This is a genomic window from Methanocaldococcus infernus ME, assembly GCF_000092305.1.
GTDB lineage: Archaea > AGJL01 > Methanococci > Methanococcales > Methanocaldococcaceae > Methanocaldococcus > Methanocaldococcus infernus.
The window spans coordinates 114105-171775 of the sequence record NC_014122.1; the positions used below are offsets into that span (position 1 = coordinate 114105).

Sequence of the window (57671 nt, forward strand, 5' to 3'; positions counted from 1 at the left end):
TCCCACTGTATATAGGCTTTTTTGCCTTTATCTCTTCTATGTTCACTATTTCACCCTCTCTATAGCCTCTAAGATTCCTTCTATAGTATATTTTTTAGCCACTATTGGATTTAGCCCAAATCTTTTAACCCTCTCAGCAGTTACAGGTCCTATAGCAATAATATAATTTTCCTCTATCTTCTTTTTAAGCTCTTCATCCACATACTTTAAAAAATTCTCAGCTATAAGGCCACTTGTAAAGGTTATGATAAAGGTGTCTAAGTTTTTTAGAGATAAAACTTTCTCTTTAAGATTCTCTGGCTCTAAGGATTCATAGACATAAATATATGTTGGATGTAAAACCCTTAAAACATCTCTTGTAGCCCTTGTTGTTGGAATTAAAATTTTCCCTTCAACTTTTTTAATCTCCTCTAATAGCTTCTCAGCTCTATACTCACTTGGAACTATCTCAGGAGATTTTTTAAATAGCTCTTCAACCTTCTTAGCAGTCTTCTCTCCAATACAGGCTATTATCTTCTCCTTAACTTTCTCCCTCTCATCTTCAGAGAGATTTAAGTATAAACCTTTAACTCCCCTTGGAGATGTAAAAGCTATAATGTCATAGTTATCTAAATTAATTTTAACTTTTTTATATCTTATCTCTAAGCAAGGAATTTTTATTACTGAATAACCTTTCTTAGTTAGCAATTGACAAAAGCTCTTAGCCACATCCTCAGGCCTTGTGACAATAACATTCATAATATCACATAAATTAAAATTCCAATTAAACCACCAAATAAGGTAGCCAATAGATTAGTTATCTCATTATCTATTAAACCCCTTCTCTCAAAGAGAGCTCCAAGTATGCTATCAAATAAATTTCCTAAAAAACCTGAGACAGCTGTGGAAATTAAAAGCTTAAAATCATTAAATAAAATGTAAGAGAAAATTCCAATAGATAGAGAGCCTAAGAAACCAGCTAATAAGCCTAACTTACTAACAGCTCCATCCTCTCCTTTCTCAACAGGCTTTAAGGTTGTTATTAAAATAGGCTTCTCCTTAGAGAGAACCCCTATTTCTGATGAGAAAGTGTCAGAGGCTGCAGTACTTAGAGAGCCAGTAAAGGCTGGTAGGAAAATAGGGGATAGTATAGAGAGAAGGGCAAAGATAAAAGGGATTAGCCCATTTGCCAGCACATTTTTTAAACTCCTCTGTGTTTCCTCCAACTTATATTTTCTCTTTTCTTTAAGCCCTATCTTACTAACTAAGCTCCCAAGTATAAAAAAAGATAGCAATAGAATGAAATATTTAACTCCACAAAAGTAGAGTAAGGTAAAGCCCATAATAGAAGCTCCTATAACTCCTTTATTATCTAAAGCCTTACTTCTCTTTATAAGAAATGCCAAAATTAAAATAATAATAATTGAAATAATTAACTTCATGTTCTCACAAAAAGAGCCCTGGCCGGGATTTGAACCCGGGTCTGGGGATCCGAAGTCCCCCGTTCTGTCCGGGCTAAACTACCAGGGCTTTAAAGTTCTAATTATTATTAAAGTCTATAAATATTTTTAGGTGAACTCATGATCTTAGTCACAGGAGGAGCAGGATTTATAGGTAGTCATGTGGTTGATAAGTTAATTGACCAAGGTTATGAAGTTTTGGTTATAGATAATTTAACAACAGGAAATTTAAAAAATTTAAACCCTAAGGCTAAGTTCTTAAAGCATGATATAAGAGAGGCTTTAGATATTAAGGATGTTGAAGCCATTATTCACCATGCAGCTCAAATTAATGTTAGGCACTCAGTAGAGAAGCCAAGATATGATGCAGATGTTAATGTCTTAGGAACTATAAATTTATTAGAGCTGGCAAGAAAAGCTGATGCTAAATTTATTTATGCCTCTTCCATGGCTGTTTATGGAAATCCTAAGTATTTGCCAGTTGATGAAAACCATGAGATTGATCCAATCTCTCCCTATGGGTTGAGTAAGTACTGTGGAGAACTCTATATAAAGCTTTATAATAACCTCTATGGCTTAGAATACTCTATATTAAGATATTCTAATGTTTATGGAGAAAGGCAGAATCCAAAAGGAGAGGCTGGAGTTATCTCCATTTTTATAAGTAAAATTTTGAGTGGAGAAAGGCCAGTGATCTTTGGAAATGGAGAACAGACAAGGGACTTTGTCTATGTTGGAGATGTGGCTAAAGCCAATGTTATGGCTCTAAATTGGAAAAATGAAGTTGTAAATATAGGGACAGGGACAGAGATAACCATAAATAAGCTTTATAAAATTATTAAGGAGAAGATGAACTATAATGAGGAGCCAATCTATGATAAGCCAAGGAAGGGGGATGTTTATAGAGTTTATTTAGACATAACAAGGGCTAAAAAGCTTGGCTGGGAGCCAGAGGTTTCCCTAAATGAAGGGCTGGATAGAGTGATAAGTTGGATGAGAAAATGTGGACAAGGGAATTAATAAAGCATGGGCTAAGCTTGGCCAATGATATAGATGCCAATGCCTTCTTTCTATTTACAGAGACAGGAAAATCTTTTGACATCTTATTAGATATTCTTAAGGAAAAGGGAGAGGTAAAAAAGAGAAAATTTTCATTGTTGGATAAAATTTTGAAGAAAGAGTTAAAGATTATTGTTTTTACACCAAATGAAACCACATATAAGAGAATCTCAAAAGAGAAAGATGAGAATATTGATATTGTATTTTTGGGATATAGAGAGGAGGAGAGGTATCAGATAGTTTTGAGTGGCTTAGTTCACTCTCTAAACTTAAGGAAGATAGAAAAAAGTGACAAGGTTGTTAGTGTAGTGGGCCCAAAGAATGGAAAATTAGATACTATCATGATCTTAAAGGTTGATGAGCATATAAAAATTACAAGAGTTTATGAACTATTAAATAGCTTAGATCAGAAAATGAGAAGAACAGTTAAAGAAGTGTTAAAATTAGCTATGGAAATTGGGAGAGAGGGAAAAGAAGGGAAAAGAGTAGGGACACTCTTTGTTATAGGGGATACTTTAAATGTTATAAGTATGTCAAGGCCCTTAATCTTAAACCCCTTTGCAGGGCATGAGGCTAAGATCTTTGATCCAGATGTTAAGGGAACAATAAAGGAATTAAGTAGTATAGATGGAGCCTTTATAATAACTGAAGAGGGAAAAGTAGTTTCAGCTGGAAGATATCTTGATGTTAAAGGAGATGTTAATCTAAAAAAAGGACTTGGAGCAAGACATGTGGCTGCAGCAGGTATAACAAAAAATACAAATGCTATAGCTATAACAGTTTCTGAAAGTGGAGGAATAGTTAGAATCTTTAAAGATGGAGAGATGGTAGCTGAACTTGACCCAAATAAAGTATTATTATTTTAAAACCAAAAAAAGAGAAGGCGTCAGTTCGCCCATCAATCATCATAGCTCAGCAGCTACTCCGATCATCATCCGCCTTTTTTGTTTATTCTTTATTTTCCTCTTTATTTTCTTCTAAACCTAATAGTTCAGGAATGGACTTCTCTCCATACTCAACAACTTTAACATTTATCTGAACTATATCAGGAGCTATTGTATTTCCTCTAACAGTCTTTCTTCTTCTCTCTCCCTTTCTCTTTGGGTGGAATCCTGGTGGTCCACTTAAAAGAACTTTAACCTTTCTACTTCCATGAATGTCTGGCCTCATTGGGAAGCCACTATCATCAGTTCCTCCTCTTATCTCTAACTTATAGCCCTCTAAGCCTATAATTTTTCCATCAAATACATCTCCTATTTTCATTCCAACCAATGGAGTGTTGTCAGCTTCAATCTGATAACATCTTCCAGTCTTTGGGTCAGCTACAACAAATTTAGCCATTGGCATATTTAACACCCTAAAATAGCTTTTTTCTCTTTTTTATCTCCACTTGGCCTTAAGATGGCTTCATCCCTAAAAACCCCTTCAGCCGTGGGAAGCCAAAGGGGTGGTTGGCCATCTTCATCAGCCACTTCCCAACCTCTCATAGAGAGGTTAGGAGAATAAACCTTGAAACTTTTAATGATTAAGTAATATATAAATTTTATCTAAACCTTATTTTTCCAGGAGAGATCTATAAATATTTGCCCACCTTGATAATCTCCTAAGCCACTATTTTCTTCTAAGTCTCCTTCAATTTCTAAATATATCTTCTTCAGCTCTTCTATCTTATCTCTCTCAGCTCTCCATAATCCTCTCTGATAAGCTTCTAATAACCTTCTACTAATCTCCTCTAAGGCATAAATATTATTCCTCCTAAAAAATTCTCTATTCTCTTCATTTTTTATATATGTGTTAAAGATCTCATCATATATCCAGTTTTCAACTTCTTTAGTTGTAGAACTCCAGCCATAGATTCTACCAACTCTCTTGGCTATATCTCCAGCCCCTTTATATCCATGCTTTTTCATCCCCTCAATCCACTTAGGATTTAAAAGTTTTGATAATGTAACCCTTTCAAGCTCTTCCTTTAAGGTTCTAACTTCAACCCCTTTCCTTGTATCTCCATAGTAAGCCTTTATCTTCTTTTTACTTAAAACTCTTGCAGCATTTGTTAAACCTCCATGTGTTCCAAAATAGCAACAGCAACCAAGAAGATCATATTCATCAGTCACAACCTTGTTAAAGGTTAGATCAACTCTCTTTAGTAGTTCTTCAAATACTTGCTTAGCTTTAACTCCATTCACTCCTTTACCATAAGCATATGAATTCCAATATAAGAAAATATCTTTTAAGTCCTCTTCACTTTCCCAAGCACTTGAGTATATAGCATATTTAACTCCATTTCCATAAGTTCCTGGCTTTGAGCTGAATATTCTATATGTAGCTTCTCTAAATGAAACCCCTTTCTTCAAGTTTTCTAAAGTATGTTTTTTAACAAAGTTCATATTCAATGGCTCATCTAACTTAGCCACTCTCATAACAGCTTCATCAACCAGCTCTATACAATTTGGAAAATAGTCCCTTAAGATGCCACTAACTCTTATTGTAACATCTATCCTTGGTCTTCCTAATTCTTCTAATGGAATAACCTCTATGCCAACAACTCTTCCACCTCTCCAGAGAGGTTTAACCCCCAGTAAGTATAAAATTTGAGCCAACCCTTCCCCATCTGACCACATGATATCAGAAGCCATCCAATAAATGGCTATATTCTCAGGAAATCTCCCATGTTCCTCTAAATATTTGTCTATAAGTTTCTCAGCTAACAGTATGCCAACCCTATAGGCTGACTTTGTTGGGACTTTATAAGGATCTAATGTATAAAAATTTCTTCCAGTTGGTAAGATGTCATAGTTCCCCCTTGTTATTAACCCAGAAGGACCTGGCTCTATGTAATTAAGATCCATAGCTCTTAAAAGAGAGCCAATTTCATCACTCTTCTCTATCCTCTCATTTATCTCAATTATTTCATCCATTAACTTTTTATCATCTATCTTTTCCCCTGATAAAACTCTCTTTACTTTCTCTTTAACATTTCCATACTCAAACTCTAAAATTGAGCTAATAAACTCTACTCTCCTCTCCCCTTCAGGTTTTTCTCCAAAAACATGCATTCCATCATTCATTTTAGTGTTTTTTATTAACTCTATTGTATCTCTCAACTCTTTAAATATCTCTTTAAACTCTTTATGAATCTCCCTAATATCTCTTAGCTTTTCTTTAATGTTTCCCAAATTACTCTTTTTTATTTCCTCAACTATTAGATGCTCTAACTGATGTTTTCTTATCTCACTATCACCCTTTAAATACTCATCTATCAAATTACTTAAATTCTCTAACCTCTCATCAAAAGAAGAGGTTAGAACTGTCTGCATGTGGTCAATAATTAGAGCATAACTTCTTCTCTTGGCTATTGAACCCTCTGGAGGATTGTCAGAGTTATATATGTAAAGATGTGGAACCTCCCCAATACAGATATCAGGATAGCATTCTTTAGAGAGGCAAACATTCTTTCCTGGCAAGAATTCAAGGGTTCCATGAGTTCCTACATGTACAATAAGGTCAGCTATATCATTGAAGTATTTATAGGTTGCTAAGTACTGATGTGTTGGAGGACAGTCAGGATCATGTAAAATTTTACAAACAGAGCCATCACATCTTGCTCCTACACAGCCTCTTTTTGGTTGGACACAAATATAGATATTCCCAAATTTTAAGCCAGTTATAACTATCTCCTCTACCTCTCCCCAAACCCTTTTTATCTCTTCTCTAACCTTCTCTGGAAGTGAATTTAAATAATTTAAATATTCTTCCTTACTCATTATATAGAGATAGCCTCCCTTCTTAATGGTTTCAGAAACTGTTGTCCATCTAAATTCTGGGAAGGCCTTCTTTTCTAAGATTAGTTTAGCTAATTCATTTCCATCCTTAGGAATATTTTCTACAAAGTAGCCCTCTTCCTTTAATTTTCTCATAATTCTTACTAAGCTCTCAAAAGTGTCAAGGTGGGCAGCACTACCAATAGTAGCTTCAAGAGAGGAACAAGCTGAGCTATGTAAGACAAAAACAACTTTTCTATCTTTTTTTGGCTTTTTCTTTAAATTTATCCATCTTCTTACTCTATTTACTAATTTCTCAATCCTATCATCAATAGCCTTTTTCTTCTCTACACCATCTTCTTTTTCAGTAACTCCTATAATAATTGGCTCAATAACCCCCTCAAATTCAGGCAATGTTATGGAAAACCAAATCTCATGCTTTAAACCATCTCTCTTCCACTCTTCATAACTTTGATAATAACTAACAATTGGATGAAAGACTGGAACATTTAACTTTTTTAAAATTTCTACACCCTGAACCTTTTTTAAACCATGGTTTTCAACAGAGGTTTCCAATGGAAAAGAGAGCATGTTAATTAGAGCATCTATTAACCTCTCCTCTCCCCTAAAAAAGTATTTTAGTATACAGTCACCTCCACTAATGGCCTTTAACTCTTCATTTCTTGCTCCATAGGTAAAGACAGGAATGACATTAAAGTATCTCTCAAGACTTTCTATAAGTTTATCTATAATTTCAGTGTCTTCATTAATAATATAGTGCCTTGAAAATAGAATTCCTACAGTTTCCTCTTTTTTAAATTCCACATCTTCTAAAAATTCATCTAAGTGCTCCCAAATTTTTCCCTTGTAATAGATTCCCTGCATAGGCATTTCTTTTGGAGGTTCATAGTGAAGATCTTCCTTCAACACTTCCCTTAATAAAAATAGAATTAAGTTTTTGAAATTTTCAAGCCCTCCATAGACCATATATAAATAGCAATCTCTTGACAGCTTAGAATTCCAAAATTCTGGATTTTGCCCTGTAATGATCAAATTTTTTACATTTAAATTTAGCTCTTCATAGAAGTTATCACTATTTGTTCTATATATTAAAACTATATCTGAATCTTTAGCATCTTCTAAAAACTCTTCTAACCTCTCTGGCATCTCTCTTGTTGAATACACCCTAATATTTATATTCAACTTATCCTTAATACTATCATAAGCTTTTTTTAATATTGATGTGTAAGGAGCCCAGAGTAGTAGGGTAAGTTTCATAAATCCCACCAAAGGTTATAATATAGCTTGAGTAAATAATATTACTATTTATATCTAATTGTGAAATTTTTATTATTCTGTTAATACTAAGTAATAAATAATGGTGATATCTTGACATATCCATTTACAGCAATTGTTGGACAGGAGAAGATGAAAAAAGCTTTAATTTTAAATGCAATAAATCCAAAAATTGGGGGAGTTCTCATTAGAGGGGAGAAGGGGACAGCTAAATCTACAGCAGTTAGAGCCTTGGCTGATGTACTTCCAGAGTTGGAAGTTGTTGAAGGCTGTCCTTTTAACTGTGATCCCAATGGAGAGCTATGTGACATATGTAAAGAGAGAAAAAAAAGAGGAGAGCTAAAAGTTATTAAAAGAAAAATGAAGGTTGTTAATCTTCCAATAGGGGCTACTGAAGATAGAGTTGTTGGAACCCTTGATATTGAGAAAGCCATTAAAGAGGGAATAAAGGCTTTAGAACCAGGGATATTAGCTGAAGCTAATAGAAATATCCTATATATTGATGAAGTCAATTTATTAGATGACCATATTATTGATCTCCTCTTAGATGCTGCTGCTATGGGATGGAATATTATTGAGAGAGAAGGAATAAGGGTTAAACATCCATCAAGATTTATCTTAGTAGGAACCATGAACCCAGAGGAAGGGGAGTTAAGGCCTCAAATTTTAGATAGATTTGGGCTTATGGTTGAAGTTGAAGGACTAAGGGATATAAAAGAGAGAGTTGAGGTTATAAAGAGAGTTGAAGAGTTCAATGAGAACCCTGAAGCATTCTATAAGAGGTTTGAAGAAGAACAAAAAAAATTAAAAGAGAGAATAATAAAAGCAAGAGAAATTTTAAAGAATGTTAAAATAAAGGATGATCTCTTAGAACTCATTTCCAAGATCTGTTTAGAGCTTGGGATCCAAACAAGTAGGGCAGATATAACAGTGGTTAGGACAGCCAAGGCTATAGCTGCATTTAATGGTAGAGAGTATGTAACCTTAGATGACATAAAAGAGGCTTGTGAGCTTGCTCTACCCCATAGAATGAGAAGAAAACCATTTGAGCCTCCAAGGTTAGAGAAAGAAAGGATAGAGGAAATAATAAATAATGAGCTAAAAAAAAACTAAGTGATGAAGAGAGAAAGGGAGAGAATAGAGAGGAATATAGTAATAATAATGAGGAGAGTATAGAAGGAAGCTCTGGAGGTGGAGAGAGAAGATTTGATCCTAAAGGGAGTGTAGATCCAAAGATACTAAGCTTAAAGCTAAAAAGAAGGCATAGATATGGAAGTGGTAGGCATATAAAAAGCTTCAGTAGAAAGGGGAGATATATAAAATATAGGTTAGCTAAGAACACTTCTGATATAGCCCTTGGAGCCACTTTAAGAGCTGCAGCTATTCATCAAAAGAGGAGGAGAGAGAAATACAAAAATAAAAATTTAGCTCTTTACATAGAAAAAGAGGATTTAAGAGAAAAAATTAGAGAGAAGAAAATATCAAGCTATATTTTATTTGTTGTTGATACAAGTGGATCCATGGGAGCTTTAAGGAGAATGGAACTTGCAAAAGGAGCTATAAGATCTCTTTTAGTAGATGCATATCAGAAGAGGAATAGGGTAGGGATGATAGTATTTAGAAAGGATTCAGCTGACTTAATCTTACCTTTCACTTCCTCAGTAGAGCTTGCTGAAAAATCATTAAGGGATGTGCCAACAGGAGGAAGAACTCCACTATCAAAAGCTTTTTTAAAAGCTTATGAAACATTTGAAAAAGAGCTTAGGAAGAATCCTAATATTATCCCAATTATGGTTTTCATAAGTGACTTTAAGCCAAATGTTGCTATCAAAAATGACTTTATAAAAGAGATCTATGAAATCTGTGAGAAGATTCATGAGAAAGGAATTAATACAATATTTATAGACACTGAGCCAAAAACCTTTATAAAACTTGGAATTGGTGAAGAATTGGCTAAAAAATTTGGATTTAAGTATTATAAAATAGATGAGATCAAGCTTGATGACTTACTAAAAGAAATTTAGATCTTATAGACATCATCTACAAAGGAATGGATAAGATCTATATTTTTATTTAATATTTTCTCAGCCTTCTCAGAAACATCTGTTATAGAGCTTATAGTTATAGCTGGCTTTGAAACTTCATCTAAGAATTTATATACATCCTTGTTGTGGAATAGTATTCCTTCATAGTATCTTAAATTTGGAATGGCATAGAGAACCCCATCTAAGGCCATAATGTCCTTAGAGGAATCTACTATAGTGTCTATAGTTAAAGTCATGGTTCCAGAGGTTTTAGAAACCTTAGCCTTTCTATAAGTTCTTAATAATCCTATTTTTTCAGCTTTATTTAAGAGATAGAAGGCTCTTTCATCAGTGTTATCTAACTCATAAATTTCAGTGTCAAATACACCCTTTGGATCCTCTATAATTGCTACCTTAGGAGAGAACTTAGCCAAGAACTCTGGCTCTACTCCACCTAAGCCAGTTAAGTCTATTAATAAATCTGGATTTACCTCATTTTTCATCATCTTTAACTTTAAGTCATTTAAGCTTAAGAACTTGGCATTTGTATTAATAAACTCTTTCATAAACTCATGTATATCAACTAAGTAAATATTTTCAGCATAGCCACTTAACTTCTGTGCCACCAAGTTCCCCCAGAGGTAGACTCCAAAGATTATAGCTTCTTTAAATTCCTCTCCTTCTAAAAATCTTTTTATAGCATTAAATTTTTTTTCAGCTATGCTTTGTATTACATCAATAACCTTTGTTTTTGTTTCAATTGTTAAAACCTTTTCAGTGATTCCCTGTTTCATAACCCCACCCTTCTTAGAGCATCTTTAACCTCTTTCTCTATCCTTCTTTCTAAGCTCTCCTTGTGAATTGCTGAACTCTCAGAGAGAGAGGCTGTTAATATTCTCCCCTTACTATCCATAATAACCAACATAGAGCCAGAGCCAGGAACTCCTAATCTTCCTCTGGCTATGTAGAGATCAGCATCTTCAACATCTAAGGCTATTAACCCCTTTGCTATGGCTGGCATTCTTGAGAGATCAGCTACTTTAGTATCTAAATCTATCATTTTTATTTCAGCATCACAAATCTCTGAAATAATATTCTTTATTACTTTAAATTTCTTTTCATTGTTTGTTGCTACAACAATTTTTTTAGCACTTTTTATAGTTTCCCTTATAGCTTCAACCTCTTCCTCTCTATCCCCCTCTCTCTCCCCTTTAAGAGATTGTAAATAAGCTCTCTTTATAAGGTTAGATAAGTCTCTGTTGCCCATATCTCACACCAAGCTCTTCAAAGATTTTTTTACTAATCTTCTCTCCTAATATATTAGCAACCTTCTTAGGATTTTTTATAATATCTTCTCTATTCCTTATTCCAGCTGAGTAAAGTTTCCTTGCTCTAACCCTACCAATATATTTAATTTTTAACAACTCTAATAGCTCTTCCTTAGCTCCATACTCAAGCCTTAACTCTAAATTAGGAACCTCTTTATTCAAAATTTTGGCTATCTCCTTCAAGCTATAGCTTAACCACTTAGCTACTTCAACCTTGTATCTTAAAATCCCTGGCTCAACCTTATAGGTTTTTAAAATCTCATCTTCAGGAACCTCATTGATCCAGTCATAGAGCATCTTAGCAGTCTTAAACTCTTCTAAATTCTCATAGCTAATAAAGATTTCATAATTTAACAGCTCTTCAGCAAGCTCTTCTTCCTCTTTTCTATAAACCCTTAGTAAAGGCTTCATTTCAATACATTTACATAGAATATATAGAAGGTGGAGATCATCTTTAACCTCTATGTTGTCAATCATTATCTTAGCTGAGAGGGGATCTAAGTAAAGGTTGGACACTTTTTTCCCTAAGGGAGTGACTTCAAAATTTTTAATAAAGTTACAATCTTCAAGAAATTCTATGATTTCTTTAATTTTCTTTTTAATCTCATCTAAATTCTTATACTGATAGGCATAGAAAGTATTCTTTATAAATTCTTCAAGGTCATACTCATCTAACACATACCTTGTAGCTATCAACCCTAAAATTTGGGTTCTTAAAACAGAGTCATTAGATAACTTTGAATATATTGGCTCAGGCTTTTGGGTTAAGCACTGTAAAGCTCTAAGATAGTCTCTCTCATCCTTAGCCACTAAGATCCCTTCTCCATACTCATCCAACCCTGGCCTTCCAGCTCTTCCTATGCACTGTTGAACTTCCATAATTGGAATGTAAGTTAAGCCTCTCCTTGTGTATCTCTTTAGCTCACTGATAATAACTCTTCTACATGGTAGATTTAAGCCAAATGCTAAGGTTGTTGTTGAGCAAATAACTTTTAATATTCTCTCTCTAAAAGCCTTCTCTATAATTTTCCTATGCTCATAGGTTAAGCCAGAGTGATGAAAAGCTATTCCCTTTCTTACACAACTGGCTAATTTTTTACAAAGCTCTGTAGGGGGGTCAAATAAGGATAAGAGCTCTTCACTAATCTCCTCTAACTTTCTTTTTTCACTCTTCTTTAGTAGATCAGAGAGGTCTAAGCTTAAAGCTCTATTTTCAGCCTTTTTCTTTGTTGGGCAGAAGATAATGACACTACCATTATCTTTAACAACCTCTTTAACAATATCTTGACACTCCTTAACTTCTCCATCTAAATACTCTATAACTCCTTCTCTGTAAATTCCCTTCCTTAACTCTACTGGTCTCCAGTTGTCTAATAGGAGTTCAGCATTTAGCCACTCACTTAACTCCTCAGGATTTCCTATAGTTGCAGACAACCCTATAATTTGAACATCAAGCTCTTTCAGCTTGGTTAATAAAACCTCTAAGGTTCCCCCTCTTTCACTATCTCCAATAACATGAATCTCATCAACAACAACCACTGAAATATCACTTAACTTAATCCCATGCCTCCAGAGAGAATCAAACTTTTCAGCAGTTGTTATTATTAAGTCATAATTCTCTAAGTCTTCATCTTCATCATAGTCTCCAATTGATAAAGCCACCCTAACCCCAAACTTCTCATACTTTTTCTTAAATTCCTCATACTTCTCAGAGGCAAGAGCCTTTAATGGAACTATATAAACCCCTTTCTTCCCCTTATCTAAGAGAAGATGGTTAATTAATGCCATCTCAGCTATTACTGTTTTCCCAGCCCCTGTTGGAATTGAGATTAAAAAATTTTTCTTCTTATCTAAAATTCCCAACTCTAAAGCTTTCTTTTGTGGAGGCCTTAACTCTTTAATGCCTAAAAATTTTAATATCTCATCCATGGTTATACACTTATTTAGGTGATAAAATGGAGCTCATGCTAATAATAACTCTACTCATGCTTTTTATTTTCTTTCTATCTATAGTAGCCTTAGTATTAAAAAGAGATAGAAAAGAAAGAGTGGTTAGAGAAAATAGTGATGACTTCTTAAAAACGGCTGCTGCTGTAGCCACTGGGGTAGTTGCTGGTGAGTTAATAGCTGATGCTATTGAAGATATGGTTGAAAAAGATATAGATGAAGAAGAAATTGATGACTATAGTGACTTTTAAATATTAAATCGCTTCCCTTCCTTCCTCTTTTGTTCTAACTCTAACGACTTTCTCAACAGGCAAAACGAATATCTTGCCATCTCCAGGTTTTCCTGTTTTAGCGTTCTCGCAAATTATGTCAATAACTTTATCAACATCCTCTTCTTTAACAACCATCTCTATCTTTATCTTTGGCAGAAGATCAACAACGAACTCTCTTCCTCTATACCTCTCTACAATTCCCCCCTGAACGCCTCTACCTTTAACCTCACTAACAGTCATCCCCAAATAACCAGCATCAGCGAGAGCTTTTTTAACAACATCTAACCTTTCTGGTCTTATAATGGCTTCAATTTTTTTCACACTGAACCACCAAAAAATTTTTAGTCATTAGTGTAGGCACTAACCTTTAATATTCCTTCATCCAGTCCAGTCTCTTCAACCTCTTTAGGAACTCTTAAACCTATTATTATATCTAATCCTTTATATATTATTACTCCTCCAACTATAGCAATTAATCCTATAACTACAGCTCCAATAATTTGCCCAACTAAGGAAGTAGCTTGCTCTCTTAACAAGAATGGGATTCCAGCACATATAACTCCAATTAACCCACTCATGGCATGTACTGGGCCAATAGCACAAACATCATCTATTTTTAATTTCTCCTCTATAAATTTATAAGTGAATGGCTGCTGAAACCCTGCTAAGAATCCAACTATCAAGGCTCCTATTGGAGTAAATAAGTCTACTCCACTACATACAGCAACTAAGCCAGCACACATACCATTAGCTGTATAGAGAGGATCATTTTTAGAGCTTAATGCCCCTCCAATGATTCCTCCAGCCAAGGCCATGGTTGTAGCTATAGCAACCCTTGTTAATTCTAACCCATCTCCAACACTTGCAGCACTTCCAATATTAAACCCATACCATCCAAAGGCTAATATAAATGCCCCTAAAACTGCTAAAGGGATGTTATGCCCTGGCAAGGCTTGAGGAACTCCATTTATATATTTTTTTATTCTTGGCCCTAAGAAGTAAGCAGCCACTAAACCAACCAAGCCACCAAAAAGATGGACAGCTCCACTACCAGCATAGTCATGGAAATTGATACCCAAGGATTGAAAACCCCCTCCCCAGACGAGGTGTTCAACAATAGGGTAAAGGATGGAGCCAACTATCAAGGCTCCTAAGAAGTATGGTAAAATTTTAATTCTCTCTGCAACTCCTCCAGTTATTATAGTGACAGCTGCAGCTGCAAACATAACCATCTTCATAAACCAAGCTCCAAGCTCAGCATCAAAGTTTCCAGTAATTAGTGGAACAATATAATTAAAACCATAGGCTATACCATAACCTATAAACAGATAACCAATGAAAACAGCAGCTAAGTCCAACAACTTTAAGAGACAGTGATAAGCAGCATTTTTATGACTAAATTGTCCTATTTCTAAAGCTATAAACCCTGCTTTCATAAAGAATATTAATGAGGCTGCCCATAAAAAGAAAAAGATGTCTAAACCTTGCAATTTTTCACCTCAGTTAATTTTAAATTTTAAAATTTACTAAGTTTAAATGTATATAGGAACTCTTCTTCCCATCTGTAGCTTTTCCTATTTCCTAAATGGCCTATAAAAAAATTCCTAAGGAAATGAGTTTCTTTTTTCCTAATTAGAAAGTAAGAAAAGCTTAGAAGTAAAAATATTAATTGTGATGTCTATGCTCTACATAGAGTTAAAGAAAATAGACTTAGCCCTTTACAGAGACAGCATTCTGAAATTTTCAGACATGATTCATGTTATAGCTAAAGATTATCCAATATTCAAGAAGTATATTAGGGAAGATATTAACTTCAATAGAGTGGCTAAGAAAACAAGAAAGTTAAGAAAGCTAATAAGATATGACTTAAAGAGACCTGAGAAGGATGAAGATTTAGCAAGCTACATACTTCTAAATATAAAAAAGGATGTAAGTAACTCCCTACTGACAGACTATATTATAGCTCTAAAAACTATTGAATATTTAAAAAAATCTATTATAGTTCCAGAGGCTTGGTTAAACACTTGTTATAAATTCTTCCCAAATTCTTTAGCTTTTGTCTTAAAAAAATTTGGAATTAGTGTTAAGAGAAAAGAAAGGAGAATTAGTGATTATGAAACCATCTACTTAGAGGATTTACTACCCTATATTTGGTTCTCCTACCTCTCTCAATATTATCCAAACCTCAATGAGGTTATGAAAAAAGTTAAAAAAGAAACTCCTTGGCTCACTGAGGAGAAGAGAGAGTTTTGGGAGGTTGTGAGAAGAAGATGTCATGAAAATTTAAGAGCTTAGTATCTTCTCCTTCATCTCAGCTATCTTCTTAGCATACTTCTTATTGTAAATGTTTGCTATCCTCTCAATAGCATCTAAGAGATTTAAGAGATGCTCTAAGTAGTAGTAGAGATCTCCAGAGTATATTTGAATTCTAAAGTCTTCATAGAAGATCTTACAAATTTGCCCAACACTTTTTTTATTGGCTCTTAAGTTAATAATCTTCTCTAAAACTCTCTCAAAGCCAGCTCCTTCAAACTCCATAAGGATAGGGATTAAGATATTTTTTAACTTCTTATCTCTAATTTTTTCCATATTCTCCTTAATCACCTCCAAGGCATCAAAAAACTTTATTGGAATGTTTATTTTTAAAACCTTTTTTAAATTCTCTCTTAAACTATGAGATAGATAAATATTTTCAAGTGGCATAATCTCAGAGATCAGTAATAGAGGATCTTCATCTTTTAACACTCCCTCCTTTATCCTCTCAGCCACCCTTGGGTATAAGAAAGAGATGGAAACAGCTCTCCCATATCTTGTTATCTCTCTTCCCTTAACCATTCCATAACTCTCCAACTTTCTTAATATCTTCTCTGTTGAGTAATTTCTTCCTAAGTAAGGAACTTCATCTATCTCCTTAATCCCAGCTGATAGTGTAGCAAGTATTTGCTCCTCCTCTTCATCTTCATTATATACTATATTAACATTCTCAGGCTGAGCATTTAGTAGCTTAAAAGCTACTTCATCTTCACTCTCTTCCATCTTTGCATGATACTTTTTTCCAATCTCTATTAGTAAATAAACCTTTCCAAGCTCATGCATTCCTTTCCTTCCAGCCCTTCCACAGATCTGTTGGAATTCTGCAGGCTTTAGCCAATCTCCTCCCATGGCTAAGCTCTCCAAGATAACAGCTGAAGCTGGGAAGTCAACACCAGCAGCTAAGGCTGCAGTAGTGACTACACACTGTAACTTCTGCTGAGCAAACTCTTCCTCTATTCTTCTCCTTCTACTATACTCTAAGCCAGCATGGTAGAACTCTGCCTTTATCCCTTTACTTTTTAAATGTCTTGCTATATACTCAGCTCTCTTCCTTGAGTATGTGAATATTAAGCTCTGTCCTCTATAGCCAAACTTAGAGACATTTTTCCACTCACTTAATACAATATCCCTAATGAAGTTTAGCTTAGTAAATTCATTCTTACAAAAAATGATATGCCTTTCCAAGGGAACAGGCCTTCCCTTATAGAGGACTAAGTTAGAGTTTAACTTCTTAGCCAGCTCCTTAGGATTTCCTATAGTTGCAGATAAATAGATCATTTGAGCATTAAACTTATATCTCAACCTTCCAATTAACCCATCTAATCTTGCTCCTCTCTCTTCTAAGTTTAGAGAATGAACTTCATCTATCACAACTGTTCCTACATCCTTCAACTTGTTACTTCTAATTAAGTAATCAATTCCCTCATAGGTTCCAACTATAATATCAGCATCTAAGGAAGTGTTAATATCTCCTTTCTTACTCAGCCTTCCAATTCCAACCCTTAAAGAAACCTCAAATTCTTTATATCTCTCCCTAAACTCATTATACTTCTGATTGGCTAAGGCTACTAAAGGAACTAAAAATAAAAATTTCCCTTTACCTTCAATTAAATTTTTAATGCCAGCAAGCTCTCCAATCAAGGTTTTTCCTGAAGATGTGGCTGACACAACCAATAGATCTTTTCCCTCCAAGAGGCCAGCCTTTACAGATAGAGTTTGAACAGGAAGGAGTTCATAAATATTTCTCTCCTTTATCTTCTCCTTTAAATAGTCTGGAATGTTTAGCTCATCAATCTTTAAATTCTTTATCTCCTTTTCTTCTCCAACAATAATATCATATCTTGTTAGCTCACTCTCCTTAGATGGTCTCTTTATACTCAAAAGCTTTAAAACCTTGTCAACATCCCTAAATTTCCTTAAAAATCTCTCTATAAATTCCTCTTTTATGTTGATCTCTTCCTTAACCTCATTTATAGCACAACTCAAACAGATGTAAAAAGAGGAGTATTTTACTTTGTTACTATTTGTTAATTTTTTATAGACATTTTTTAAAAGGCAAAAAGGGCAAAGATCTATTTCCTTAACCTTTATCCCTAAGCTTTCTAAGATCTCCTTGGAATCATCTAAGCAATAAACCTTTTCAGATTTTAATAGATTTAAAACTTTAGATGGCTGTATTAACTTGTCTCCTAACCTACATCTATATAACTTATACTTCTCTCCAACCTTCTTATAGCTGGCAAAGATCTTCTCTTTATTTTTAACTTCCTCCCCTTCCTCTACATTGTTAACTCTAACTATCTCAATCTCATCCTTCTTTTTCTTTGGCTTTCTTACAATTATCATAATACTCTTGCCCCTTCATTGTTAACTCTTGTCTCTATAACTTTTCCTAACCCCTCTAACTTCTCTCTAATATCTTCCTCAGCTATAGCTATATAAGATGGTCCAGTCCCAGATAAGCCAGCTGTTATAGCTCCAGCTTCAAGGCATTTTATAGCTATATCAGTAGGGAAATTTAAGGCTGAGCTGTAAAGAAGTCCATTTAAAAATAGAGCTTTAAAATACTCTCCATTAAGGGCTAAGTTGAAGACAGGTTCAACAAAGTTTTTTAAAAGTTTCATTCTTTTGACATCAACATTCTTCTTAAGGTTTGGTAAGATGACATAAATTTTTAAGTTTTCTCTTAACCTATCTCTCTTTAAAATTTCCCTCTTAATGTTGTCAGTGATACAAACCCCACCATAGTAAGAGGCTGTGGCATCATCATAGGCTCCAGTAACTGTTAATTTTTCATCAAAGCATGACTTTATAGCCAAGTCTAAAACAACTTTGTCATCAACCTTCTCTCCAAGGGCTGAGATAGTAGCTAAAACTGTGGCATTTGAGACTGCTGAGCTACTGCTTAGCCCAGACTTTATAGGAATCTCTGTTCTTGTCTCAACATAGGCAGAGTAGTTATAGCCAAAGTATTCTAAAGTATTCTTAACACACCTAACTATTAAATTTGGCTCTATTTTATGGTCTAAAACTTTTCCCTCAATTCTATTTTTACCATCATCTATTAACCTAACCTTGGCATAAACCTTTAAGTCTAAACCAAAAGCCCCTCCTTTTCCTGTGGCTATGGCATTAATGATAGTTCCAGAAGCTAATGCATAAGCCTCTCCTTCCAAATAGATGCACCTCAAATTAGCTTTAATTTATACTTTTCAGCAAGCTCTAAAGCTTCTCTCATCTCTTCATATGTTAGAGTTCTATTTATATCCTTATAGTAAATAGCTAAATACTCTGGTCTATATTGAAACATGACATTAACATAGAAGTCAAATTTTGAGAGGAATTTAAATATTCTCTCAGTACAGCAGTAGAGATGGTTGGGCATAACTAAGTGTCTTACAATGACATCAACATCTAACAAACTATGGTTTCTTGACACAATGTCAAAGTAATTCCTTATCTTTGAAAGTCTTTCAGCACACTCATTATTTCCAAACTTAAAATCTGTTAGATAGAGGTCAACAACTCCATCTAATAAATTGAGAGCTTCTAAGGTTAGGTACATGTTTGAATTCCAAACAACTGGGATATTTACATTAGTATATTTTAAAGTTTTTAATATACTCAATAGATGAGGAGTTGGCTCTCCTCCTACAAAATTGACATTTTTTGATAAAACTCTTCTAAACTCAATAATCTTAGCCATCTTTTTCTCATCATACTTTAAGCATCTATTCTTTATTTTTGGGTTAAAGTAAACTTGAGAAATATCCCAATTTTGACAAAAGACACATTTAAAGTTACACCCACAGAAAAAGATTGTATGAGAAGGGATTAAAATTTTCTCCTCCCCATAGTGTAAAAATTCTGTTGCATAGTAGCTTTCCTTTATTCTACAAAAACCCCTCTCCTTCTCTCTATTTATGTAGCATCTATGCTCACAAAAGCAGCAATTTCTATAATACTCTTCAGCAATCTTAATTTTTAAATCTAATAGGTTAGGCTCTACAAAGCTAATATCTTCCAAGGAATAGCTTTCAAAATTTATCCTACTTAATAGCTTATCATGTATCTTAATAAGCTCTTCAAGCTCTAAGTCAAGAGTTTCTATAGGAATAGATTTTAAAATTAAAAATCTTGCTGGCTTCTCATTGTTGGCTATTTCCAAGTATCTCATAGGAATCCCCTTACTAATAGATAGATGGTTAAAGTAGTGAGGTGAAGGAAGTAAATTAAAAAGCTATACTTTAGGAATTTAGTGATATCAACCCTTCCTTCAGAGAGCCTTATAGTTATTAAATTTGCAAAAGAAGCTATTAAACTTCCATTTCCTCCAACATTAACCCCATAGGCTATTGCTAACCAATTATCATAGAGGTTTGAGAGTAGTATAGCTGTAGGAACATTGGAGATAACTTGAGAGAGTAGGGAGGAGTAGGTCATAATAATAATGTCTTGGCTAAAGTTGATTTTAAAGATCTCTATAATTCCCAATCTCTTCAAGCCCTCAATATCTATAAATAGTGAGCAAAAGGTTAAGAGGAAAAGAATGTCTACCCTAATTCTCTTTTTTACTAAGATGTATAAGATGATTGGCAAGAGGTAAAGAGAATTAATAATATTTAGAACTGACAAAATGGTTAAGATAAAAATGAATATATAAATTAACCAAACTTTTTTAAATTCCTTCTCCTCTAACCTTTTCACACAGAATTTTTTAAAGTCTAAGAAAGGGAGTATAACAAGGATTCCTAAGACTTCAAAAGGAATCATGTTAATAACAAATTCTGTAAAGTTAAGATGGTAGTGATAAAAGATAAATAAGTTCTGAGGATTTCCAAAAGGAGTTAATGAAGAGCCAATATTTGCAGCAATTCCCTCTAAGATAATAATCTTATTTAGCTCTAAATTACAGTATCTTGCTAAGATTAAGGTTAGAGGAACTATAATAAATAGTGAAATATCATTAGTTACAAACATGGACAGAATTAAAGTTAAGAAGATTAGGGTTAGAAATATTCTTCTTGTTCTTTCAATAATTTTTATTGAGAGATATTCTAAAAAGCCAGAGTCTTTTAGTAAGTTAACAATAACCATAATATAGAATAGGCTAATAATTGTTTTCCAATTTATAACTAAGAGAGCTTCCATAGGATTTATTAAAAATATCAAAAATACTATGGAGAGAAGGATAAAGAAGGAGAAGATGAGTTCATCAGCTTTTAACATAAAAATCCCTATATCCTTGGATATTAAAAGCCTTAAGTGATAACATGCTAATAAAAAGTGTAATCTCATATAAAGAGGCTTTAGAGATAGTAAAGAAACATTTTAAGCCAAATATCTCAGAGGTTAGTTTAATCAACTCCCTTAATAAGATTTGTGGAGAGGACATTAAAGCTTTAATCTCTCTCCCTTACTTCAAAAGCTCAGCCATGGATGGCTATGCAGTTAGAGCTGAGGATGTTAGAGGAGCAAGTGAAACAAATCCAATTATTTTAAGGTTGGTTGATAAAGAGGAGATTGATGAAGGAGAGGCTAAGAAAGTATTTACTGGCTCTCCTCTGCCAGAGAATGCTGATTCAGTTGTAATGAAAGAGTTTTGTAGAGAAGATAATGAATTAGTCGAAGTTTATAAAACTGTATTTAAAGGAGAGAATGTTAGAGAGATTGGAGAGGATGTTAAGAAGGGAGAACTTATCTTAAAAAAGGGAGATAAGATTAGAGGTTTTCACTTAGCTCTACTCTCTTCCTTAGGGGTTAGGAAAGTTAAGGTTTATGACTTAACCTTTGGGATTATAAATACTGGAGATGAACTTATAGAGTTGGAAGAATTTAATATTAATAAATTAAACCACAAGATAGTTAACTCTAACCTCTTTTTACTCTCTGGCTTAATTAATGAGTTGGGCTTTAACTACAAATACTATGGAATTGTTAAAGATGACCCAGAGAAATTAAAAGATGTTATTAAAAAGGCTATAGATGAGGTTGATTCTCTAATCATTACTGGAGGTACATCTGTGGGAGAGAGAGACTATAGTGTAAAAGTAGCTAAGGAGCTTGGAACTTTGTTAATACATGGAGTTAATACAAGGCCTGGCAAGCCCTTTGCCTTCTCTTTAATAAAGGATAAGCCTGTCTTCCTACTCTCTGGCTATCCTGTTGCCCTACTAACACAGTTTGAGCTCTTTATCTATAGGTTAATAACCAAGAGAAAAAAAGTTAAGTTACCCCTCTCAAGAGGAGTAGCTTCAGAGCTTGGAAGATTAGATCTATTAAGAGTTAAGGTTTATGACAAAGTTGAGCCTCTAAGGATAGGAGGAAGTGGAATTATAAGCTCTTTAATTAAGAGTGATGGCTATCTTCTAATCCCTGAAAATGTTGAAGGCTATGAGAAAGGAGAAGAGGTAGAAGTGTATCTATGGTAATCTATATAATCTTAGGCTCCCTCTGTGGAATCTTTACAGGCTTAATTCCAGGAATACATCCTAATAATATTGTAGCTCTCTCTTTTATCTTCTCTCCATTACTTGGAGAGAATTATCCTTACTTCTTAGTTTCTTTGGTTATTACTCACTACTTTATCAACTTCATTCCCTCAGCTCTCTTAGGAGTTCCTGATGATGAAACAGCCATGTCAGTGTTACCTATGCATAAACTAACCCTAAAAGGAAGGGCTTATGAAGCCATCTTCTTAGCTGGCTTAGGAAGTTTTTTAGGAGTTATCTTCTCCTTAGTGATAAGTTTAATTATAGTTCTCTTAAGTTTTGACATAAATAAGGTTTATTTAGTGATCAAGCCCTTCCTACCAATAATTTTGTCTCTCTTTATTTTACACCAAATTTTAACATCAAAGAATATCTATGATCTTCTAACCATTTTCCTCTCAGGAATCTTTGGGATAATCATCTTCTACTTAAACCCAAGTTTTAACTCAACTTTAACAGCTGTCTTTACTGGGATGTTTGGAATTCCCCTACTTTTAAACAACCTAAAAGAGCAAAAATTTATAACTCAGCATATTAAAGAGGTAGAATTTAAATTAAGCTATTTAAAATCCATCTTCTTCTCTTCAGTTGTTGGCTTCTTCAGAATGTTCCTTCCAGCAGTTAGTGGGGCTCAGTTAAACTATATCTTAGGGAAAATCATAAAAGAGGAAGATATAGAGAACTTTTTAGTCTCTCAAGGCTCTATAGTGTTGTCTAATGAAGTCTTTTCCCTATTAGCTGTCTTTTTTATAGGCACTGGGAGAAGTGGAACAGCCAAGGCTTTAGAAACTCTTAACTTGAACTTACTTTCTCTTTTATTGGCCACATTTTTAGCATCAACTTTAGCATTCATTATATTGATTAACTTATCAAAATATCTAATTAAAGTTCTACAGAGGGTTAATTTTAAAGTAGTTTCAGTTTTCTTTATATTCTTATCTTCCTCTATAGTTATCATCATCTCCTATAATCATCTCCTCTATCACTTAGTTGTCTATCTAACCTCTATAGCCATTGGCTTAATAGCTACAAGGGGGAATATGTCAAACATGATTAATGTCTTGACATTTCCAACTATATTAATGTTGGTGAAACCATGAAATTCCTCTTAGATGGAAAACTAATTTTTAGTAAAGAGATTGATGAAGAAGCTAAAGAAGAGATAAAGAGGTTCTTAGAAGGAGAAGCTAAAGAGTTGCTGAAGAAAGGAGTTCCTAAAGGAAAAGAAGGAGCTAAAATAGTTGATTATAAAGTTGAGGGGAACAAATTACTCCTAACCATAGAATCTGGAAGATATGCAAGGGCTCATGACTCTATATTAAGGTTAAAGAAAGCTTTATCTCAACTCTTAGGGAAGAAGTATAGGATAGGAGTTAGAAAGGTGGAGATTGATCTATATAAGGTTGAGATTGAGACAGATAGAGAAATTGATATAAAGATTCCTGAGTGTGAAGTCATTTCTGAGAAAGATAAAGTAGTCTTAATCTTTAAAGACATGTCTGAGAGTGATATAAGGAGAAATGTTATAGATAGAGCTGTTAAACTAATATTAAGTGAGCTTGAAAAAGAGGAAGATTTAACTAAAAAAGTTTGTAAGATACCACCAGGAACTATAGTTAGAGAGTACAAAGCCAAGAGAAAGATAACCTTTGATGAGGATGTAACTGATGTTGCTGAAAGGCTTGGCTGGATAAAAAAGTTCCCTGGAAGAGGACAGTGGTTTTATGCTCCACCTATGGCCTCTCTATTTAGAGCATTTGAAGACTTGATAGTTGAGAAGATTAAAAAAATTGGATTTGTTGAAGCTCTATTTCCTAAGTTGATTCCATTAGAGATTATGTATAAGATGAGATACTTAGAGGGCTTACCAGAGGGAATGTTCTATGTTTGCCCTCCAAAGAGAGAGCCTGAGCTTTTTGAAGAGTTTGTTAAGGAGATGATGATAAAGAAAGAGATCCCAATAGAGAAATTGAAAAGTCTTTTAAGAAATCCTTCCTATGTCTTAGCTCCAGCACAGTGTGAGCCATTCTATCAATTCTTAGAGGGGGAGTTAATAGATGTTGATAAACCAATTATGTTTTTTGACAGAAGTGGATGGACATACAGATGGGAAGGTGGAGGAGCAAGAGGTTTAGATAGGGTTAATGAATTCCTCAGGGTTGAGTGTGTCTGGGCTGGTTCCCCTGAGGTTGTTGAAGAGATAAGGGATAAAACTTTAAAGGTTGCTGAAGAGCTTGCTGAAGAACTTGACTTAGAGTATTGGGTTGAGGTCGGAGATGATCCTTTCTACTTAGAAGGTAGGAAGAAGGAGGAGAGGAATATAGAGTTCCCAGAGGTTCCTAAGTATGAGATGAGGCTCTATCTTCCATATATAAAGGATGAGAGGAAAGGGGTGGCTGTAACCTCAGCTAATGTCCATGGAACCCACTTTGTTGAGGGCTTTAAAATTAAAGATTATAAGAATAGGAAAGTTTGGACAGGCTGTACTGGTTATGGAATAACAAGGTGGGTTGTTGGTTTCTTGGCACAGTATGGATTTAACTTTGATGACTGGCCAGAGAAGGTTAAGAAGAGAATAGGAAAGCTTCCAGAGGTTCCTAAGTTAGTAAGTTGGCCATGAATTTATCAAGCTCTTTTAAAAACTCTTCCTCTTCAACCTCTCTTAAGCTAATTTTTGGAATCTCCAACTTTAAGTTTAACTCCTTAGCCTTCTTACAAAATTCATGGTAGTCTATTTCAACCTCAGGGATTAAGCCTCTCTTCTCCTCACCAAGCTTTTTAACACCACAAACTTTAATATTGTATTTTTCAGCCAACTTTTTTATCTTCTCAAACAATTCAAAATTATAAACCTTATTTAAAATAATTCCTTCAACTTTCACACCATTCTCTTCTAAGAATTTTTTATAGATTAAACTTTCTAAGAAAGCCCCTTCTATCCCTGATAGGTTACAAGAGGCTATAATATAAACAGGAAATCCAAGCTTCTTAGCCACTTGATAGGAAGAGATATTCTTTAAAGCTCCTGTTAATACTCCCATCACTCCCTCTACAATATAGTAGTTATATTTAGAATTTTTAACAAATTCTTTAAACTCTTCAACAGAGCACCAACCTCTTCCTCCTATCTCTATGCTGTTATACTTACTCATCTCCTCCCTTAGAAGATAGAGAGAGGGAACTATATCTCTAACATCTCCACCAATCTTAGCCACAAAAACTTTCCCATCTAAGTGATAAGTAAGAGATGTTGTCAATAGGGTTTTCCCAGCATTGGAGCTTGTTCCTAATAAAACTACTCCTCTCTTTCCCAAGCTTTCCTTATACTCTTTATATGCTAAAGCCCTTTTTCTTAACTCTTCTCTCAAAATTTTATTTTTTTTAAAGATCTCTTCTTTCTCTTCCTCAGAAACCTTAAAAATCTCAAAAAACTTATCTCTAACCTCTCTATTGTCTAAAAATCTATGCACTAAGGTGCCAAAAACCTTATTTTTATAAGCTCCAGAAATAATTTCCTTCTCTTCAAACTTATAATTTAGCTTCTTAACCTTTGAAACTGTCAAAACCTTGGTTTTCCCATAAATTTTAACATCTCCATAGGTGTGACAGTGAAAGCCCTCTCCCTCTATGTTGTCAAAAGCTTTAAACTTAACCCAATCAGTACAAACCAATGGAGAGAATTCAACTTCCAATAAGCCTAAGCCCTCAACAATTTTCGGCTTTTCACTCTTTCTTCCTATATCTATCCTTTCTCCCAAAATTTGAAAGCCACTACAGATTCCAATTATGTAGCCATCAAACTCTCTAATAACTTCTAAATTAACCCCTCTCTCTATCAATGAACCTCCAGGGATTATTAGAGCATCTAAATTTTTAATTTCATTTAGGTTATTTTCATCAACTATCTTAGTTGGCAGATAACCAAAGGTTTCAAAGCATGGGAGAGAACTCTTAATATCTAAGATCCCTATCTCCATCTTAAGCCCCAAACTTCTCATTTCTATTTGTTAAGTCTAAAAGAATTCTCATTAAATGCTCTCCCTTAATCCAATGTAAAGAGCCTTTAGCACAGCTGAATTCATCAAAGTTCTTAACATCATCTCTTCTAACACTCTTCCCCCAGATAACTATAGGAACAGGATCAGCTGAGTGGTCTTTAACTTCTATTGGTGATGAGTGATCAGAGGTTAGAACAAAGTAAAGCTCATCTTTTGATATATTGTTAAATATAATGTTTAAGAGCTTATCAATCTCTTCAATAATCCTCTTCTTCTCTTCATACTTTCCATCATGGCTTGCCTCATCCGCAAGCTTGACATTTACTAAGGTGAAGTCATACTTCTTAATCTTATCAATGATTATCTTAGCCCTCTCTTCAACACTCATCTTTTTCTCATTAATTTCATATGTATCTAAACCCAACATCTTACCAATTCCCATTATTAAGGCTGTGCCAGCTATACAACAGCCTCTCATTCCATATCTTTCATAAAATTTCTCAACCTTAGGAACCTTCCCCCCACCTCTTGGTAAGACAATATTAGCCTTTGGTAACCCTCTCTTAGCCCTCTCTATGTTGATTGGATGCTTATCTAACTTCTCATAAACAATCTTTAACAGCTTGTTCAAAACTTCAGCTGTCTTCTTTCCCTCTTCACTTAGAGCCTTAACCTCTGGAACCTCTCCCTCTTTGTGTGGATCTCCATCACTAACCTTATCAGAAACATCTCCTCTTAAAACCAATGCTCCCCTATAACCCTTACTTTTGAATAAAATTTTAACTCCATCTATCTCCAACCCATCAATTTCCTTCTCCAACTCTTTAGCTTCCTCTTCACTTATCCTTCCAGCCCTTCTATCAACAACTTTAAAATTTTCATCAACTGTTGCAAAATTACATCTAAAGGCTACATCTCCCTCTTTCAACTCCATTCCTAACCCAAAAGCCTCTAATGGACCTCTTCCTGTATATACTTTATAAGGATCATAGCCAAGTATGGCCAAGTGTGAAGTGTCACTTCCTGGCCTAATTCCAATGTCTATAGCATTCATCAACCCACAGATCCCTTCTTCAGCAATCTTATCCATAGTTGGAGTCTTAGCCTCTTTTAAAGGAGTTAATCCCTTCTCATTAGGCCTATCTCCAAGGCCATCAATGATAAAGATAACAATTTTCATATCAATCCTCCTCTCAAGTAGTTCTTTAACACTGTAGGGATTAAGGTTGAAGAAATTACTGATAGAGCTATAATTGAAATAAATACACTTTCATTAATAATATTTAGGTTTAATCCTATGTATGCAGCCACTAAGGATGCTGAGATCTTAGGAATTGTTAGCATAGCCCCAACTATACACTCTCTTTTATCATACTTTAGTAGTTTAAGAGCAATATAGCCAGACAAGAACTTTAAAATGATGGATGAAACTATAATAATAAAGATGATTTCAAAGTAATTGAAGTTTATAGCCCTAATATTAACCTCCATTCCAAGCTTTAAAAAGAATATTGGGATAAAAAAGCCATAACCAATGGCATTTAAATTTTTATTTAATAGTTTATCATGCTCCTCCTTTGTTAGAGCTTCACTTATGGCTAAGCCAGAGATGAAGGAGCCAACTATTGGATGTAATCCTAAGAGCTCACCAGCAAGGATGGAGATGAAGAGGATAAAGAGAACAAAGTGAATTCTTTGAGCATGTAACTTCTCAAATAACTTTAGGATATATTTAGAGACCAGTGGGATTAGTAGAAGTAAGATAATAATATAAAAAAATGTGAGGAAAACAAAGCTTCCTATTTCTCCACCTAACTTAAGTTTAATGACTACAGAGAGCAACAATAGAGTTAAGAGATCAGTGGTTACAGTAGAGCTTAATATTAAAGTTCCTAACCTACTCTTAGTAAGATTTAGCTCATCTAAGAGAGAATAGACAATAGCTACTGAGTGGGAGGCAAAGATAACAGTTAATAACAAAGATCCTAAAAAATCCAAACCTAAAAATTTCCCTACTATATAACCTCCAATTCCTGGGATAGTGATGGAGAAAAAAGTTAATATCAAAGAATTCTTAAACTCATTTTTCAAGGTTTCATTATCCACTTCCAAGCCTGCTAAGAACATTAGCATAATAGCTCCAAACTCTCCAAAGGCTTTTAAGGTTTCATCTACTTGTAATATGTTTAACCCATAGGGCCCTATTATAATCCCAGCCAAGATTAGAGAAGTGATACTTGGAATCCTAAATTTCTTTAATAGATTGGGAACTATAAAGATAATGGACATAATAATAAAGAAAAATGCATATAAATCCATAAATGACCCATCCAATTTTATAGCTAATTCTAAGACTATAAGAATTATAAAAATGTTTTGTGATGTTTTATGTATCTTGTTCTCATTGTTGATTTAGATGATGATGTTGGAAGAAAAGCAGGGTTAAAAACCCCTATATTGGGAAGAGAGGAATGTATAAAGGCAGCTATAAAGTTAGGGCTTTCTGATCCAGGGGATAGTGATATCAACTCCATACTTGGAGGAGTTAAGCTATATGATGAGCTAAAAAAGGAAGGGGCTGAGATAGCAATAGTTTCCGGGTCTAAGGATGTGGAATCTAAGGAGTGTGCTGAAAAGATTAAAGGACAGTTAGACTTTCTACTAAATCTATATTCTCCTAAGTTCATTTATGTGGTTTCTGATGGAAAAGAGGATGAGCTAATTATTAACTACTTAAAAGGGCATGATATTTTTGTCTGGAAAAAGAGGATTGTAGTTAAACAGAGTGAAACCTTAGAATCAACTTACTACTTACTACAGGAGTTTATAAAAAAGACTATGGAAGAATATATCCCTTTAATCTTAACCTTTGTAGGCTTCTCTTTCCTACTCTATGCCATCTTTGCAGACATGGGTTGGAGATTAGTTATTGGAATTTTAGGGATCTATATATTAGCTGAGGCCAGTGGGGTTAGAAAAAAGTTATTTAATAGGTTAGATGAGGGCTCTGAACTCATAAACATTGAGCCTATAAGTTATGCTGCCTTCATTGTTGTTATCTTATTGGGAATTCTATATTCTTATAGTGTAACTCCAAAGTTTGATAATTTAAATTTATATATTGGAGAGTTTATATTAAACTTTTTAGACCCTCTAACTCTCTCTCTCATTATTCTCTTGGTTGGTAGATTTATCAGTAGAGTTATTAATTTAGAGGAGAATATATTTTCATTAATTAAGAGATATATCTTTTATCTAATCTGTATATTTATACTTAGAGAGTTCTTAGCCAATGGGGCAAAGTATATTATGGGAACTCTAAGTTTCTTAAACTTCTCTCTCTATGTCATTGTTTATTTAATAGTTATTATAATATTGACAGTTATCCTATTCTCTAAAGAATCTGGGAAAAAATGATAAAGATCATAGGAGTTAAAGAGAAGTGTATTGAACAAATAGAAAGCTTAGAAGATTTGAAGCCTGAGAAGTATAATATAGTTTGGATAGACTGTTATGACCCAAGAGATGAAGAGCTCTATAAAATTTCAAAATTTTTAGGGATTTCTATAAGTGATCTACAGGCTGGGCTTGATGATCAAGAGATCCCAAGAATTGAGGAGGAAGAAAATTATTACTTAATAATTTATAGAACTCCTCTTTTAGAGGAATATAGTACTTCAATCCTTGGAATTTTTATAAAGGATAATATTGTTCTAACTATCCATCCTGAAAAGATTAAGTCAATAGAGAGAATTTATAACATAGTAATAACAAGAAATCCTAATGTTTTTAAGAGCATTGGCTTCTTTATTTATGTAATTCTAAATGAGGTTACAAGAAGTTACTCAAGGATATTGGTTAGCTTAGAGGATGAACTGGAAGAGCTTGAGGATAAAATTATAAGTGGCTTTGACCAAAAAATTATTGAAAAAATTTTACATTTAAGAAAAACATTAGTTTATTTTCATAAAGCATTAATAGCCAATAGAGATGTGTTAGTCCTCCTTAAAAGGAAATATTTACCAATAATTGGGAAAGAAGATAAGGAGAACTTTGAAGATCTTTATTATGACACATTACAGCTTATAGACATGTCAGCAACATACAGAGAGGTTTTAACCTCAATGATGGACATAAGCTTATCTCTTGAAAATATAAAGATGAATCAGATAGTTAAGATCTTGACTATGGTTACTACCATCTTTGCCATCCCTATGTGGATCACTGGAATATTTGGGATGAATTTTGAATACATGCCTTTAATTTCCTCCCCATATGGATTTTGGCTATCTTTTACATTTATGCTTATATCTATAATCTTCTTCATCTATGTGTTCAAAAAGATGAGGTGGATCTAATTTGATCATCTGGCCCCAATATATAGATAAAAACAAGAGCAGAAAAGAGGGTAGGAAGGTTAGTAAAGAGATAGCTGTTAGAAATCCAAGCATAAAGTTGATTGAGAAAGCCCTAAAGAAAATGAATTTAAATTATAAAATTTATAGTGATAAGAGATATCCAAGAGAACATTGGGAGAGGGTTGGATATATAGAGGTTGAATATAATGGTAAGAAGTTAGAGTTTTTAAAAAAGCTATGTAAGGTTATAAGAGAGCTGTAATTATATAGATAGGGTTGTGAGAGAAAAAGATATAGCCAGGAGAAATTTTTTTAGCCTTTGAAATATTTGCTAAGACAATATCTAATTTATAATTATAGCTCTCCAAGAGCTTTACTATTTTTAAAGTATTTTCTAACACTATAGTGTTAGCAACTATATGACTTACTTCTTTTTCAGCCAATATCTTTATAATCTCTTCAATATTTTTAGTGCCTCCAATGAAGGCTTTGTTGAACTCTAAATTTTTTATAGCTTCTTCAGCCTTTCCATGGATAATTTCACAATTTTTTATATTAAATTTTTTTAAATTCTCCTTCAAATTTTCTATAGCCTCTCTATTTAGATCTATTGAATAAACCTTCTTAGCCCTTAAAGCTATCTCTACACTCATCCCTCCAGCTCCTGAGCCTATGTCAGCTACAATATCATCCTTAGACAAACTTAATTTATAAAGTGAGATAGCCCTAATCTCCTCTTTTGTTAGTGGCACTCTCTTAACAAATTGGTCATCAGGGATCAAAAATCGTCACCTATATATAATCCTTAATTTTAAAAATATTATATATAAAAGAAATTTAAAGATGGTGATATTAATGATTCCCTTAGTGCCAACTTCAAGGACTGAAATAGATAGGTTAGAGCATGTACTAATCTTAGGTACTTTGTTCAGGCCAGAGATCTTAGAGTTAATTAAAGATCCAGTAGAGAAAGTTACTTGGGTTGACTCCTTAGCCATAGCTGCTGGAGCCTTGGCAAGGGAGAAGGCTGGCTACACTATAAAAGAGATTGCTGATGAGCTTGGTAGAACTGAGCAAACTATTAGAAAGCATCTAAGAGGAGAGACTAAGGCAGGGAAGTTAGTTTTAGAAACCTATGAGATGTTAAAGAAAGGAGAACTTAACATAGAAGAGGTTGAGAAATTCTTAGAAACTGTTGCAAGGAAGGAGGAGTTAGAGGAGAAGTTGAAGGATATTAAAGCCTTGGAAGAAGAGCTTAATAAGGTTAAGAAGGAGAAGGAAGAGTTGGAGAAGAAGTTAATGAAGGTTAAAGAGGAGCTTAAGAAAATTGTTGAAGAGTTATAGCTATGCTTGGCTTAAAAATAGAGGATGCTATAAAGATTAATAAAAATTTGGAAAAGTATGCTATTAAGAAGGATGGAAAAGTTAGGCTAAATTTTAAAGATAAGAAGGCTCTTATTGAGTACAATAAAACTATTTTAAAACATCTTTTTAACTTGGATATGGATTTTCATGAATCAGCCTTAGTTCCAACTCCAATAAGTAGATATCTCTTTTTAGATTCTGTAACTAAAGAGTTGAAAAGAATTAAGAATAAAGATAAATTTAAAATGTTAGAAATTGGGACTGGGTCAGGGATTATAGCTTTATTGGCTGCTAAGATCTTTAACTATAATGTTGTAGCTACAGAAGTTATTGAAGACTATTTAAAACTTGCTGAGCAGAATATTTTAAAAAACTCCCTTAGTGAAAATATAAGGTTAATTAATTCAAGAGGAAAGATTATTAGAGGAATTCATGAGCTTGAAGGGGAAAAATTTGACATTATCCTCTCTTATCCTCCTTTCTATGATGACAATGCTGTAGCCAGTGGGAGAAAATTTGCTGGAGCCTTGGCTAAGGAGGTAGAGCTAATAGGTGGAGGAAAGTTTGGAGAGAAGTTCTCTTTAAGGTTGATAGAAGAGGGATTAGACTATTTAGAGAGGAAGGGGATAATATCTATAATGCTACCAAAAAAGCCAGAGAAGAGGAGAGAGATAATAATAAAGAATATGAAAGAGCTAAGCTTAGAGGTTAGGGTAGATGAAATAAATGTTGGAAAGAGAGTTAGATATGTAATAAAAGGAATATATTGAGCCTCTTTAATGAAGATTCGGAAATTGTTAAATATTATTTTTACCTTTTACCTTTGTGAAAACCTGTTCTCAATTTGTAACCTTTTTTATCACTAAATATAAATTAATGGAATTTGGTGAAAGAGATGGATATGAATAGTGTAATAGGTTTAAATTCTGAAATATATAAAACTTTTGAGAAACATGCTGAAAACTTGGAAGAGCTTAGGTTAGAGCTTTTCAACACTCTTAAAAAGATAGAGTGGGAAGTTAGAGGGAAAAGAATTAATGAAATAGATAAATTCATAACTTTAAAGGCTATAAATATCTTCCTAAATATAATTTCTAAGAATAATGAGGAACTTATTAACTATAGCACTTTAGACACAATGAGAAGAGCTTTTTTAGGGGAGATTAAAGTTTCAGAAGCTTTTTTAGAAGAGATTAAGCACTTAATCTTAGCTGTCTCAGGAAAGTCTAATTTTTCAAGTGGATTTTTTGGAGATAGATTAGAGGTTATTGACTTTACAAAATTTAAAGGTAGAGAGGCTGGAAAAAAGAGAAGTGAGTTTTTAGATAAGGTTTATGAGATAATGAAAGAATATTTAAAGAAGTTCCCTTCTGGGTTAGATGAAAAAGTAGTTAAAAAAAGGGAAAAACAAAAAAAGATTCTCTTGGATTACTTTGGAGCCACTGAAGAGGATTGGAATAACTACAAGTGGCAGTTTAAGAATGTCATTAAGGGAAAGAAAGGCTTAGAAATTTTAAGAGATTTAAAGGATATAGTTAAAATTAGTGAGGAAGATTTAACTCTATTGGAGAAGGCTATTGAAAACAATATTCCCTATGCTATAACCCCCTACTATTTACATTTATTTGACTTTGATCAGCCTTATAAGTATGATCTACCCATAAGAAGGCAGGTAATTCCACCAGAGCATTATATAAATATGATGGCAAATGCTGAGAGTAGAGAAGTCTTTGACTACATGGGAGAGCTTGACACAACACCAGAGGAGTTAATAACAAGGAGATATGTAACAATAGCCATAATGAAGCCCTATGAATCTTGTCCTCAAATTTGTGTATATTGTCAGAGAAACTGGATGATAAAAGACTTTGGAGATAAAGCTTTTGTTGGCTGGGATAAAGTAGAGAAAGCTTTAAAGTGGTTTGAAGAGCATGAGTCAATGATAGAAATCTTAATAACTGGAGGAGATCCCCTCTGCTTAAGTGACAGCTCTATAAAGAAAATAGTGGAGAGAATTAAAAACTTTGATCATGTCATTGGGGTAAGGTTTGGAACAAGAACTTTACTAACTGCTCCAATGAGGATAACTGAAAGCTTGTTAGATGTTCTATCAATACTTAAGGATAAGAAGGTTATAGTGTCAACTCATGCTGAATCCTCTTATGAGATAACTCCTGAGGTTAAAAGAGCTGTTGAACTGTTAGGAAGTAAGAATATTAGGGTTTATAATCAGCATGTTTATCATAGATATGTTAGTAGAAGGTTTGAAAATGTTGCTTTAAGGATAGCTTTAAGGAAGGTTGGAATTATTCCTTACTATACTTTTTACCCAAAGGGAAAAGAGGAACATAGAGATTATCTAATCCCAATAGCAAGGATAGTTCAAGAGGTTCATGAAGAAGCAAGATTACTGCCAGGAACATTTAGAACTGATGAGCCTATCTTTAATGTTCCAAGGTTAGGGAAGAATCATTTAAGAGGAGAGAACAGGGAGTTAATAGCTATAAAACCAGATGGAAGAAGAGTTTATATAATGCACCCATGGGAAAAGGGAATTTATAAAACAAATATCTATGTCTATGAAGACTACCCAATAAAAGATTATTTGGATAACTTAAAAGAGTTAGGAGAAGATATTAAAGATTATTGGACTATATGGTACTATTATTAACCTTTCAATTCTGGAATAACTTTTTTACCAATTAACTTTATAGCCTTTTCTTTATCAGGACCAATTGGAGAACCAGCAACTATTTGTGTAACTCCTATCTCTAAGAGTTTTTTACACTTCTCAACAACTTCCTCAGGAGTTCCATAGATTGAGAAAGCCTCTAACATGGCATCATCAACAGTTCCGAATGCTGTTCCAAAGTCTCCCTTCTTTAAAGCCTCTCTTATCTTCTCAACCTTCTCCATATCTATGTTGTGTCTCTTTAAAACAACCTCTGGAGAACCAGCAACTATGAAGGCAACAACTGGAACAGCTGCTTGCTTAGCCTTCTCAGACTTTTTATCAACTGACATACAGGCATAAGCTGCAATGTCAACATCTTCTAACTTCTTTCCAGCACTCTCAGCTCCTTTTTTAATTAGTGGAATAGCTGCCTCAAAGTCCTTTGGATTTGAGGCATTAATTAAAACTCCATCTCCAATAGCTCCAGCAGTTTCTAACATCTTTGGACCCTGGGCTCCAATATAGACAGGAACATCTTTATTTATTGGCTTAACATTTAAAGCAGCTCCAGCTAATTTAACAACTTTTCCATCATAAGAAACTCTTTCTCCAGCTAACAACTTTCTTATGACTTCAACAGTTTCCTTTAATGTTGTAACTGGCTTAACCCACTCTATTCCTAAGGTGTCAAATGTAGCCTTATCTCCTGGCCCTATTCCTAAAACAGCCCTTCCTCCTGAGAGCTCATCTAATGTAGCAATAGCTGAAGCTGTAATTGCAGGATTTCTAACATATGGGTTAGTAACACCAGGCCCTAACTTAATCTTGTTTGTATTCAAGGCTATCATTGTTAAAGCCATGTAAACATTTCTATTGTTGTAGTGGTCAGTGATCCAACAGAACTCAAAGCCATTATCTTCTGCTAACTTAACATAGTAACATAACTTTTGTATGGGCTCATTAGGAACAAATTCTATCCCAAATTTCATATTTCTCACCTTAAAATTTTTATTACTTCATAATAGATTTATTTTAGAGGAAAAATTTATTAAACTTTCTATTTAGAGTTGTATAAAAAAATATTTATACCTCAAAAATTTCTTAATTTCGGCTATTAGAGAAAGTGATAGCTATGTATGAGGTTGTTCCAGACACAAATTTTTTAATTTACTGTTTTAAGCATAAGATTAACTTTGACTATGAAATTGAGAGAGCTTTGAATACAAAATTTGAAGTGGTTATTTTAAAGCCTATTAAGGAGGAGCTTGAGAAACTATTAAGTTCTAAAGATATTAAAGGAAAAGAGAAATTAGCTATTAGCTTAGCTCTCTCTAAGATAAAAAATTATAAATTTTTGGATATAGAGGGATATGCTGATGAAGTTATATATAGATATGCTAAATCTAAAAAAAATGTGATAGTAGCTACAAATGACAAGGAGTTAAAAAATAGATTGTTAGAGAGCAAGATCCCAGTGATGTGTGTTAGACAGAAGAAATATTTTGAGGTTTTTGGATTGATTTAGAAAAGAATATATATTTTTAGTATTAAAAATATTTAATAAATTTATAGGTTGGTGTTAATCATGCATAAGGATGTTGAAATATATGCTTTAGCTTTAGATCCTATCTATATAGGAACTGGAGGTTATAAAATAGGGAGAGTTGATAATACAATAGTTAGAGATCCTTCAACAAATGAACCAAAGATTCCAGGAAGCTCTTTAGCTGGAGTTTGGAGGTACTATAGTGTTTTGAGAATTGCAGAAGAAATAAGAAATAATTTAGATAATGAATTTAATGAAATTGTTAGTTATTTAAAAGATAAAGGAGCTTTAAATGATGAAGAAGTAGATAAATTGAAAGATCAAAAAGATAAATTAAATTTTTTCTTTCCAAAGTCTCTACTTTTTAGCGTCTTTACTATTTTAAACCTATCAGATTCAGATAAAGATAAGAAAGACAATATAAAAAATGCCTTTTATGAGTATCTAAGTAATCATATATTTAAAAATAATGGGAGTTATATCTTTTTTGAAGGAAATAGGTTTATTGGAATAAAATGTGCTGGACAGGATGATGCTCCTAATCTTAGTATTGAAGATGTAAAAAAGGAAGATAAACCAACTGGACATTGTGGTAGTTGTATAGTTTGTAAATCCTTTGGATTTTCTAAAAAGGACTTAAGTTGGCAAGGATTAATTTTCTTTAGTGATTTAGAAATTTTATTTTTCCCAGTTTTTACCTATAAAGGGACTAAGTGGGTAACTACTAAGAAGAAGCTGGAAAGAGTAGAGATTAATTCTAAAGAACCTTCAAGTATTGATAAAATTTTAGCTAAAGAAAGTGATTATCTTAACTTAGGCTGGCTTTATTTAAAAGTTGAAGGAGATCATGAAATTAAAGAAGAGGATTTAAAGAAATTAGATTTAGATCTTGAATTAAAACCAGAAGATATAGTTATTGTCTCTGAAGAGTTGTTTTCTCAAATTGTTAATTCAAATTTAGAGGTTAGAACTTCAGTTTCTATTGATCCAATTACAGGAGCAGCTAAAGAAGGGGCATTATTTACTTCTGAAGCAATTCCGAGAGGAACTATATTCTTTGGAAAAATTAGGATTTTTGACAAAACATTCTTGGAAGGTATTGAGGAAAAAATAAAACCAATTCCTGAAACTGAATTAATTGAGAATATGTTAGAAGATAGTAAAAATTATTTTGAAATTTTTGGAATTGGAGGGATGACAACAAGAGGGTTTGGAAGGCTAAAGATAGCCTTAATTAAAGAAAAGAATGAAGAACAAGAAAATAGTGAAGAGGAGCAAATAGAAACCACTTCTCAAGAAAATGGTGGTCAGAATGAATAATTCCTTAGAGAGTTTAATTCAAGGAACTGCTTTTAATATTATAGAGAAAATAAATGGAGTTGGAGATAAAAATAAAAAGAAAAAATTATTTAATTTAATAGAAAAATCCTTGGGTGTTTTAACTAATAATGGTGTTTATGCATATTATATCTTTGTTAAATATAAAGAATCTGAAGAGTTTCTATTAGATCCTTTATTTCCTTTAATAGATAACATCTTTGGGAAGTTAGACTATAATGGAAAGAAAATAACATTTAAAGATAATAAAGAAGAGTATCTTCAGAAAATCTCAGAAAATATTTATAAATTATTATTTCTTAAACAAGTCTTGGAAAAGGTTTTAATTTATGCAAGGTATCATGCAAGAGCCCTAAGTGATTAAAATGACATGGTATAGACTAATATTTAAGCAAAATCAGCCAATTCATATTGGAGGACTAAAATGGGGAGTTTTGAATGAAACCTTATTATTTATCCCTGGCTCTACAATGTGGGGAGCTTTAACTAATGCTTATTTACTAAAGAACAAGCCTTCTTCTAAAGAAGAATTGGAAAAAATAAAAGAATATTTTAAAGTAATAACTTGCTTTTATCCTTGCTTTGATAAGGAAGGAAATAAAGTATTATTTCCTAAATTCAATGGAGGAAGGTTTTACCTTGGAGATTTTTTAGAAGAGGAGTTTAGGTTTTACTTCACTGACTCTTTGGTTAGAACAGCATTAGAACCTATGGGAAGGGGAGCTAAAGAGAATGCTCTTTATGAATTGGAGTTTATTTTATCAAAACCTAAGAAAGGATTTCATGAGGATATAAGAAGTTTATATTGGGTAGGTGTTATAAAGATTGATGAAGCAGTTAAAGAGATAATTGAAAAAGAAAGTTTTTTAAAAGAAGGTTTAAAAGTCTTCATTGGAGGAGATGTTAGATATGGCTTTGGAGAATTAGAATTGGTAAAAAAAGATAATGATATTGGTAATGAAGAATTAGAAAAATGGAATTTAAATGAAAATGGGACCCTTGAGATTAAAGAATTAACTTTAAGGAATTTTTTAGAGTTTGATAATAAAATAAAATTTGAAGGAAAACTTCTTTTAGTTCCTGAATTAGATTTTAAGGAAAATATTGCTAAAGTTCAAGATGCTAAATTCTTTATTAGCCCAGGAAGTAAGATCTCAGAAGATTTAAAAAACAAGGATAAGTATAAGCTTATTAAAGGAAGATTTATCTTAAATGGTGAATAAAATGAAAAAAGAAGTTGAAGTAGTTTTTGAAACAATAACTCCTCTTTGGACTGGAGATGCTTGGGGCGAATGTAAGGAAATAAGACCTTCATCTTTAATAGGTAGTTTAAGATTTTGGTTTGAAGTTATTTGTTATTTCTCGGGAGTTTGTAATGGAGATGATTTTAATGCTTCTTTAAGAAGATTTGAAAAGGAGGTGAATAGGAAAAAATTAAAAGAGTTTATTGAAGAAAATGGGAATAATATTGAGGTTATTTTAAAATATTTAGCAAATGATCAAGAAATTCCTATCCCAGCTATTGTTTTTGGAACAACTAATTGGAGAAGTTTAATTGAAATAAAAAGTATAACACCTATTAAAGATTATTGTTTTGGAAATAAGTTAAATTTACCATATTCAATAGGAATAAAAAAAGAAAATTTAAAAATTGAAGAATACAAATTAAGAGAAGATTGGTTATATAAAATAAATTCTTATAGTGGAAAATATTTTAAAGATAAACTAAATAACGCTAAAAAAGAGTATTCTTTCTTTTTCTTTCCTCATCCATATTTTTATGGAAAATTTAAAGTTATTTTTAAAGTAGAGGAGAAAATATTGGAAAGTATTTTTTATCCTTTATTAAATTTTATGGAAAAGTATGGTTTCTGGGGAGGAAAGTGGAATATTGGATATGGTAGGTTAAAAGTGTTAAAAGTAGAGGAAAAAGAAGGTGAAAGTTGGGAAGAAAAAAGTGATTGGAGAAAAGATGAATTTAATTTTGAAATATTTAATGATAAAGATAAATTAAAATTTAGAAAAATTAAAATTAATGATGTAATAACTGAGAAAATACTAAATAAAAACTCTGATTCTTCAGAGTTTTTAAAGGAGTTTTTGGAAGTTGATAATTTCCACTGTAACATGGATAAAAAACTTGAAGAAATAAAGAATAAGATTCCTAAAAATATAACATTTCTAAACATTGAAGATTTAAAAGATAAAGATTTCTTAAATTTAATAAAAGAATTATTAAAAATTAAAGTGAAAATGAGAAATTGTCTAAGGCATGAATGTGAAAAACTATTTGAAAAATGTTTTGAAGGAAAAAATGGAAAAAAGGAGTTTAAACCAGATAAAGAAATTCTATGTAATAGCAAAAAAATAAAATGTAATGAATTAAAACTTTGGAGAAATTTGAGACATCGGCTTTTAGGAAGTAGAGGAGGAGATGGTTCTAAAATACTACCTTTTATTTGTAAAGAAGGTAGTATTTACAAAGGAGGATTTATCTCTATAGCAGGAGTTTTAAATCTTTATGAGAATAAAGGTGAATCAAAATGAATTATGATTTTTATTTCAATTATAAGACAAATAGTGATCAGATTTTTAGAGAAACAAATAATAAATTAAAGTCTTATGTAAAACTTAAAGGGGGTTTTGTTAAAAATAAAACTAAAGAATTAAATGGCCATAAAAATTTTGTTAAAAGCTATGGTAATACATATACGATAGGTGATATAAATAAAATCAAACAAATATCTAGAATTTTTGATAATTTTGAGAATTTTGCAAATTACTTGGAGAAATTAAATCTCCCAAAATATTCTTTTGGAATTTGGATAAAATTTAAATTAAATGCTCCATACTTTTCAAAAGATGATGATGAATTTTATATTATTCAAAATCCAATTATTAAAGATTATGCTTTCAAAGTTCCTATGGTTAGACCTTCCTCTTGGAAAGGAGCTTTAGCTAATACTTTTAGGGAAATATTAAAAGAGAAGGATCTAAGTGAAAAAAGAATATTAATTGAAAGCTACCTAAGAATTTTTGGAGCAGGTTCTGAAGAAATAAAAACTATTGAAAATTATTTAAAAGAAAAAAGCAAAAATTTAGATAAATTAAAAAAGTCTATTATAAACTTTATTTTGTTTGAGTTAGGTTTAACTTTAGACATTGAAACAATTAATAAAATAAAAAATGCAAATTCTGAAACACAATTATTTGAAAATTTAAAAGATAAAATTTCAGAGAAGTTAGAAGATCTAAAGAAAGATAAATTCTATCCTACTGAATTTCAAACCCATAAAGGGAGATTAATAATTTTTCCCACTTATTTTGATCAATTAAGTTTAGAAATTATAAATTATCATGATAGAAGAAAAAGAGCTGGAATAAATCCTGTTTATTATGAAGTAGTTCCTAAAGAAGCTGAAGGAATTTTGCAAATGGTTTATGTTCCTTATGATGGCTTATTAAAAAGTGGTGATGAACTTAAAAAAGAGATGGAACAAGATTTAAAATATTTATGTCAAGCAATTAACAAATTAGCAGGCTTGGGCATAGGAGCTAAAACTAAGTTAGGTTGGGGAAGATTTGAGTTAGAAGAAAAATTTTGTTTAGTTTTAAGCAACTTAGAAAATGAAAGTGAGATAAATAAATTAGGATTTGAAATAAGAGTTATTAATGGTGAATAAAATGTCCAAGTTGGAAAAATTAAGAGATTACAAAGATGAAATTTTAAAAGCTGAAATAGGGGCTTTACTTTTTAATCTTGGGAAAACTCATATAGGGTTTGGGTTTTGGAGGAAATATTTCCCTGATAAAGCATCAGAATTTAAGTTTTCCTCTTATAAAGAATATGCAGAAAGTTATTTTTATAGAGAATTAGAAGAAATTTCACTACAACTAAAAAACTTCTTTGAAAATATAAACATAAATTTGGGTTTTTGGAACACAGAATTTTTAGAAGTTCTTAAAGGTGGAGAAAGCAGAGAGAATTTTGTGAAAAAAATATTCTTTAGAGGTTGTGAAAATATAAATTCAGGAATAGATAAAGGCTCCCCTAATAAGCAATTGGAGCCGCCTTTATGGCTCTCAAATGCCTTTGGAAGCTATAAAAGAATCATAGATTCTGACTATTTTGACTGTAAAAGAAGATGCTTTTTTGACGCTTTAAATAACTTTTTGGAAGGAACAGGAAATAAGCAAAATCAAAGATGGAATGAAATTAGAGAGTTTATTTTTGATTACATTAAAGAATGGTATTCTAAACTTTTAAGTGATTCAAGATTTCCAATAAATGATGTATCTCTATGGGATCAAGCATATATGACTGCTTCCATGTTTAAGGCTGTTTTGGCACAACTCGTTATGGATAATTCTAAATTAGAAAAATATATGAATAATCCCTCTTCAATAAAGTGGAGAATTTTAGGAATTCAATATGATAAATTGGGTTTAGCTGAAAAGGGATTAAAAGTTGCCCATATCCAGTTTTATAGAAAATTAGCTGAAGAGATAGATAATGAAATAAAAAATCTTTTAGAAGTTAAGTATCCAATAGGAAATGAGATTTATAGAGATGAAACAGGAATTTATTTCTTAGTTGGTGAAGATTTAGGGGATGATCTAAATGATAGAAGTAACCTCGTCAAATTAAAAGAAGATTATAAAGAACTTGAAGATAAAATATTGAAAATCTTCAAAGAAAAAACTGAAGATGAGTTCTATCCAGCTATATTTTTAACTGAGGCTTCAAGAGGTTTAATGAACTTAGGTTATTTATTAGAAAAAGCTAAAGAAAACTTTTTAAAAGCTGATTTAAGCAAGAAAGATAAAGATTTATGTCTTTTAAGAACAGTAAAAGGACGTGCTGTTGGTGTATGTCAAGTTTGTGGAACAAGATTAGTTTATGAAAATAGAGAATATGAAGAAAAAATCTGTGAAACTTGTTATAAAAGAAGAAAAGGTAGGATAGATAATTGGATAAATAATTTAGAAGGAGAAACTATTTGGATTGACGAATTAAAAGATAACAATAATAACATAGCCTTAATAACTTTGAAATTTGAGCTTCAAGATTGGTTAAATGGAAATATGTTGAATAGTTTATTGGGAAATAGAGGATTAGAAAATTATGATAATGAATTAAAAAAAATAAAAGAACTTATTAGAAATGGAATTATTGAAGAAGAAAAAAATAGAATATTAAACTATATTGAAAATTATTCAGATTTAAATAATCTATTAACTTTAAAAAATGAATTAGAAAATTTTACTAATAATACTGATAATATTAAAAATGTAATTATCAATGAACTGAAAAATACTGAGCTAAAAAAACTAATTTCTAGTTTTATAAGCTTTTTTAATAGTAATAATGTTAGTGATTGTGATTATGTTAAAGAAAAAATAGATCTACTCATGGAAAAATTAAATAAAATAAGAACCTCCAATGAGTTATTTCATCTAGTAAAAAAACTTACAGAAAATATGAATTTAAAAAAAGAAAAAGAATTAAAAATAATTGTCGAGGATTTAAAAGAAATTAATGAGAAAATATCTAATATTCACAAAAAATTGTTAAACGTGAATGACCTAGACAAAGAGTTAGAAAAAATACAGAATAATGATTTAAAATTAATAATCAAAAAATTGTCAGAAATAAACATTTGCTACAACAAGATTACTAAAGATCTTATATTTATGTTGTATCCTTTTACCATTAATAAAGAATTATTAAATTACTATAAAAAATATGACAGCATTTACGATTTCTTTGAAAAAATCTTTTTCGGATCAATTATAGGAACACAATGGGAAAATTGGATAAATCAAACCTCACTAAATGAAAAAATTGATTGGCAAAATGAAAAAATAAAATGGGATAAACTAACAAATGAAGATATAGAATTCTTAGCAGAACTAATTTTACAATTCTTATTAAGAAAGAATCCATCACCAGCAAGATTAAGAAGAATTTGGGAAAATACTCAAGAGTTCTTTGAAGAGTTAGAGAAAAATATAGTCAATATACTAAATATCCCAGAATGGAGAAGAAAAAGATTAATCTTTGAATTAGATAAAAATATTCCTGAAGGAGAATATGAATATAAAGGAGTTTTATTCTGGGCTAAGAATAAGAAACTCTATCTAATCTCTTCAATTGAGGACTTTTTAAGAACTTTTGTAAATGAAAAAGTTAAAGATATGTTTAAAGATTTAAAGAAAAATAATGAAGAAGCTAACAGAAAAATTTTAGACTATATAAATACTAAGTTAAAAGAAAAAGAATTTAATTTTAAACTAATTGAACTAAATAAAAAAGAAGATAAAGAAGTAAAAGCTAAAATCATCTCTATAAAAGAGTATAAGCCTTACTTCTCAATAATAAAACCAACTCCAATATCTTGGCAATTTATAATCCCTGCTGAATATGTTCCAAACTTGATAGACAATATAATGAGAAAATATGATGAAAACTTTAAATTTGTTTATGGAAAGCTTCCTCTACATATTGGAATTATAGTTCAGTACTATAAATCTCCTCTATATATAGGAATAAAAGCTCTAAGGAAAATAAGGAGAGACAATATAGATATAGATGATTTATATCAAGAAACACCTATTGGGGAATTTTGTGTAATACAAAGAAAGAAATTAGCCAACCAAAAATTAGAGGAAAAAATAAACAATACTGAAAAATATTATTCTCTATATTGGAACAATAAAGACAATAAAGAAGAATATAATTTCTACATAAAGCCTAATAACAATTGGAAAAAATGGATCTCTACATTGGATAAGTTTCCAAATAATAGCAAAATTTATATAATCCCAAACACTTTTGACTTTGAATTTTTAGAGACTAATATAAGAAGGAATGATATCTTTTACAACAAAAATGGAAAAAGAGTTTTGGAATTAAAGAGTAATAGACCTTACAACATAGAACTACATTGGGAAAAATTCAAGCTATTTAAAGAAGCTTTCTCAGAAGATGCAACTAAAACATCTCTACACAAGCTAATAGAGAAGCTCTATGATCTTGCATTAAGGAGAGAGCTAAATGAGCAGAAGGAATATGTAGCCACTCTATTTATAAACATCCTAAAGCTAAACAAAAATAAAGAACTAACTAAAAAACTTTGTAAAATATTTGACTTAGAAGAAACTGAAAATGTAAAAGAGTTTCATAAATATTTAAGAGAATTAAACGAAAAAGAGCTTAAAGAGAGAATCTTAATGTTCTTGGATATGTTTGAATTCTGGCACTACTGTTTAGGGCAAACTTAACTCCTTTTAATCATATAACTAATCCCTATATAGCCACCAACATCCAGTAAAATAATGTTAATCACAAGCAAGATAAAAGATAGTAAAATATAATGCTCATTTAAAGTTGCTAAGGATAGGCCAAAGAGGATAGAGGGGAGTAGGATAGAAACATCTATGGTAACTCCAATCATCTCATACTCCTTTCCTCCAGCTATACTTAACCCCCCAGAGATCCCAGCCACTAAGGCAACAATGGCACTAAATAATAAAGGAGATTCTTCCAAATATATCTTTAAGGTTTTCTCTGGAACATGGAAGATATAGGCTAACAAGAAAGATAAAAAAATGATAATAAAGACAAAAAACAACTCTTTAGCCATTCCCTTAATAAAAAGTTCTTTACTCTTCAAAACTGAGCCTATAGCACTGGCCATAACAGTATCAACAAGTGGAGCTATAATCATAGCTCCTATCAATGTAGGAATACTATTTTCTAATAATCCAATAACTCCCATAATTGTAGCTAACACAACCTTTATAATAGTTTTCTCAGAGATCTTAACCATATCCTGGGCTTTGTAGAAAAGCTCTAACTTAGAGAGCTTAGTGTCTGATAAACCCTCATCTCTACATGAGAATGTTATATTGGCTGGCATCATGATTAGAGAGCCATAACCCTTCTCTCCTAAGCCAAGCTCTCTTAATTTTATAATAATCTTCTCAGCATCCTTTGGCTTGGCATTACATGTAATTATAACCCCATCTTTTATAGAGCATCTGATAGGCTCAACCACTGAGATGGAATAGGCATTATTATCCTTTAAAATTCTTTCAACATCATCCAGCAAGTTCTTAGGAATGATCATCTTTATATATCTCATCTACAACCCACTTCCCATTTTTTAACTTATAGTGAAAGCAAGAGTAGTAACCTTCATGACAAGCCACTCCCTTCTGATCAACTATGAATAGTAAGCAGTCTCCATCACAGTCTTTATAAATCTCTAAAACCTTCTGATAGTTTCCACTCTCCTCTCCTTTCTTCCATAGCTTTTTTCTACTTGTTGAGTAGTAATGCATGTAGCCAGTTTCTAAAGTTTTTCTTAAAGCTTCTTCATCCATAAAGGCAGTCATCAATATATTCTTATTTTTGTCACAGGCTATAGCTATAATTAATCTCTTCCCCTCTATATTTCTCCACTTTAAACCCTCTAACATCTCCATCTCCTAAATAAGTTATTCTCAATATTTAATAGATCTAAGATTCTCCCAACAACAAAGTTAACTATATCCTCTAAGCTCTTAGGCTTAAAGTAAAAGGCTGGACATGGAGCTAAGATAATAGCTCCTAAGTTAGAGAGCTTTAACATATTTTCCAAGTGTATACTACTAAAAGGCATCTCCCTTGGAGCAATTATTAACTTTCTCCTCTCCTTTAGAGAGATGTCAGCAACCCTCACAATGAGAGAAGAGCTATAACCATTGGCTATAGCTGAGAGTGTTTTCATAGAGCAAGGGATTATTACAAAGGCATCAAACTTATTTGAGCCAGAGGCTAAGGGAGAGAAGAAATCTCTATTATCATGCAAGGTTCCAAATTTTTCAAAGTATTTATAACTTAGCCCTAACTCCTCCTCAATTATTTTTTTTGCTGTATCAGAGATAATAATATCTAACTCAGCTTTCTTATAAAGTTCTTCCACTAACCTCTTGGCATAAATAACTCCACTGGCTCCACTGATTCCTATAACTATCCTCATTCTCTCTCCTTTTTTAAATATAGGAACCCTCTACCAATTAAATGAGCCACTCTTAAACACTCTGGCACTTTACTTTTTAACCTACAAATATCTACTATTCTTTTTAGCCTCTCCCTATCTATCCCAAGATACTGTACATAGATCCCATCCATATACTCAGGAGCTGGAGCTTTTTCTATCAAACTCTTTCTCTCCTCAAAGTCTTTAAAGTGTTTTAAGGCTTTAAATATCTTTTCAAAGTTGGGCTTTTTATCAATAACAACAACTGTTGGCTTTTTAGTTTCCTCATATATCTTATGAATATCAGCTATATTAAAGCCTCCAAAGGTTATACCATAGAGAAAGATAACCTTTATCTTAGGATAGTGCTTATCCTTAACAACCTTAATTATCTTATTGGTTACATCTAACCCATCCTTCTCAAACTCTGAAAAATAGATATTATCTATTATTCTATTCCCTCTCATATAGACAGAGATTAATATACACTTTTTATCCTTTTTATTAAAAGGAGCATCATCAAATCCAATAACTTCAATTTCTTTTTTCATAAAAGTACCCTAAAATTTTAATTTAAATTTTATTAAATTAAAAAATAAATAAGATTTTTGGTGATCTAATTGAAATTCTACAATAGAGAGAAAGAAGTTAGATATCTAAAAACTTATTGCCAGTTGGAGCCAAACTCTATTTTATTCGTTTATGGCCCTAAATCTTCTGGAAAAACGACAGTGATGCTTAAAGTTATTGAAGAACTTAGAAATAAAGATATAGTGTTTTTCTACTATGATTTAAGGAAATATGCTACACCAACAAAGGAAGAGTTTTTTAAAATATTTTTTGAAAGATCTGATAAAAAATATGTTCCTAATAAGCTGGAATTTAACTTAGGAGTCTTTAAATTCGGAGTTGAGAGAGAGCTAAATTTTAAAGAGTTCTCTTTAAACGATGTTTTTGCTAAGATAAATGAAAGTATTAATGAAGTTATAAAAGAGGGGAAAAAGCCAGTTTTAATTATAGACGAGCTTCAAAAGTTAAAAAATATTTACTTTAATGGAGAAAAATCTTTATTAAACGAGCTATTTAACCTCTTTGTACATCTAACCAAAGTTAGACATTCGTGCCATGTCATCTGCTTAACTTCTGACACTCTATTTATTGAAGAAATTTATAGAAATTCTTCCTTAAAAAACGCTTCCGAATACTATTTAATTGATTGGTTAGAAAAAGAAGACATTAAAAAATCTTAAAAGAAGAGAACTTCAGTGAAGAGGAGATAGATTACGCTATAAACTACCTCTCTTTACCATATGAAATAACTGAACTAATAAATAATAAAAAACTTGGCTTAACAGTTGAAGAAACCATAAAAAAGTGGATAAATATTGAGAAGGACAAGCTTTTATATCTATTGGCTAACGCTAACGTTGATGAAGATAAAATAAACACTATCCTATCTAAATTTAAAAATAATGTTAAAGTTGAGGCTAAGGAACTTATTAAAAAAGAACTTATAAACGAATTTAAATTCTTAGTAAATAATGAAATTTTATTTTATGATGTAATTAACAGCATAGTAAAACCAACATCAATAATTGAATGGCACGCTATAAAAGAGATAAAATATAAAATCAATTAATAGCACTAAAAGAGAGATCTAACAGCAGCATGAGATAATTCAAAGATGGCTCCACCAAGTTCATTACCAATATCTTGAATATCAGAAAGAGAAAGCTTTAACTTTTCCTCCTCTATGCTTAGAGCCACTGGAAGATATTTATAGGCTAAGATAAATAAGTCTAATGGCTTACATAAGATATCTAACCCTACAAAGCCCTCAAATCCTTTCTCAGCTTCATTTATTGTTGCCACTTTCCTAACTTTAATGTTGTCTTCCTCTAAGGTGTAAATTAAATTTCTCAGTACAGTTTCTTCATCCTTTCCTCTTCCTTCTAACACTATTTTAGCCCTTACATAGCCTTCATTTAAATAACTTAAAATTTCTTCCTCACCAAGCTTTCCTTTCTTGTACTCTTCAACATTTAAATTAATATTTTCTTTCATAATGACATTAAATCCTATCCTATACTTATTTATGAACTCTCTGAAGAAAACTATGATATAGCTTAAGATGTCATTAACTTCTTTAACATCCAAAACTAACTTATCTGGTTTTAAAACTTCAACATCAGGAGTGTATTTTAAGCAAAAGTCTATATACTCCTTAAAATTATTAAATTCTACTTCAAACTCTCCAATTTTTGTATATAACTCATTTTCTTCTTCCTCTTCATACAATAGCTTAGCCTTATAGTTCTTTAATATCTCTTCAGTCAGTTTTTTAAATTCCTTCACAACTAACTCCTTTGAATTTCCTCTAACTTCCTCTAAAGCAGAAATCTTTATCATTTGTTCCTCACCTATAAGATTTTAAATAGTTAAAGTTTAAATTTATTTATACTTCTCATATTTATTCTTGAATGGGGTGATAGCCATGGGAAGAAAAAAGAGTGCTAAACAGGCTGAGATCAACATAGGGATGGTTGGGCATGTTGATCATGGGAAAACAAGTTTAACCAAGGCATTAACAGGGGTTTGGACAGATAGGCATAGTGAAGAGCTTAGAAGAGGAATATCTATAAGGTTAGGGTATGCAGACTGTGAGATAAGGAAGTGTCCAAGCTGTGGAACTTACACAACAAAGCCAAGATGTCCTAACTGCTTGGCTGAAACTGAATTTTTAAGAAAGGTTTCCTTTGTAGATGCTCCTGGACATGAGACATTAATGGCTACTATGCTAACAGGAGCTGCTTTAATGGATGGAGCTATCTTAGTGATAGCTGCTAATGAACCTTGCCCTCAGCCACAGACTAAGGAGCATTTAATGGCTTTAGAAATTATGGGAATAGATAAAATAATTATTGTACAGAACAAGATAGATTTGGTTGATGAAGAACAGGCCTTAAAGAACTATGAACAGATAAAAGAGTTTGTTAAGGGAACCATAGCTGAGAATGCTCCTATTATCCCAGTTTCAGCCCACCATGAGGCTAATATAGATGTTTTATTAAAGGCTATTCAGGATCTTATCCCAACTCCTAAGAGAGATCCTAAGGCTACTCCAAGGATGTATGTGGCAAGAAGCTTTGACATAAATAAGCCAGGGACAGAGATTAAAGATTTAAAAGGTGGAGTTTTAGGTGGAGCCATTATACAGGGAGAGTTTAAGGTAGGGGATGAGATAGAGATAAGGCCAGGGATTAAGGTTACTGAAGGGCATAAAACATATTGGAAACCTTTAAGGACTAAGATAGTTTCCTTAGCAGCTGGAGACACCATGTTAAAAAAGGCTCATCCAGGAGGTTTAATAGGGGTTGGGACTGAACTTGATCCTTACTTAACAAAATCTGACTCTCTTGCTGGCTCAGTTGTTGGCTTGCCAGGAACATTACCAGAGATTAGGGATAAGATAACTATTAAGGCTCATCTCTTAGAGAGAGTTGTAGGTTCAAAGGAAGAGCTTAAGATGGAGCCATTAAAGACTGGAGAACCTTTAGTCTTGAATGTAGGGACAGCCACAACTGTAGGGGTTATAACTTCAGCAAGAGGAGACATAGCAGATATAAAATTAAAGTTGCCAATCTGTGCTGATATTGGAGATAAAGTAGCCATAAGTAGAAGGTTTGGATCAAGGTGGAGACTAATAGGTTATGGAGAAATTATAGGTTAAGAGGGAGAATTATGGATTTATATGACAAAGTTATGGATTTAGCTAAGAGGAGAGGCTATTTATGGAGTTCTTTTGAAATATATGGGGGAATTGCTGGTTTTGTTGATTATGGTCCCCTTGGCTGCCTACTAAAAAATAATATTATTAATAAATTTAGAGAGAGGTTTATAGTTAAAGAGGGATTTTATGAGATAGAAAGTCCAACTGTAACCCCTTATGAGGTTTTAAAAGCCTCTGGGCATGTTGATAACTTCACAGATCCAATAGTTGAGTGTAAGAATTGCTTAGAAAACTTTAGAGCTGACCATATTATTGAAGAGCAGGTTGATATAGACACTGAAAGCCTCTCTTTAAAGGAGCTTGAAGAAGTTATTAAAAAGTATAATATAAGATGCCCTAAGTGTGGAGGAGAATTTGGAGAGGTTAAAAAATTTAATTTGATGTTTGTCACTTCCATAGGGCCTGGAAAGGGAAGGAGAGGATTTTTAAGACCAGAAACTGCTCAGGGAATATTTATACAATTTAAAAGATTAGCTCAATTTTTTAGGAATAAGTTGCCTTTTGGAGTAGTTCAGATAGGAAAGAGTTATAGAAATGAAATTTCCCCAAGACAGGGAGTTATAAGGTTAAGAGAATTCACTCAAGCAGAGATTGAATACTTTGTCCATCCTGAGAAGAAAGAGCATGAGAAATTTGATGAAGTTAAAGACTTAATCCTTCCTCTACTTCCAGCTGAGCATCAGTTGGAGGGAAAGGGAATTATAAAGATGAGCTTGGGAGAAGCTGTTGATAAGGGAATAATTAGACATCAAACTATAGCCTATTTTATGGCTCAAACTATGAAATTTTTAGAAGAGATTGGGATAGATAGGGAGAAGATAAGGTTTAGACAACACCTTCCAAATGAAATGGCACACTATGCCATAGACTGCTGGGATGCTGAGATTTACACAGAGAGATTTGGCTGGATTGAGTGTGTAGGAATAGCTGACAGAACAGATTATGATTTAAAGAGCCATATGGCACACAGTGGGGAAGATTTAAGTGTATTTGTTGAAGGTGAGGAGAGAGAAGTAGAGGATTATGAGATTGAGCTGAACTATAAAGTTGTTGGAAAAATTTTTAAGAAGGATACAAAGGTTATAGAGAGCTATTTAAAAAATTTAGGAGTTAGTGATAAAGAAAAATTGGTTAAAGAGCTTAATGAGAAGGGAGAGGTAGAGATCTGCATAGGAGATAAAAGTTTCAAATTAACCAATGAGCATTTAAAGATTGAGAAGGTTAAAAGAGTGATAAAGGGAGAGAAAGTAGTTCCTCATGTAATTGAGCCATCATTTGGGATAGATAGAATCTTTTACTGTCTATTGGAGCATTCATATAGAGAGGAAGAGGATAGAGCTTACTTAGACTTAAAGCCTGAGATAGCTCCAATTAAAGCTTATGTCTTCCCATTGGTTAATAGGGAAGGGATGCCTGAGTTGGCTAAGAGGATAAGGGATATGTTAAGAGAGAATAAGATAATTGCTGAATATGATGACAGTGGAGCTATTGGTAGGAGATATATGAGAGCTGATGAAATTGGAGTTCCATTCTGTATAACTGTAGATGGCCAAACCTTAAAAGATAACACTGTGACAGTTAGGGATAGGAACACAAGAGAGCAAGAGAGGGTTAAAATAGAGGAGTTAGTTGATTATTTAAGATCAAAGATTTCATCATTGTAAATTTTCTCAATCTCTTCTAAACTTTCTTCATCCTTCTTTTTGTTTGCTATCTCTCTAACCTTCTCCAAGATTTTTAAGGTTTTGTTGGTTAAGAGCTTATACTCCTTACAATATTTTATAATACTTTTATACTCATTCTCTATAATCCTACTATTAACCCTTGAAAGCTCATAGGCTAATAAGCCTCTTAAAACTTCATCATCAGAGAACATAAAGACAGGATGCACCCAGATAGTTATATTTTTCTTATCTCTCTCTACAAAGTTCTCAAGAATCTTAGGGTCAATAAAGACATCTAAATGGACTGAAATATTCTTCCTAAATTTGGTTTTTTTCAAGATATCTTCTAAAATTTTGTTTATTCTACTGTCAAAGTCTATAATTTCCTTATCTAACTCATCATCACTCTTCTCCATCCACTTTAAAATCCTCTCTTTAAAATCAACTGTTACATTTTCTCTTGGAGTTGGATATACCACTTTATAATTATCTCCTCTAAACTTATAGTTAGAGCTTTTCCTTGAGGAGAGGGTTATTAACACTAAGCCCATGTTGAGATTCTTTAAATTTACACTCTTTAATATATATTCTCTCTCCATAACATCAAAGTCTTTTAAATTGTCAACATCATCTAAACTTTTTATATAAACCTTCTCTCCCTCCTTTCCTTCCAAGTAGAAGCCTTTAAATTTAATGTCTGCAAGGTCTCCTCTTATAACATCTTTGGAATATTCATCTAAGTGTTTATAAATATCTAAAAGAATTTTTTTTACAAGTTCTTTAGATCTCATATGCTATTCCCTCTCAAAATAGGTATTAATGTCTAACCCTACTTTATCACAAATATCTTTTAACATTTTATATAAGTTTTCATCTACTTCAATTCCTTCTTTTAGTCTTTTCTTCTTATTATTCTCTTCAATCTCCCCAGGAATTAGGGCATTATCTCTTTTGATTTCCTCTAAAACCTTATCAACCTTCTTTTTAAACTCCTCCTTCCCTATAAAAAAGTCAGGATTTATAACTATAAAGAGGTCTCCTTTATTGCACTTCTCCTTTGGGTTGGCTGTCCCTTTTACATCACTTCCAACTTCTCCTCCACCAATAGCTGCTAAAACCTCTATGGCTAAGGCTAAGCCATAACCCTTAGGTCCTCCAAATGGTAGGATAGAGCCTTCTAAAGCTTCTTTTGGATCTGTTGTTATCTTCCCCTCTTTATTAATAGCACATCCCTCAGGAATTTTCATTCCCTTCCTTAAAGCTTCTAAGATTTTCCCCCTTGCTATTGAAGAGGTAGCCATATCTAAGGAGAACTTATACTTATTCCCCTTAAATGCTATGGCTATTGGATTTGTCCCTAAGATCTTTGTCTTCCCACCATAGGGAGCCATGGCTGGCTCAGTGTTTGTTATAACTATCCCAATTAAATCTCTTTCCAAAGCCATCTCTGAGTAAAAGCTGGCTATTCCAAAATGTCCTGAGTTTCTTGTAGAAACTGCAGAAATTCCAAACTCTTCAGCCTTTTTTATAGCTAACTCCATAGCTTTCTTCCCAACAACTTGCCCAAAGCCAAGGTCTCCATCTATGATGGCTGTAGCCTTTAAATCTTTAACAACTTTAATGTTAGGTTTAGGATTTAAATTTCCAAGTTCTAAAGCTTTAATATACTGTGGAAATCTCCCCAGGCCATGGGATGTAAATCCCTTTAAGTCAGCTTCAACTATACAGTTGGCTACAACTTTAGCATCTTCCTCAGGTAGAGAATATTTTTTTAGAATATCTACTATTAACTCCTTTTCCATCTCTGGTTTAATCTTCAATTTTCCACCCTAAAGCTTTAATTTTATTATAGACTTTTTCACTTAACCACTCTCTACTTATATACTTATCATAAACTGGTAATCTTAGCTTTAACTTTAATCCAAGCTCTTCACTCCATCTTCTTAACTCTTCCTCCTCTGGCCACTCAGCTTCAGGATTCACATAGTCTTTAGTTAGTGGAGAAATCCCTCCCCAGTCATCAACCCCAGCAAGTAAAAAGAGTTGGCCAGTCTCTTTATTTAGATTTGGAGGGATCTGTATAGAAATGTCTTTTAAAATAAGCTTAGCTAAGATAATAACCTTAAGCATCTTCAAAGGAGAAGGTTCTCTAAAGTTTTCCATTGGTATGCCTTTCTTTGCCCTAAAATTTTGTATGATAACCTCTTGTATATGCCCATACTTATCATGAATCTCTTTTATCTTAAATAAGCTGTCTACTATTTCCTCCTCAGTTTCACCAATTCCTATTAACAAACCTGTAGTAAAGGGAATCTTTAACCTTCCAGCATTTTCTATCATCTCAATTCTTAACCTTGGCTCTTTCCCAGGGCTATATTTGTGTGCTACAGTGTTCATTAACCTCTCAGAAATATTTTCAAGCATTAACCCCATTGAGGCATTAACTTCCTTTAATAACTTAAGCTCTTCATAGCTTAAGATCCCACAGTTTGTATGTGGTAAGAGGTTAGTGTTCTCTAAGGTCCAATCTTCTAAGTAGTAGAGATACTCTAAAATGTTAGAAAAGCCCATCTTTTTTAACTCTTCTTTTATCTCCTTATTCTCATCAACTTTCTCCCCAAAGGTGAATAGAGCCTCTCTACATCCTAACTTATCTCCCTTAATTAAAATCTCTTTAACCTCATTAGGCTTCATAATCTTAGCTTTTTCTTCTCTAAAGATACAGTAGCCACATCTATTCCTACACCACTTTGATAAGGGAATAAAAACATTTTTAGAGTAGGTTACATAGCTTTTTTCTTCCTTAATTAGGTTAAGATATTTGATAATCTCCTCTCTACTTTTAGACTTCAAAAACTTTATAGCCTCTTCTCTATCCAACACTTACTCACCTTGCAACTTTAATATGGCTTCAGCAATATCTCCATTACACTCTTCTAAAGCTTTCTTAGCCTCTTCCTTTGAAACATTACATTGTTCAGCCACTAAGTTGATGTCTTCCTCTGTTATCTCAACCTTAACCTCTCTCTTAACCTTCTTAGGCTTTCCCATAACTGAATAACTTTTTATTCCAAAAAGCTCCATCTCCTGAACTTTTGGCTCTTCAAAGATCCACTCCTCTTCATCAAAGATAAAGACAACTCTCCTAACTTTCAAATCCTTAGCATCCATCTCAAAGTCTTTCATCATCTTCTGCATTTTCTTTATCATCCTTGGATTAAGCTTTCCTGGGAACATCTCTTCACCCCTTTCAAATTTAAAATAAAAATTATAAAAAAGATGTCATATATAATTTGCTTAAAAAATAGATTTAAATTAAAACAGCTCTTGATATACAGATTTTAACTTCCTTCCCTCTTCTTAAGTTCATTCTATAAGCTTTTGATCTTATAACCTCTGAGTATAACTTAGTGCCATCAACATCTAAGATAACTCTAACAGTTGATAAACTTAAAGGATAGACATCTAAAACTTTGGCATTAAAAATATTATCTTTTTTATAGAATCTACAACCTCCTCCATTCCCAACTAATATTATATCCTCTGGCCTTATGGCTAAGAGGCCATTATTATCTTTAACCTCATTCTTTTCAAGTGTAATACATAAGTCTCCATCAAATACAATTTTTCCATCTTCCTCTCTAACCTTACCCTTCAAAAAGTTTTTATAGCCTACAAACTTAGCCACAAATTCATTTTTAGGATGTTTTATAACTTCTTCAGTTTCTCCAAATTGTTCAATTCTTCCCTCTCTAATAATAGCTATTTTATTTGATAGAGCTAAAGCTTCTATGAAGTCATGGGTTACATGAATAAAGGTTATCTCAGAACTTTCATGAATATTCTTTAGCTCAGAGATTAGGGCTTCATGGTTTAACCTATCTAAAGCATTCAGTGGCTCATCTAATAAAATAACCTCTGGCTCCAAAACTAAGGCTCTTGCTAAAGCTACTCTCTGCTGTTCCCCACTACTTAAAGTTTCAGGCTTCCTATTTAGGAGATGAGAGATTCCTAAGGCTTCACTCACTTCCCTAACCTTCTTTTCTCTAACCTTTTTATCTCTAATTCCAAAGCCTATATTGTCAAAGACTGTTAGGTGAGGGAAAAGATATTTTCCATGGCACATAACTATTTTTCTCTTATTTATTGGCTTCTCTGTAATGTCTTCTCCATTTAATATTATCTTTCCCTCATCCAACTTTCTAAATCCTGCTAAGATCTCTAAAAAAGTTGTTTTTCCAGAACCACTCAAGCCAAGTAGGACAAAATAGTCATTTTTGTTTATCTTTAAGTGGTCAATACTTAAAGTGAAATGAGCTAATCTTTTCTTTAAATTTATAACCTCTAACATCTCATCTCCCCAATACACAGAATCTTTCCAAGTTTAACAGCTTTGATATCCCAGCTATGGTTGTGCCATAGAAGATAATTCTTTTATTGTACTTCTTAGCCAAGTTGTAAATTTCTTCAAAGGTTCCATTAACTATGGTTGAGCCTGTAGCTAAAACAATGTCAGATTTCTTTATTAGCTCTTCATTGTTACTTCCATGGATAACCTTAACTCCATACTTCACCTTTCCAACATTCTCAGGGTTTAGGTCAGAGACTATAACATTCTCAGCTCCAAAGGTTTTAACTAACTCCTTAACAAAGGCTGGCTGAAAGCCAATAATCCCTACTCTCTTTATATTCTCTTCCTTCAACATCTTAGCCAACTCTTTTGCACACCTCTCTGGCTCATCCCCTTTACAGTGTTCAGTCTTATCAGTAAGGTTGAGATATTTCATAACAGCATTTAGCACAGCTACAAGCTCTTGAATATTATTTCTCTCTAAAACCTCTCTTATAGTTCCTTCAAACTCTATAGGCTTGTCTGTAAAAGCCTCTCCTTTACAGTCTTTAAGGTAAGCTCTTAACAAAACTTCTTTTCCAGTAACTAAGGGATAATCCTTTATCCTCTTAGTGTCAAGCTTTGGATCAGCTACTTTAATAACCACTTTCTCATCAAGTAAATTATATTTCTCAACCAAATCTTCTAAAAATTTTTTAACATTCATAACTTCTCCCTAAGATTAGTTTTATTGACAAAATAACTAAGATAGCTATAACAATGTGAATTAGAGAGATGGTTAAAGCCAAATCTATATTCCCAATTGAAACATTTAAAAATATTGCTGTTGGTAAAGTCTCTGTCCTGAACTTTGTAGCTCCAGCCAGCATTAGAGTGGCTCCAAACTCTCCAAAGGCTCTTGCCCAGCCTAATATGATGCCAGCAATGATTCCATTTTTAGCCATGGGTAAGAGAACTCTGAAGAAGCTTTCAAGCTTTGAACACCCTAAGCTTTGGGCTATATACTCATACTTTATATCAATACTTTCAAAGATAGCCCTTGAAGTTTTAATGATAAAAGGAGTTGCTATAAAGAATTGAGCTAAAATTATTCCATTTGGAGTAAAAATAAGAGGTAGAATAGAATTAACAAACTTTCCAATTGGGGAGTTTCCTAAGAATATGAGTAGAGAGAACCCTGAAACTAAAGGAGGAAGAAGAATAGGAAGGTTTATTAAGCTATCTATGACCTCTCTCCCAGGAAAGGAGTGTCTTGCTAAGAAATAGGCTGATGGAACTCCTATGAGAGAGGCTAAGAGAATAGCAACAATTGAACACTTAATACTTAAGAGTGTGGCAAATCTAACTTCATCAGAGGTTAGTGAGTGTAAGAGAGAATTTATAGAGATGTTTAAGAAGATAGTTAATATTATGGTAAGAACAAACAATATAAAGAATGCTAAAGTAAGTAGGGAAAGAGATTCTAAAGCTTTCATTCTATAACCTCAAATCCATACTTTTTAAAAATTTTCTTCCCCTCAGTTAAAACAAAGTTGTAAAACTTCTCAGCATCTTCCTTATCTTTTGTAGTCTTCAATATTGCAATAGGGACAGTTTTAATTACATTGTATTTAGGCTCTATTTGAATGACA

At 32.7% G+C, this 57671-nt stretch carries 57 protein-coding genes, 1 tRNA gene and 1 pseudogene (2 of these 59 cut by a window edge); 25 read left to right on the forward strand and 34 right to left on the reverse strand.

The genetic code is table 11. The annotated features are described in order from the left end of the window. From purC to METIN_RS00625, 4 genes are all read right to left on the reverse strand, one after another. On the reverse strand, positions 1 to 46 hold the start of the coding sequence (purC, locus tag METIN_RS00610) for a phosphoribosylaminoimidazolesuccinocarboxamide synthase (protein ID WP_013099543.1). 674 nt of this gene lie to the left of the window's left edge; 46 of the gene's 720 nt are visible here — the first part of the coding sequence; the start codon lies at positions 44 to 46; the stop codon falls past the left edge of the window. After that, complete coding sequence (locus METIN_RS00615) at positions 46 to 738, reverse strand: uroporphyrinogen-III synthase (protein ID WP_013099544.1); 693 nt, start codon at positions 736 to 738, stop codon at positions 46 to 48. Before METIN_RS00615 ends, purC begins: the two co-directional genes overlap by 1 nt. Continuing rightward, positions 735 to 1421 carry a TIGR00297 family protein gene (locus METIN_RS00620; RefSeq protein WP_013099545.1) on the reverse strand — a complete coding sequence of 229 codons (687 nt, stop codon included), beginning with the start codon at positions 1419 to 1421 and terminating at the stop codon, positions 735 to 737. Before METIN_RS00620 ends, METIN_RS00615 begins: the two co-directional genes overlap by 4 nt. Before the next feature lie 14 nt (positions 1422 to 1435). Beyond that, positions 1436 to 1509 (reverse strand) — tRNA-Arg (locus tag METIN_RS00625). A gap of 50 nt (positions 1510 to 1559) precedes the next feature. Here METIN_RS00625 and METIN_RS00630 point away from each other — a divergent pair. Next, positions 1560 to 2459, forward strand: a complete 900-nt coding sequence (locus METIN_RS00630) for an SDR family oxidoreductase (protein ID WP_013099546.1) — start codon at positions 1560 to 1562, stop codon at positions 2457 to 2459. Continuing rightward, the gene (locus tag METIN_RS00635; RefSeq protein WP_013099547.1) at positions 2441 to 3364 is read left to right on the forward strand and encodes a DNA integrity scanning protein DisA nucleotide-binding domain protein; all 924 of its coding nucleotides are present in this window, start codon (positions 2441 to 2443) and stop codon (positions 3362 to 3364) included. Before METIN_RS00630 ends, METIN_RS00635 begins: the two co-directional genes overlap by 19 nt. An 82-nt stretch (positions 3365 to 3446) precedes the next feature. On the opposite strand, the gene METIN_RS00640 is transcribed toward METIN_RS00635, so the two are convergent. The 3 genes from METIN_RS00640 to cobN form a co-directional block, all read right to left on the reverse strand. Further along, complete coding sequence (locus METIN_RS00640) at positions 3447 to 3845, reverse strand: 30S ribosomal protein S6e (protein ID WP_013099548.1); 399 nt, start codon at positions 3843 to 3845, stop codon at positions 3447 to 3449. Between the two features lie 2 nt (positions 3846 to 3847). Next, a complete protein-coding gene (locus METIN_RS07780) occupies positions 3848 to 3970 on the reverse strand; it encodes a hypothetical protein (protein ID WP_269478997.1) in 123 nt (40 codons plus the stop codon). A 75-nt stretch (positions 3971 to 4045) separates the two neighbouring features. Then, a complete protein-coding gene (gene cobN / locus METIN_RS00645) occupies positions 4046 to 7537 on the reverse strand; it encodes a cobaltochelatase subunit CobN (protein ID WP_013099550.1) in 3492 nt (1163 codons plus the stop codon). Positions 7538 to 7645: 108 nt separating this feature from the next. Here cobN and METIN_RS00650 point away from each other — a divergent pair, with 108 nt between their 5' ends. Beyond that, on the forward strand, positions 7646 to 8668 hold the full coding sequence (locus tag METIN_RS00650; protein WP_157198802.1) for an ATP-binding protein: 1023 nt from the start codon (positions 7646 to 7648) through the stop codon (positions 8666 to 8668). Positions 8669 to 9075: 407 nt separating this feature from the next. Beyond that, on the forward strand, positions 9076 to 9579 hold the full coding sequence (locus METIN_RS07740) for a VWA domain-containing protein (RefSeq protein WP_232156305.1): 504 nt from the start codon (positions 9076 to 9078) through the stop codon (positions 9577 to 9579). On the opposite strand, the gene METIN_RS00660 is transcribed toward METIN_RS07740, so the two are convergent. Genes METIN_RS00660 through METIN_RS00670 form a run of 3 tightly spaced genes read right to left on the reverse strand, consistent with a single transcriptional unit; the run spans position 9576 to position 12836 of the window. Further along, positions 9576 to 10373, reverse strand: coding sequence for an SAM-dependent methyltransferase HcgC family protein (locus tag METIN_RS00660; protein ID WP_013099553.1), 798 nt, complete (start codon positions 10371 to 10373; stop codon positions 9576 to 9578). The two genes, METIN_RS07740 and METIN_RS00660, sit on opposite strands and share 4 nt — an antisense overlap. Next, positions 10370 to 10846 carry a FeGP cofactor biosynthesis guanylyltransferase HcgB family protein gene (locus METIN_RS00665; protein ID WP_013099554.1) on the reverse strand — a complete coding sequence of 159 codons (477 nt, stop codon included), beginning with the start codon at positions 10844 to 10846 and terminating at the stop codon, positions 10370 to 10372. Before METIN_RS00665 ends, METIN_RS00660 begins: the two co-directional genes overlap by 4 nt. Continuing rightward, positions 10824 to 12836, reverse strand: a complete 2013-nt coding sequence (locus METIN_RS00670) for a DEAD/DEAH box helicase (RefSeq protein WP_013099555.1) — start codon at positions 12834 to 12836, stop codon at positions 10824 to 10826. The genes METIN_RS00665 and METIN_RS00670 overlap by 23 nt, the downstream gene beginning before the upstream one ends. Positions 12837 to 12862: 26 nt before the next feature. Here METIN_RS00670 and METIN_RS00675 point away from each other — a divergent pair, with 26 nt between their 5' ends. Continuing rightward, entirely contained in the window at positions 12863 to 13105 is a 243-nt protein-coding gene (locus METIN_RS00675; protein WP_013099556.1) for a hypothetical protein, read from the forward strand. A gap of 3 nt (positions 13106 to 13108) precedes the next feature. Here METIN_RS00675 and METIN_RS00680 read toward each other — a convergent pair whose 3' ends face one another. Further along, on the reverse strand, positions 13109 to 13447 hold the full coding sequence (locus tag METIN_RS00680; protein ID WP_013099557.1) for a P-II family nitrogen regulator: 339 nt from the start codon (positions 13445 to 13447) through the stop codon (positions 13109 to 13111). A 20-nt stretch (positions 13448 to 13467) separates the two neighbouring features. Further along, on the reverse strand, positions 13468 to 14616 hold the full coding sequence (locus METIN_RS00685; RefSeq protein ID WP_013099558.1) for an ammonium transporter: 1149 nt from the start codon (positions 14614 to 14616) through the stop codon (positions 13468 to 13470). Between the two features lie 190 nt (positions 14617 to 14806). Here METIN_RS00685 and METIN_RS00690 point away from each other — a divergent pair, with 190 nt between their 5' ends. Continuing rightward, a complete protein-coding gene (locus tag METIN_RS00690; protein WP_013099559.1) occupies positions 14807 to 15421 on the forward strand; it encodes a hypothetical protein in 615 nt (204 codons plus the stop codon). On the opposite strand, the gene METIN_RS00695 is transcribed toward METIN_RS00690, so the two are convergent. From METIN_RS00695 to METIN_RS00710, 4 genes are read right to left on the reverse strand one after another with little or no spacing between them, the layout of a single operon-like run. Then, on the reverse strand, positions 15410 to 17785 hold the full coding sequence (locus tag METIN_RS00695; RefSeq protein WP_013099560.1) for a DEAD/DEAH box helicase: 2376 nt from the start codon (positions 17783 to 17785) through the stop codon (positions 15410 to 15412). The genes METIN_RS00690 and METIN_RS00695 overlap by 12 nt on opposite strands. Beyond that, complete coding sequence (locus tag METIN_RS00700; protein WP_013099561.1) at positions 17782 to 18615, reverse strand: shikimate kinase; 834 nt, start codon at positions 18613 to 18615, stop codon at positions 17782 to 17784. Before METIN_RS00700 ends, METIN_RS00695 begins: the two co-directional genes overlap by 4 nt. 11 nt (positions 18616 to 18626) lie before the next feature. Further along, positions 18627 to 19616, reverse strand: a complete 990-nt coding sequence (locus tag METIN_RS00705; protein WP_013099562.1) for a radical SAM protein — start codon at positions 19614 to 19616, stop codon at positions 18627 to 18629. After that, positions 19613 to 20668 (reverse strand): SLC13 family permease, encoded by a 1056-nt coding sequence (locus METIN_RS00710; protein ID WP_013099563.1) that lies wholly within the window; start codon positions 20666 to 20668, stop codon positions 19613 to 19615. The genes METIN_RS00705 and METIN_RS00710 overlap by 4 nt, the downstream gene beginning before the upstream one ends. A 44-nt stretch (positions 20669 to 20712) precedes the next feature. On the opposite strand from METIN_RS00710, the gene METIN_RS00715 reads away from it, so the two are divergent. Genes METIN_RS00715 through serS form a run of 3 tightly spaced genes read left to right on the forward strand, consistent with a single transcriptional unit; the run spans position 20713 to position 24550 of the window. Next, on the forward strand, positions 20713 to 21870 hold the full coding sequence (locus METIN_RS00715; RefSeq protein WP_013099564.1) for a molybdopterin molybdotransferase MoeA: 1158 nt from the start codon (positions 20713 to 20715) through the stop codon (positions 21868 to 21870). Next, positions 21864 to 23030, forward strand: a complete 1167-nt coding sequence (locus METIN_RS00720; RefSeq protein ID WP_013099565.1) for a tripartite tricarboxylate transporter permease — start codon at positions 21864 to 21866, stop codon at positions 23028 to 23030. Before METIN_RS00715 ends, METIN_RS00720 begins: the two co-directional genes overlap by 7 nt. Beyond that, entirely contained in the window at positions 23027 to 24550 is a 1524-nt protein-coding gene (serS, locus tag METIN_RS00725; protein WP_013099566.1) for a serine--tRNA ligase, read from the forward strand. Before METIN_RS00720 ends, serS begins: the two co-directional genes overlap by 4 nt. On the opposite strand, the gene METIN_RS00730 is transcribed toward serS, so the two are convergent. Genes METIN_RS00730 through METIN_RS00740 form a run of 3 tightly spaced genes read right to left on the reverse strand, consistent with a single transcriptional unit; the run spans position 24528 to position 28247 of the window. Then, positions 24528 to 25907: an AAA family ATPase gene (locus METIN_RS00730; RefSeq protein ID WP_013099567.1), complete on the reverse strand. Its 1380-nt coding sequence runs from the start codon at positions 25905 to 25907 to the stop codon at positions 24528 to 24530. The genes serS and METIN_RS00730 overlap by 23 nt on opposite strands. Before the next feature lies 1 nt (position 25908). After that, positions 25909 to 27108, reverse strand: a complete 1200-nt coding sequence (locus METIN_RS00735) for a 2,3-bisphosphoglycerate-independent phosphoglycerate mutase (protein WP_013099568.1) — start codon at positions 27106 to 27108, stop codon at positions 25909 to 25911. Beyond that, positions 27105 to 28247, reverse strand: coding sequence for a cation:proton antiporter (locus tag METIN_RS00740; RefSeq protein ID WP_013099569.1), 1143 nt, complete (start codon positions 28245 to 28247; stop codon positions 27105 to 27107). The genes METIN_RS00735 and METIN_RS00740 overlap by 4 nt, the downstream gene beginning before the upstream one ends. Positions 28248 to 28316: 69 nt before the next feature. On the opposite strand from METIN_RS00740, the gene METIN_RS00745 reads away from it, so the two are divergent. From METIN_RS00745 to METIN_RS00755, 3 genes are read left to right on the forward strand one after another with little or no spacing between them, the layout of a single operon-like run. Next, positions 28317 to 29345 carry a DUF373 family protein gene (locus tag METIN_RS00745; RefSeq protein ID WP_013099570.1) on the forward strand — a complete coding sequence of 343 codons (1029 nt, stop codon included), beginning with the start codon at positions 28317 to 28319 and terminating at the stop codon, positions 29343 to 29345. Continuing rightward, complete coding sequence (gene corA, locus METIN_RS00750; RefSeq protein ID WP_013099571.1) at positions 29342 to 30286, forward strand: magnesium/cobalt transporter CorA; 945 nt, start codon at positions 29342 to 29344, stop codon at positions 30284 to 30286. The genes METIN_RS00745 and corA overlap by 4 nt, the downstream gene beginning before the upstream one ends. Position 30287: 1 nt before the next feature. Then, positions 30288 to 30548: a signal recognition particle subunit SRP19/SEC65 family protein gene (locus tag METIN_RS00755; protein ID WP_013099572.1), complete on the forward strand. Its 261-nt coding sequence runs from the start codon at positions 30288 to 30290 to the stop codon at positions 30546 to 30548. On the opposite strand, the gene cbiT is transcribed toward METIN_RS00755, so the two are convergent. Further along, complete coding sequence (gene cbiT, locus METIN_RS00760; RefSeq protein WP_013099573.1) at positions 30532 to 31068, reverse strand: precorrin-6Y C5,15-methyltransferase (decarboxylating) subunit CbiT; 537 nt, start codon at positions 31066 to 31068, stop codon at positions 30532 to 30534. The genes METIN_RS00755 and cbiT overlap by 17 nt on opposite strands. A 73-nt stretch (positions 31069 to 31141) precedes the next feature. On the opposite strand from cbiT, the gene METIN_RS00765 reads away from it, so the two are divergent. The 3 genes from METIN_RS00765 to METIN_RS00775 all read left to right on the forward strand — a co-directional run bounded on the left by METIN_RS00765 (position 31142) and on the right by METIN_RS00775 (position 34322). Beyond that, positions 31142 to 31630, forward strand: a complete 489-nt coding sequence (locus tag METIN_RS00765) for a transcriptional regulator (RefSeq protein WP_048203259.1) — start codon at positions 31142 to 31144, stop codon at positions 31628 to 31630. A 2-nt stretch (positions 31631 to 31632) separates the two neighbouring features. Beyond that, positions 31633 to 32421 (forward strand): RlmF-related methyltransferase, encoded by a 789-nt coding sequence (locus METIN_RS00770; RefSeq protein ID WP_013099575.1) that lies wholly within the window; start codon positions 31633 to 31635, stop codon positions 32419 to 32421. A gap of 131 nt (positions 32422 to 32552) precedes the next feature. Beyond that, positions 32553 to 34322: a KamA family radical SAM protein gene (locus tag METIN_RS00775; protein ID WP_013099576.1), complete on the forward strand. Its 1770-nt coding sequence runs from the start codon at positions 32553 to 32555 to the stop codon at positions 34320 to 34322. Here METIN_RS00775 and mer read toward each other — a convergent pair. Further along, the gene (mer, locus tag METIN_RS00780) at positions 34319 to 35314 is read right to left on the reverse strand and encodes a 5,10-methylenetetrahydromethanopterin reductase (RefSeq protein WP_013099577.1); all 996 of its coding nucleotides are present in this window, start codon (positions 35312 to 35314) and stop codon (positions 34319 to 34321) included. The two genes, METIN_RS00775 and mer, sit on opposite strands and share 4 nt — an antisense overlap. Positions 35315 to 35457: 143 nt before the next feature. Between mer and METIN_RS00785 the strand changes: the two genes are divergently transcribed. Genes METIN_RS00785 through METIN_RS00815 form a run of 7 tightly spaced genes read left to right on the forward strand, consistent with a single transcriptional unit; the run spans position 35458 to position 44493 of the window. Further along, positions 35458 to 35850, forward strand: coding sequence for a type II toxin-antitoxin system VapC family toxin (locus METIN_RS00785; protein WP_013099578.1), 393 nt, complete (start codon positions 35458 to 35460; stop codon positions 35848 to 35850). Between the two features lie 60 nt (positions 35851 to 35910). Then, entirely contained in the window at positions 35911 to 37191 is a 1281-nt protein-coding gene (locus tag METIN_RS00790; RefSeq protein WP_013099579.1) for an RAMP superfamily CRISPR-associated protein, read from the forward strand. Next, positions 37184 to 37573 (forward strand): hypothetical protein, encoded by a 390-nt coding sequence (locus METIN_RS00795; RefSeq protein WP_013099580.1) that lies wholly within the window; start codon positions 37184 to 37186, stop codon positions 37571 to 37573. Before METIN_RS00790 ends, METIN_RS00795 begins: the two co-directional genes overlap by 8 nt. Before the next feature lies 1 nt (position 37574). After that, entirely contained in the window at positions 37575 to 38432 is an 858-nt protein-coding gene (locus tag METIN_RS00800) for an RAMP superfamily CRISPR-associated protein (RefSeq protein WP_013099581.1), read from the forward strand. A gap of 1 nt (position 38433) precedes the next feature. Further along, positions 38434 to 39756 carry a type III-B CRISPR module RAMP protein Cmr1 gene (gene cmr1 / locus METIN_RS00805; RefSeq protein WP_048203262.1) on the forward strand — a complete coding sequence of 441 codons (1323 nt, stop codon included), beginning with the start codon at positions 38434 to 38436 and terminating at the stop codon, positions 39754 to 39756. Then, the gene (locus METIN_RS00810) at positions 39753 to 40892 is read left to right on the forward strand and encodes an RAMP superfamily CRISPR-associated protein (protein ID WP_013099583.1); all 1140 of its coding nucleotides are present in this window, start codon (positions 39753 to 39755) and stop codon (positions 40890 to 40892) included. The genes cmr1 and METIN_RS00810 overlap by 4 nt, the downstream gene beginning before the upstream one ends. A gap of 1 nt (position 40893) precedes the next feature. Next, on the forward strand, positions 40894 to 44493 hold the full coding sequence (locus METIN_RS00815; protein WP_048203263.1) for a CRISPR-associated protein Csx11: 3600 nt from the start codon (positions 40894 to 40896) through the stop codon (positions 44491 to 44493). Here METIN_RS00815 and METIN_RS00820 read toward each other — a convergent pair. Genes METIN_RS00820 through METIN_RS00835 form a run of 4 tightly spaced genes read right to left on the reverse strand, consistent with a single transcriptional unit; the run spans position 44490 to position 46786 of the window. Further along, positions 44490 to 45356 (reverse strand): TIGR00341 family protein, encoded by an 867-nt coding sequence (locus tag METIN_RS00820; protein ID WP_048203265.1) that lies wholly within the window; start codon positions 45354 to 45356, stop codon positions 44490 to 44492. The genes METIN_RS00815 and METIN_RS00820 overlap by 4 nt on opposite strands. Then, positions 45328 to 45693: a phosphoribosyl-AMP cyclohydrolase gene (hisI, locus tag METIN_RS00825; RefSeq protein WP_013099586.1), complete on the reverse strand. Its 366-nt coding sequence runs from the start codon at positions 45691 to 45693 to the stop codon at positions 45328 to 45330. The genes METIN_RS00820 and hisI overlap by 29 nt, the downstream gene beginning before the upstream one ends. After that, positions 45687 to 46235 carry a UbiX family flavin prenyltransferase gene (locus METIN_RS00830; protein ID WP_013099587.1) on the reverse strand — a complete coding sequence of 183 codons (549 nt, stop codon included), beginning with the start codon at positions 46233 to 46235 and terminating at the stop codon, positions 45687 to 45689. Before METIN_RS00830 ends, hisI begins: the two co-directional genes overlap by 7 nt. Beyond that, entirely contained in the window at positions 46232 to 46786 is a 555-nt protein-coding gene (locus tag METIN_RS00835) for an endonuclease dU (RefSeq protein ID WP_013099588.1), read from the reverse strand. The genes METIN_RS00830 and METIN_RS00835 overlap by 4 nt, the downstream gene beginning before the upstream one ends. A 69-nt stretch (positions 46787 to 46855) precedes the next feature. On the opposite strand from METIN_RS00835, the pseudogene METIN_RS00840 reads away from it, so the two are divergent. Then, positions 46856 to 47874 (forward strand): annotated as a pseudogene (locus tag METIN_RS00840) (ATP-binding protein). Between the two features lie 5 nt (positions 47875 to 47879). Here the strand turns inward: METIN_RS00840 and METIN_RS00845 are convergent. Continuing rightward, positions 47880 to 48644, reverse strand: coding sequence for a hypothetical protein (locus tag METIN_RS00845; RefSeq protein ID WP_013099589.1), 765 nt, complete (start codon positions 48642 to 48644; stop codon positions 47880 to 47882). An 85-nt stretch (positions 48645 to 48729) separates the two neighbouring features. On the opposite strand from METIN_RS00845, the gene METIN_RS00850 reads away from it, so the two are divergent. Together METIN_RS00850 and glyS are read left to right on the forward strand one after the other, a co-directional pair. Further along, entirely contained in the window at positions 48730 to 49965 is a 1236-nt protein-coding gene (locus METIN_RS00850; protein WP_048203267.1) for a translation initiation factor IF-2 subunit gamma, read from the forward strand. Between the two features lie 11 nt (positions 49966 to 49976). Next, the gene (gene glyS / locus METIN_RS00855; protein WP_013099591.1) at positions 49977 to 51689 is read left to right on the forward strand and encodes a glycine--tRNA ligase; all 1713 of its coding nucleotides are present in this window, start codon (positions 49977 to 49979) and stop codon (positions 51687 to 51689) included. Here the strand turns inward: glyS and METIN_RS00860 are convergent. From METIN_RS00860 to modA, 8 genes are all read right to left on the reverse strand, one after another. Then, entirely contained in the window at positions 51659 to 52480 is an 822-nt protein-coding gene (locus tag METIN_RS00860; protein ID WP_013099592.1) for a hypothetical protein, read from the reverse strand. The two genes, glyS and METIN_RS00860, sit on opposite strands and share 31 nt — an antisense overlap. A 3-nt stretch (positions 52481 to 52483) precedes the next feature. After that, positions 52484 to 53509 (reverse strand): L-sulfolactate dehydrogenase, encoded by a 1026-nt coding sequence (comC, locus tag METIN_RS00865; protein ID WP_013099593.1) that lies wholly within the window; start codon positions 53507 to 53509, stop codon positions 52484 to 52486. Continuing rightward, positions 53499 to 54572 carry a 7,8-didemethyl-8-hydroxy-5-deazariboflavin synthase subunit CofG gene (cofG, locus tag METIN_RS00870; RefSeq protein ID WP_048203268.1) on the reverse strand — a complete coding sequence of 358 codons (1074 nt, stop codon included), beginning with the start codon at positions 54570 to 54572 and terminating at the stop codon, positions 53499 to 53501. Before cofG ends, comC begins: the two co-directional genes overlap by 11 nt. After that, positions 54573 to 54926 (reverse strand): nascent polypeptide-associated complex protein, encoded by a 354-nt coding sequence (locus METIN_RS07625; protein ID WP_013099595.1) that lies wholly within the window; start codon positions 54924 to 54926, stop codon positions 54573 to 54575. A 73-nt stretch (positions 54927 to 54999) separates the two neighbouring features. After that, positions 55000 to 56040: an ABC transporter ATP-binding protein gene (locus tag METIN_RS00880; RefSeq protein ID WP_013099596.1), complete on the reverse strand. Its 1041-nt coding sequence runs from the start codon at positions 56038 to 56040 to the stop codon at positions 55000 to 55002. A 1-nt stretch (position 56041) separates the two neighbouring features. Beyond that, positions 56042 to 56746 carry a Rossmann-like domain-containing protein gene (locus METIN_RS00885; RefSeq protein ID WP_013099597.1) on the reverse strand — a complete coding sequence of 235 codons (705 nt, stop codon included), beginning with the start codon at positions 56744 to 56746 and terminating at the stop codon, positions 56042 to 56044. Further along, positions 56736 to 57515: an ABC transporter permease gene (locus METIN_RS00890; RefSeq protein ID WP_013099598.1), complete on the reverse strand. Its 780-nt coding sequence runs from the start codon at positions 57513 to 57515 to the stop codon at positions 56736 to 56738. The genes METIN_RS00885 and METIN_RS00890 overlap by 11 nt, the downstream gene beginning before the upstream one ends. Further along, positions 57512 to 57671 carry the final stretch of a molybdate ABC transporter substrate-binding protein gene (gene modA, locus METIN_RS00895; RefSeq protein ID WP_013099599.1) on the reverse strand. The gene runs 605 nt beyond the window's last position, so the window shows 160 of its 765 coding nt (coding positions 606-765); the start codon falls outside the window, past its right edge — the gene reads right to left on this strand; the stop codon is at positions 57512 to 57514. The genes METIN_RS00890 and modA overlap by 4 nt, the downstream gene beginning before the upstream one ends.

Bases quoted from the DNA above. Each gene is read 5' to 3' on its own strand.
- METIN_RS00785 (WP_013099578.1), top strand. From the start codon at position 35,458: ATGTATGAGGTTGTTCCAGACACAAATTTTTTAATTTACTGTTTTAAG.
- METIN_RS00860 (WP_013099592.1), bottom strand. From the start codon at position 52,480: ATGAGATCTAAAGAACTTGTAAAAAAAATTCTTTTAGATATTTATAAA.
- METIN_RS00795 (WP_013099580.1), top strand. From the start codon at position 37,184: ATGAATAATTCCTTAGAGAGTTTAATTCAAGGAACTGCTTTTAATATT.
- METIN_RS00820 (WP_048203265.1), bottom strand. From the start codon at position 45,356: ATGAGATATATAAAGATGATCATTCCTAAGAACTTGCTGGATGATGTT.
- METIN_RS00690 (WP_013099559.1), top strand. From the start codon at position 14,807: ATGCTCTACATAGAGTTAAAGAAAATAGACTTAGCCCTTTACAGAGAC.
- corA (WP_013099571.1), top strand. From the start codon at position 29,342: ATGATAAAGATCATAGGAGTTAAAGAGAAGTGTATTGAACAAATAGAA.
- METIN_RS00765 (WP_048203259.1), top strand. From the start codon at position 31,142: ATGATTCCCTTAGTGCCAACTTCAAGGACTGAAATAGATAGGTTAGAG.
- METIN_RS07740 (WP_232156305.1), top strand. From the start codon at position 9,076: ATGGGAGCTTTAAGGAGAATGGAACTTGCAAAAGGAGCTATAAGATCT.
- METIN_RS00675 (WP_013099556.1), top strand. From the start codon at position 12,863: ATGGAGCTCATGCTAATAATAACTCTACTCATGCTTTTTATTTTCTTT.
- METIN_RS07625 (WP_013099595.1), bottom strand. From the start codon at position 54,926: ATGTTCCCAGGAAAGCTTAATCCAAGGATGATAAAGAAAATGCAGAAG.
- METIN_RS00835 (WP_013099588.1), bottom strand. From the start codon at position 46,786: ATGAAAAAAGAAATTGAAGTTATTGGATTTGATGATGCTCCTTTTAAT.
- METIN_RS00640 (WP_013099548.1), bottom strand. From the start codon at position 3,845: ATGCCAATGGCTAAATTTGTTGTAGCTGACCCAAAGACTGGAAGATGT.
- METIN_RS00850 (WP_048203267.1), top strand. From the start codon at position 48,730: ATGGGAAGAAAAAAGAGTGCTAAACAGGCTGAGATCAACATAGGGATG.
- METIN_RS00815 (WP_048203263.1), top strand. From the start codon at position 40,894: ATGTCCAAGTTGGAAAAATTAAGAGATTACAAAGATGAAATTTTAAAA.
- METIN_RS00735 (WP_013099568.1), bottom strand. From the start codon at position 27,108: ATGAAAATTGTTATCTTTATCATTGATGGCCTTGGAGATAGGCCTAAT.
- METIN_RS00885 (WP_013099597.1), bottom strand. From the start codon at position 56,746: ATGAATGTTAAAAAATTTTTAGAAGATTTGGTTGAGAAATATAATTTA.
- METIN_RS00770 (WP_013099575.1), top strand. From the start codon at position 31,633: ATGCTTGGCTTAAAAATAGAGGATGCTATAAAGATTAATAAAAATTTG.
- METIN_RS00695 (WP_013099560.1), bottom strand. From the start codon at position 17,785: ATGATAATTGTAAGAAAGCCAAAGAAAAAGAAGGATGAGATTGAGATA.
- serS (WP_013099566.1), top strand. From the start codon at position 23,027: ATGAAATTCCTCTTAGATGGAAAACTAATTTTTAGTAAAGAGATTGAT.
- METIN_RS00775 (WP_013099576.1), top strand. From the start codon at position 32,553: ATGAATAGTGTAATAGGTTTAAATTCTGAAATATATAAAACTTTTGAG.
- METIN_RS00745 (WP_013099570.1), top strand. From the start codon at position 28,317: ATGTATCTTGTTCTCATTGTTGATTTAGATGATGATGTTGGAAGAAAA.
- METIN_RS00630 (WP_013099546.1), top strand. From the start codon at position 1,560: ATGATCTTAGTCACAGGAGGAGCAGGATTTATAGGTAGTCATGTGGTT.
- METIN_RS00890 (WP_013099598.1), bottom strand. From the start codon at position 57,515: ATGAAAGCTTTAGAATCTCTTTCCCTACTTACTTTAGCATTCTTTATA.
- METIN_RS00800 (WP_013099581.1), top strand. From the start codon at position 37,575: ATGACATGGTATAGACTAATATTTAAGCAAAATCAGCCAATTCATATT.
- glyS (WP_013099591.1), top strand. From the start codon at position 49,977: ATGGATTTATATGACAAAGTTATGGATTTAGCTAAGAGGAGAGGCTAT.
- METIN_RS00810 (WP_013099583.1), top strand. From the start codon at position 39,753: ATGAATTATGATTTTTATTTCAATTATAAGACAAATAGTGATCAGATT.
- METIN_RS00715 (WP_013099564.1), top strand. From the start codon at position 20,713: ATGCTAATAAAAAGTGTAATCTCATATAAAGAGGCTTTAGAGATAGTA.
- METIN_RS00740 (WP_013099569.1), bottom strand. From the start codon at position 28,247: ATGGATTTATATGCATTTTTCTTTATTATTATGTCCATTATCTTTATA.
- METIN_RS00620 (WP_013099545.1), bottom strand. From the start codon at position 1,421: ATGAAGTTAATTATTTCAATTATTATTATTTTAATTTTGGCATTTCTT.
- cmr1 (WP_048203262.1), top strand. From the start codon at position 38,434: ATGAAAAAAGAAGTTGAAGTAGTTTTTGAAACAATAACTCCTCTTTGG.
- METIN_RS00710 (WP_013099563.1), bottom strand. From the start codon at position 20,668: ATGTTAAAAGCTGATGAACTCATCTTCTCCTTCTTTATCCTTCTCTCC.
- METIN_RS00635 (WP_013099547.1), top strand. From the start codon at position 2,441: ATGTGGACAAGGGAATTAATAAAGCATGGGCTAAGCTTGGCCAATGAT.
- METIN_RS00615 (WP_013099544.1), bottom strand. From the start codon at position 738: ATGAATGTTATTGTCACAAGGCCTGAGGATGTGGCTAAGAGCTTTTGT.
- METIN_RS00720 (WP_013099565.1), top strand. From the start codon at position 21,864: ATGGTAATCTATATAATCTTAGGCTCCCTCTGTGGAATCTTTACAGGC.
- METIN_RS00880 (WP_013099596.1), bottom strand. From the start codon at position 56,040: ATGTTAGAGGTTATAAATTTAAAGAAAAGATTAGCTCATTTCACTTTA.
- METIN_RS00665 (WP_013099554.1), bottom strand. From the start codon at position 10,846: ATGGGCAACAGAGACTTATCTAACCTTATAAAGAGAGCTTATTTACAA.
- cobN (WP_013099550.1), bottom strand. From the start codon at position 7,537: ATGAAACTTACCCTACTACTCTGGGCTCCTTACACATCAATATTAAAA.
- METIN_RS00790 (WP_013099579.1), top strand. From the start codon at position 35,911: ATGCATAAGGATGTTGAAATATATGCTTTAGCTTTAGATCCTATCTAT.
- METIN_RS00845 (WP_013099589.1), bottom strand. From the start codon at position 48,644: ATGATAAAGATTTCTGCTTTAGAGGAAGTTAGAGGAAATTCAAAGGAG.
- hisI (WP_013099586.1), bottom strand. From the start codon at position 45,693: ATGTTAGAGGGTTTAAAGTGGAGAAATATAGAGGGGAAGAGATTAATT.
- METIN_RS00660 (WP_013099553.1), bottom strand. From the start codon at position 10,373: ATGAAACAGGGAATCACTGAAAAGGTTTTAACAATTGAAACAAAAACA.
- METIN_RS00830 (WP_013099587.1), bottom strand. From the start codon at position 46,235: ATGAGGATAGTTATAGGAATCAGTGGAGCCAGTGGAGTTATTTATGCC.
- METIN_RS00705 (WP_013099562.1), bottom strand. From the start codon at position 19,616: ATGAGATACTTGGAAATAGCCAACAATGAGAAGCCAGCAAGATTTTTA.
- METIN_RS00730 (WP_013099567.1), bottom strand. From the start codon at position 25,907: ATGGAGATAGGGATCTTAGATATTAAGAGTTCTCTCCCATGCTTTGAA.
- mer (WP_013099577.1), bottom strand. From the start codon at position 35,314: ATGAAATTTGGGATAGAATTTGTTCCTAATGAGCCCATACAAAAGTTA.
- METIN_RS00670 (WP_013099555.1), bottom strand. From the start codon at position 12,836: ATGGATGAGATATTAAAATTTTTAGGCATTAAAGAGTTAAGGCCTCCA.